At 65.0% G+C, this 56,680-nt stretch carries 51 protein-coding genes (1 of these 51 only partly in view); 29 read left to right on the forward strand and 22 right to left on the reverse strand.

Going from position 1 to position 56,680, the window contains the following annotated elements:
- From flhA to AB7532_RS06745, 7 genes are all read right to left on the reverse strand, one after another.
- Positions 1-385: the 5' end (the start) of a flagellar biosynthesis protein FlhA gene (gene flhA, locus AB7532_RS06715; protein WP_441234022.1), read on the reverse strand. It extends 1,757 nt beyond the left edge of the window; the window shows 385 of its 2,142 coding nt (coding positions 1-385); its start codon is at positions 383-385; its stop codon lies off the left edge, out of view.
- 281 nt (positions 386-666) lie between these two features.
- Positions 667-969, reverse strand: a complete 303-nt coding sequence (locus AB7532_RS06720) for a copper-binding protein (RefSeq protein ID WP_441234023.1) — start codon at positions 967-969, stop codon at positions 667-669.
- Between the two features lie 11 nt (positions 970-980).
- On the reverse strand, positions 981-1,436 hold the full coding sequence (locus AB7532_RS06725) for a cupredoxin domain-containing protein (RefSeq protein WP_441234024.1): 456 nt from the start codon (positions 1,434-1,436) through the stop codon (positions 981-983).
- 32 nt (positions 1,437-1,468) lie between these two features.
- Entirely contained in the window at positions 1,469-2,800 is a 1,332-nt protein-coding gene (locus tag AB7532_RS06730; protein WP_441239202.1) for a copper oxidase, read from the reverse strand.
- Positions 2,801-2,828: 28 nt separating this feature from the next.
- Positions 2,829-4,253, reverse strand: coding sequence for a TolC family protein (locus AB7532_RS06735; protein WP_441234025.1), 1,425 nt, complete (start codon positions 4,251-4,253; stop codon positions 2,829-2,831).
- Positions 4,254-4,262: 9 nt separating this feature from the next.
- Positions 4,263-4,547 carry a hypothetical protein gene (locus tag AB7532_RS06740; RefSeq protein WP_441234026.1) on the reverse strand — a complete coding sequence of 95 codons (285 nt, stop codon included), beginning with the start codon at positions 4,545-4,547 and terminating at the stop codon, positions 4,263-4,265.
- A gap of 80 nt (positions 4,548-4,627) precedes the next feature.
- Positions 4,628-5,071 (reverse strand): hypothetical protein, encoded by a 444-nt coding sequence (locus AB7532_RS06745; protein ID WP_441234027.1) that lies wholly within the window; start codon positions 5,069-5,071, stop codon positions 4,628-4,630.
- Between the two features lie 149 nt (positions 5,072-5,220).
- On the opposite strand from AB7532_RS06745, the gene AB7532_RS06750 reads away from it, so the two are divergent.
- Positions 5,221-6,486 (forward strand): MFS transporter, encoded by a 1,266-nt coding sequence (locus AB7532_RS06750; protein ID WP_441234028.1) that lies wholly within the window; start codon positions 5,221-5,223, stop codon positions 6,484-6,486.
- On the opposite strand, the gene AB7532_RS06755 is transcribed toward AB7532_RS06750, so the two are convergent.
- Entirely contained in the window at positions 6,483-6,890 is a 408-nt protein-coding gene (locus tag AB7532_RS06755; protein WP_441234029.1) for a DUF4864 domain-containing protein, read from the reverse strand. The two genes, AB7532_RS06750 and AB7532_RS06755, sit on opposite strands and share 4 nt — an antisense overlap.
- Positions 6,891-6,956: 66 nt before the next feature.
- Entirely contained in the window at positions 6,957-7,595 is a 639-nt protein-coding gene (locus AB7532_RS06760; RefSeq protein ID WP_441239203.1) for a TetR/AcrR family transcriptional regulator, read from the reverse strand.
- Between the two features lie 252 nt (positions 7,596-7,847).
- Here AB7532_RS06760 and AB7532_RS06765 point away from each other — a divergent pair, with 252 nt between their 5' ends.
- The 3 genes from AB7532_RS06765 to AB7532_RS06775 are packed head-to-tail and all read left to right on the forward strand — an operon-like array spanning position 7,848 to position 11,651.
- Positions 7,848-8,345 carry a (2Fe-2S)-binding protein gene (locus AB7532_RS06765; protein WP_441234030.1) on the forward strand — a complete coding sequence of 166 codons (498 nt, stop codon included), beginning with the start codon at positions 7,848-7,850 and terminating at the stop codon, positions 8,343-8,345.
- Entirely contained in the window at positions 8,342-9,397 is a 1,056-nt protein-coding gene (locus AB7532_RS06770; protein ID WP_441234031.1) for an FAD binding domain-containing protein, read from the forward strand. The genes AB7532_RS06765 and AB7532_RS06770 overlap by 4 nt, the downstream gene beginning before the upstream one ends.
- The gene (locus AB7532_RS06775) at positions 9,390-11,651 is read left to right on the forward strand and encodes a xanthine dehydrogenase family protein molybdopterin-binding subunit (RefSeq protein ID WP_441234032.1); all 2,262 of its coding nucleotides are present in this window, start codon (positions 9,390-9,392) and stop codon (positions 11,649-11,651) included. Before AB7532_RS06770 ends, AB7532_RS06775 begins: the two co-directional genes overlap by 8 nt.
- Before the next feature lie 43 nt (positions 11,652-11,694).
- Here the strand turns inward: AB7532_RS06775 and AB7532_RS06780 are convergent, their stop codons facing one another.
- Both AB7532_RS06780 and AB7532_RS06785 read right to left on the reverse strand, forming a co-directional pair.
- On the reverse strand, positions 11,695-11,847 hold the full coding sequence (locus tag AB7532_RS06780; RefSeq protein ID WP_441234033.1) for a hypothetical protein: 153 nt from the start codon (positions 11,845-11,847) through the stop codon (positions 11,695-11,697).
- Positions 11,848-11,964: 117 nt separating this feature from the next.
- The gene (locus AB7532_RS06785) at positions 11,965-12,513 is read right to left on the reverse strand and encodes a cupin domain-containing protein (protein WP_441234034.1); all 549 of its coding nucleotides are present in this window, start codon (positions 12,511-12,513) and stop codon (positions 11,965-11,967) included.
- Positions 12,514-12,662: 149 nt separating this feature from the next.
- On the opposite strand from AB7532_RS06785, the gene AB7532_RS06790 reads away from it, so the two are divergent.
- Positions 12,663-13,991: an aspartate aminotransferase family protein gene (locus AB7532_RS06790; protein ID WP_441234035.1), complete on the forward strand. Its 1,329-nt coding sequence runs from the start codon at positions 12,663-12,665 to the stop codon at positions 13,989-13,991.
- A gap of 70 nt (positions 13,992-14,061) precedes the next feature.
- Entirely contained in the window at positions 14,062-15,327 is a 1,266-nt protein-coding gene (locus AB7532_RS06795; RefSeq protein WP_441234036.1) for a D-amino acid dehydrogenase, read from the forward strand.
- 267 nt (positions 15,328-15,594) lie between these two features.
- Here AB7532_RS06795 and AB7532_RS06800 read toward each other — a convergent pair whose 3' ends face one another.
- Complete coding sequence (locus tag AB7532_RS06800; RefSeq protein ID WP_441234037.1) at positions 15,595-16,236, reverse strand: helix-turn-helix domain-containing protein; 642 nt, start codon at positions 16,234-16,236, stop codon at positions 15,595-15,597.
- Here AB7532_RS06800 and AB7532_RS06805 point away from each other — a divergent pair.
- From AB7532_RS06805 to AB7532_RS06825, 5 genes are read left to right on the forward strand one after another with little or no spacing between them, the layout of a single operon-like run.
- Positions 16,142-16,420 carry a hypothetical protein gene (locus AB7532_RS06805; protein ID WP_441239423.1) on the forward strand — a complete coding sequence of 93 codons (279 nt, stop codon included), beginning with the start codon at positions 16,142-16,144 and terminating at the stop codon, positions 16,418-16,420. The genes AB7532_RS06800 and AB7532_RS06805 overlap by 95 nt on opposite strands.
- Positions 16,417-17,175, forward strand: a complete 759-nt coding sequence (locus tag AB7532_RS06810) for an ABC transporter substrate-binding protein (RefSeq protein WP_441234038.1) — start codon at positions 16,417-16,419, stop codon at positions 17,173-17,175. The genes AB7532_RS06805 and AB7532_RS06810 overlap by 4 nt, the downstream gene beginning before the upstream one ends.
- A gap of 41 nt (positions 17,176-17,216) precedes the next feature.
- Positions 17,217-17,870 (forward strand): amino acid ABC transporter permease, encoded by a 654-nt coding sequence (locus tag AB7532_RS06815; RefSeq protein WP_151643737.1) that lies wholly within the window; start codon positions 17,217-17,219, stop codon positions 17,868-17,870.
- Positions 17,867-18,598, forward strand: a complete 732-nt coding sequence (locus AB7532_RS06820; protein WP_441234039.1) for an amino acid ABC transporter ATP-binding protein — start codon at positions 17,867-17,869, stop codon at positions 18,596-18,598. The genes AB7532_RS06815 and AB7532_RS06820 overlap by 4 nt, the downstream gene beginning before the upstream one ends.
- Positions 18,599-18,610: 12 nt before the next feature.
- A complete protein-coding gene (locus AB7532_RS06825) occupies positions 18,611-19,894 on the forward strand; it encodes an NAD(P)/FAD-dependent oxidoreductase (RefSeq protein ID WP_441234040.1) in 1,284 nt (427 codons plus the stop codon).
- 2 nt (positions 19,895-19,896) lie between these two features.
- On the opposite strand, the gene AB7532_RS06830 is transcribed toward AB7532_RS06825, so the two are convergent.
- Positions 19,897-21,486 carry a gamma-glutamyltransferase family protein gene (locus AB7532_RS06830; RefSeq protein WP_441234041.1) on the reverse strand — a complete coding sequence of 530 codons (1,590 nt, stop codon included), beginning with the start codon at positions 21,484-21,486 and terminating at the stop codon, positions 19,897-19,899.
- A gap of 116 nt (positions 21,487-21,602) precedes the next feature.
- Here AB7532_RS06830 and AB7532_RS06835 point away from each other — a divergent pair, with 116 nt between their 5' ends.
- Complete coding sequence (locus AB7532_RS06835; RefSeq protein WP_441234042.1) at positions 21,603-22,376, forward strand: enoyl-CoA hydratase-related protein; 774 nt, start codon at positions 21,603-21,605, stop codon at positions 22,374-22,376.
- Between the two features lie 192 nt (positions 22,377-22,568).
- Here the strand turns inward: AB7532_RS06835 and AB7532_RS06840 are convergent, their stop codons facing one another.
- Together AB7532_RS06840 and AB7532_RS06845 are read right to left on the reverse strand one after the other, a co-directional pair.
- Entirely contained in the window at positions 22,569-22,745 is a 177-nt protein-coding gene (locus tag AB7532_RS06840) for a hypothetical protein (protein WP_441234043.1), read from the reverse strand.
- A 9-nt stretch (positions 22,746-22,754) separates the two neighbouring features.
- Complete coding sequence (locus AB7532_RS06845) at positions 22,755-22,988, reverse strand: DUF6894 family protein (RefSeq protein WP_441234044.1); 234 nt, start codon at positions 22,986-22,988, stop codon at positions 22,755-22,757.
- 206 nt (positions 22,989-23,194) lie between these two features.
- On the opposite strand from AB7532_RS06845, the gene AB7532_RS06850 reads away from it, so the two are divergent.
- The 3 genes from AB7532_RS06850 (at position 23,195) to AB7532_RS06860 (ending at position 27,314) form a co-directional block, all read left to right on the forward strand.
- Positions 23,195-25,264 carry a PQQ-dependent sugar dehydrogenase gene (locus tag AB7532_RS06850; protein WP_441234045.1) on the forward strand — a complete coding sequence of 690 codons (2,070 nt, stop codon included), beginning with the start codon at positions 23,195-23,197 and terminating at the stop codon, positions 25,262-25,264.
- Positions 25,221-26,162 carry an SMP-30/gluconolactonase/LRE family protein gene (locus AB7532_RS06855; RefSeq protein WP_441234046.1) on the forward strand — a complete coding sequence of 314 codons (942 nt, stop codon included), beginning with the start codon at positions 25,221-25,223 and terminating at the stop codon, positions 26,160-26,162. The genes AB7532_RS06850 and AB7532_RS06855 overlap by 44 nt, the downstream gene beginning before the upstream one ends.
- Before the next feature lie 126 nt (positions 26,163-26,288).
- Positions 26,289-27,314, forward strand: a complete 1,026-nt coding sequence (locus tag AB7532_RS06860) for a histone deacetylase family protein (protein ID WP_441234047.1) — start codon at positions 26,289-26,291, stop codon at positions 27,312-27,314.
- Positions 27,315-27,481: 167 nt separating this feature from the next.
- Here the strand turns inward: AB7532_RS06860 and AB7532_RS06865 are convergent, their stop codons facing one another.
- Both AB7532_RS06865 and AB7532_RS06870 read right to left on the reverse strand, forming a co-directional pair.
- The gene (locus AB7532_RS06865; RefSeq protein ID WP_441234048.1) at positions 27,482-28,321 is read right to left on the reverse strand and encodes a Crp/Fnr family transcriptional regulator; all 840 of its coding nucleotides are present in this window, start codon (positions 28,319-28,321) and stop codon (positions 27,482-27,484) included.
- A 172-nt stretch (positions 28,322-28,493) separates the two neighbouring features.
- A complete protein-coding gene (locus AB7532_RS06870) occupies positions 28,494-28,673 on the reverse strand; it encodes a hypothetical protein (protein ID WP_441234049.1) in 180 nt (59 codons plus the stop codon).
- Here AB7532_RS06870 and AB7532_RS06875 point away from each other — a divergent pair.
- Genes AB7532_RS06875 through AB7532_RS06885 form a run of 3 tightly spaced genes read left to right on the forward strand, consistent with a single transcriptional unit; the run spans position 28,654 to position 31,677 of the window.
- Positions 28,654-30,036, forward strand: a complete 1,383-nt coding sequence (locus tag AB7532_RS06875) for an ABC transporter substrate-binding protein (protein WP_441234050.1) — start codon at positions 28,654-28,656, stop codon at positions 30,034-30,036. The two genes, AB7532_RS06870 and AB7532_RS06875, sit on opposite strands and share 20 nt — an antisense overlap.
- A 4-nt stretch (positions 30,037-30,040) precedes the next feature.
- On the forward strand, positions 30,041-30,841 hold the full coding sequence (locus tag AB7532_RS06880; protein ID WP_441234051.1) for an ABC transporter permease: 801 nt from the start codon (positions 30,041-30,043) through the stop codon (positions 30,839-30,841).
- Positions 30,838-31,677 (forward strand): ABC transporter ATP-binding protein, encoded by an 840-nt coding sequence (locus tag AB7532_RS06885; RefSeq protein ID WP_441234052.1) that lies wholly within the window; start codon positions 30,838-30,840, stop codon positions 31,675-31,677. The genes AB7532_RS06880 and AB7532_RS06885 overlap by 4 nt, the downstream gene beginning before the upstream one ends.
- Here the strand turns inward: AB7532_RS06885 and AB7532_RS06890 are convergent.
- The 4 genes from AB7532_RS06890 to AB7532_RS06905 form a co-directional block, all read right to left on the reverse strand.
- On the reverse strand, positions 31,674-32,654 hold the full coding sequence (locus tag AB7532_RS06890; RefSeq protein ID WP_441234053.1) for an LLM class flavin-dependent oxidoreductase: 981 nt from the start codon (positions 32,652-32,654) through the stop codon (positions 31,674-31,676). The genes AB7532_RS06885 and AB7532_RS06890 overlap by 4 nt on opposite strands.
- Positions 32,651-33,382, reverse strand: coding sequence for a 4'-phosphopantetheinyl transferase family protein (locus AB7532_RS06895; RefSeq protein WP_441234054.1), 732 nt, complete (start codon positions 33,380-33,382; stop codon positions 32,651-32,653). Before AB7532_RS06895 ends, AB7532_RS06890 begins: the two co-directional genes overlap by 4 nt.
- Positions 33,383-33,615: 233 nt before the next feature.
- Positions 33,616-33,783, reverse strand: a complete 168-nt coding sequence (locus tag AB7532_RS06900) for a hypothetical protein (protein ID WP_441234055.1) — start codon at positions 33,781-33,783, stop codon at positions 33,616-33,618.
- 142 nt (positions 33,784-33,925) lie between these two features.
- Entirely contained in the window at positions 33,926-40,384 is a 6,459-nt protein-coding gene (locus AB7532_RS06905; RefSeq protein WP_441234056.1) for an amino acid adenylation domain-containing protein, read from the reverse strand.
- Between the two features lie 135 nt (positions 40,385-40,519).
- Here AB7532_RS06905 and AB7532_RS06910 point away from each other — a divergent pair, with 135 nt between their 5' ends.
- From AB7532_RS06910 to AB7532_RS06920, 3 genes are all read left to right on the forward strand, one after another.
- On the forward strand, positions 40,520-43,990 hold the full coding sequence (locus AB7532_RS06910) for an ATP-binding protein (RefSeq protein ID WP_441234057.1): 3,471 nt from the start codon (positions 40,520-40,522) through the stop codon (positions 43,988-43,990).
- Complete coding sequence (locus tag AB7532_RS06915; RefSeq protein ID WP_441234058.1) at positions 43,987-44,781, forward strand: protein-L-isoaspartate O-methyltransferase family protein; 795 nt, start codon at positions 43,987-43,989, stop codon at positions 44,779-44,781. Before AB7532_RS06910 ends, AB7532_RS06915 begins: the two co-directional genes overlap by 4 nt.
- Positions 44,782-44,876: 95 nt before the next feature.
- Positions 44,877-45,827: a DUF6492 family protein gene (locus AB7532_RS06920; RefSeq protein WP_441234059.1), complete on the forward strand. Its 951-nt coding sequence runs from the start codon at positions 44,877-44,879 to the stop codon at positions 45,825-45,827.
- Positions 45,828-45,833: 6 nt separating this feature from the next.
- On the opposite strand, the gene AB7532_RS06925 is transcribed toward AB7532_RS06920, so the two are convergent.
- Positions 45,834-46,901 (reverse strand): endo-1,4-beta-xylanase, encoded by a 1,068-nt coding sequence (locus AB7532_RS06925; RefSeq protein WP_441234060.1) that lies wholly within the window; start codon positions 46,899-46,901, stop codon positions 45,834-45,836.
- A 367-nt stretch (positions 46,902-47,268) separates the two neighbouring features.
- Between AB7532_RS06925 and AB7532_RS06930 the strand changes: the two genes are divergently transcribed.
- The 8 genes from AB7532_RS06930 to AB7532_RS06965 all read left to right on the forward strand — a co-directional run bounded on the left by AB7532_RS06930 (position 47,269) and on the right by AB7532_RS06965 (position 56,650).
- Positions 47,269-48,705, forward strand: coding sequence for a lipopolysaccharide biosynthesis protein (locus AB7532_RS06930; protein ID WP_441234061.1), 1,437 nt, complete (start codon positions 47,269-47,271; stop codon positions 48,703-48,705).
- Between the two features lie 106 nt (positions 48,706-48,811).
- On the forward strand, positions 48,812-49,936 hold the full coding sequence (locus AB7532_RS06935) for a mandelate racemase/muconate lactonizing enzyme family protein (protein WP_441234062.1): 1,125 nt from the start codon (positions 48,812-48,814) through the stop codon (positions 49,934-49,936).
- A gap of 223 nt (positions 49,937-50,159) precedes the next feature.
- Positions 50,160-51,392, forward strand: a complete 1,233-nt coding sequence (locus AB7532_RS06940; RefSeq protein WP_441234063.1) for a branched-chain amino acid ABC transporter substrate-binding protein — start codon at positions 50,160-50,162, stop codon at positions 51,390-51,392.
- 120 nt (positions 51,393-51,512) lie between these two features.
- Positions 51,513-52,460: a branched-chain amino acid ABC transporter permease gene (locus tag AB7532_RS06945; RefSeq protein ID WP_441234064.1), complete on the forward strand. Its 948-nt coding sequence runs from the start codon at positions 51,513-51,515 to the stop codon at positions 52,458-52,460.
- Positions 52,457-53,737: a branched-chain amino acid ABC transporter permease gene (locus AB7532_RS06950; RefSeq protein WP_441234065.1), complete on the forward strand. Its 1,281-nt coding sequence runs from the start codon at positions 52,457-52,459 to the stop codon at positions 53,735-53,737. Before AB7532_RS06945 ends, AB7532_RS06950 begins: the two co-directional genes overlap by 4 nt.
- Entirely contained in the window at positions 53,734-54,507 is a 774-nt protein-coding gene (locus AB7532_RS06955; protein ID WP_441234066.1) for an ABC transporter ATP-binding protein, read from the forward strand. The genes AB7532_RS06950 and AB7532_RS06955 overlap by 4 nt, the downstream gene beginning before the upstream one ends.
- Positions 54,507-55,202: an ABC transporter ATP-binding protein gene (locus AB7532_RS06960; RefSeq protein WP_282524516.1), complete on the forward strand. Its 696-nt coding sequence runs from the start codon at positions 54,507-54,509 to the stop codon at positions 55,200-55,202. The genes AB7532_RS06955 and AB7532_RS06960 overlap by 1 nt, the downstream gene beginning before the upstream one ends.
- Positions 55,203-55,435: 233 nt before the next feature.
- Positions 55,436-56,650 carry an ABC transporter substrate-binding protein gene (locus AB7532_RS06965; RefSeq protein WP_441234067.1) on the forward strand — a complete coding sequence of 405 codons (1,215 nt, stop codon included), beginning with the start codon at positions 55,436-55,438 and terminating at the stop codon, positions 56,648-56,650.
- Positions 56,651-56,680 lie beyond the last annotated feature (30 nt).

Consider the following 56,680-nt stretch of genomic DNA (forward strand, 5'->3'; position numbering starts at 1 on the left):
TCACGAAGTTGCCGAAGGCTTCGATGACGTGACCGGCGGCGGCCGTCCCCTCGTGCCCGTGCGACAGGATCAGGCGGGTCGAGGCCATGTTGAGCGACAGGCGCAGCATGGTCGAGATCAGCAGGACGGTCGGGAAGGCGGAGAATTCCAGCGGCGCCTGAATGAACAACGAGGTCATCAGGATCAGGATGGAGAGCGTGATCGAGATCGCCAGGAACAGGTCCAGCACGATCGCGGGCAGCGGCAGGATCAGCACCACCAGGATGGTGAGGACGCCCAGCGCCAGCGCGATGTCGCCGCGCTTGAGGATGTTCCCGACCTCGGCAAGGGTGGGGAAGCCGGCGTTCGTACTTGCTACGCCCTGTGCCGCGGTGACGTCGACCATCGTAGCCTCCCCGCGCGACTGCCGTCCGCGCGCCCCAAACGTCTGTGCGGCGGCCGAGGGGCCGCCGTTCCGAAAGTGAGGCACCGCACTGGCGTCCACGGGGGACCTCCCGTTTTACGCGGCTGACGACACTCGACTTCACTCGGCAATTCTTGCCGGGTGTATGGTTAGCAAAGGGTTAACGGCGGGTGCGGCAGGAGGTCTGGCCGGGGTGTTTCGGGGGCCCCCCAGGCCGTCATTCCGGGGCGCCCGAAGGCGAACCCGGAATGACCGAGGCAGTGCTACTTGGCCCTCTCCATCCTCGTCACCGTGTAGCCCGACGCCGCCTCCTCGGCCTCGAAGGTCACCTTGTCGCCGACCTTCACCTGCTTGAGCATCGCGGCGTCCTTGACGCGGTACACCATGGTCATGGGCTCCTCCATGCCGAGGCTCCTGGCGGGGCCGTGCCTGAGCGTGATCTTGCCGGCGCTCGCGTCGATCTTCCTGACCTCGCCGCTGATCGAGGTGGCGCCGGCCGCCGGCGCTCCGGTGGCAATGCCTACGGCCAGCGTGAAAATGGTAGCAACGCGGATGATGCGGTTCATGGGAGGCTCTCTCATTTCACGGTGACGTGGCCGACCATGCCGTAGTCGCGGTGGCCGGGGATCAGGCAGGAAAACTCGAACGTGCCGGCCTTGGTGAACTTCCAGAGGATCTCGGCGGTCTTGTTCGGTGCGAGCCGCACGCCGTTGGGATCGTCGTGCTCCATGTGCGGATGCTTCTTCATCACCTCCGCGTGCGCGAGATTCTCCTTGGGCGTGGCGAGCAGGAACTCATGGTCCTCCTTGCCGACATTGCGCAGCACGAAGCGGATCTGCTCGCCGCGTCTGACGTCGATCCTGGCGGGGGCGTAATCCATCTCGTTCAACAGGACCTCGATGGTGCGCGCGGGCTTCCCGGGATTGCCGGGCTCACCGGCCGAGAACGTCGCGTGCGCATGATTTTCGTGGGCAAGCGCGGGCGCGATCGACAGCGTGGCAAGCGCCAGGGCGAGTTCGATCATCTTCGTCATTGTGGTCTCCAGTCGGGGGGTCATCGAAACGCTCACATCTTCATCCTGTGGGAGGGCTTGCCCTGCTGCCGCGCCGGCTCTGCGGCCGGTGGCGTGACCTCGTAGGCAACGGTGCCTTGCGGGAATTTGTACGGGCCGGGATCGCGGTAATCGTCGCGCGCGAGGTCGTCGCGGATCTTCATCACGGTGAACATGCCGCCCATCTCGATCGGGCCGAACTGGCCGGTGCCGCTCATCATCGGCAGCGTGTTGTCGGGCGCCGGCATCTCCATGTTGCCCATCGCCATGCCGGACTGCCCCATCACCATCGCATCCGGTGCGAGCTTGCCGACGGCCCTGGCGAGATCCTTGCGCGACACCCCGATCAGATTGCGCATATCGTGGCCCATCGCGTTCATGGTGTGATGCGATTTGTGGCAGTGGAACGCCCAGTCGCCGGGATTGTCGGCGAGCACGTCGAACACGCGCACCGCCCCGACAGGTACGTCCGTCGTCGTCTCCGGATATTGCGCGCTCTCCGGAATCCAGCCGCCGTCGGTGCAGGTCACGGCAAAGCTGTGGCCGTGCAGATGGATCGGATGGTTGGTCATGCTGAGATTGCCGATGCGCACGCGCACTCTGTCGCCGAGCCGCACCGGCAGCGGATCGATGCCGGGAAACACCCGCGCATTCCACGTCCACATGTTGAAGTCGGTCATCTCGTTGACCTTCGGCAGATAAGTGCCGGGATCGACGCGATAGGTGCTCATCACGAAGACGAAGTCGCGATCGACAGGCCGGAAGCTCTGATCGCGCGGGTGCACGACGACCATGCCCATCATGCCCATCGCCATCTGCACCATCTCGTCGGAGTGCGGGTGGTACATGAAGGTCCCGCTCTTCTTCATCTCGAACTCGTAGACGAAGGTCTTGCCGGGCTGGATGTGCGGCTGGGTCAATCCGCCGACGCCGTCCATGCCGCTCGGAATGATCATGCCGTGCCAGTGCACGGTGGTGTATTCGGGCAGTTTGTTGGTGACGAAGATGCGAACCTTGTCGCCCTCGACGGCTTCGATGGTTGGCCCCGGCGACTGGCCGTTATAGCCCCACAAATTCACCTTCATGCCCACGGCGAACTCGCGCACCACGGGCTCGGCGACGAGATGGAATTCCTTCCAGTCGCCGTTCATGCGAAACGGCAGCGACCAGCCGTTCAGCGTGACGACGGGGCGATAGTCGGGACCGCTGATCGGGTGCAGTGGCGGCTGCATCACCACCTTGTCCATGTGCGCGGCTTCCGGGATCGATGCCGCCTGCACGCGACCGCTGACGACGGACGCGCTGGCAAGCGCGGCACTGCCCAAAAATCCTCGGCGGGAAAACATGCTGGTCTCCATCTCGTTGATCTTCATGTCAGTGGCCGCCATCGGCAGGCGCTGCCACGGCGATATTGGTTGGGTTGTCGCCGCCGGACGCAGGCGCGCCGCCGCCATTGACGGCGGTCTGCAACTCGGACTGGGCGAGGAAGAACTTTTGTTTGGCGTCGATTGCGCCACGCAGCGAGGCCAGGCGTTGCCGTGCCTCCGTGAGCAGCGCGAAGATGTCGACCTGCATGCTGGAGAAGCGGAGCTGCATCTCCTCAGTGATGATTTTGCGCAGCGGCAGGATTTCGCGCTGGTAATGGCTCGCGATGTCGTAGGTGGATCGATAGACCTGATAAGCATCGCGCGCCTCGGAGCGGACATTCACGGCGCGCTCGGTCAGGCGGTTGAAGGCAAGATTGTAGGTCTCCGCCACCTGCCGCACGCGCACCTCGCCACCGTCGAAGATCGGAATCTGGAATTGCACGTCGAAACCGCGTTCGCGGAACGGTGCGCCGTCCGGATCCCTGGTGCGGCGGGAAATCCCGGCGAGATCGAGCAGGGTGACGAAGCGCGTCGCTTCGGTGAGGTTGAGTGATTTCGCCAGCGCCGTCAGTTCCAGCCGCGCGATCTGGAGATCGATGCGGTGGGCGACCGCGTCGGCCTCGATGGACGGCAAGGCCTGCGGCCGGCGCGGCAGCGGCGGCAGTTGGTTTGGCAGACGGAAGTCGAGGCCGCCGTCCCACAGCCCCATCAGGCGTGCGAGCTTTTCGCGCGCGCTCGTTGCCCTCTGCCGTGCGGTGGCGAGGTCGGCTGTGGTCTCGGCGTAGAACACCTGCTCGCGGGCCTGGTCGAGCTTGTTGAGCGAGCCGGTTTCGCCGAGTTTGACGGCAAGCTGCGCGGTCGATTCCGCCGTCGCCTTCGCGTCCGTCAGCAGCACCACCATCTCGTTACCGGCGACGGCGCAGACGTATGTGCGGCGCACCTCGGCGGCGAGCCGCAACGTCGCCAGCGCCGCGCGCAACTGCGCCTGGCGAAAACGCTCGCGGGCGATGTCGGAGCGGAATGGCAGTGTTGCGAGCGCGAGGATGTCGCCGACCACCTGTCGCTCGATCTCGCTGGCGCCATTGCCCGAGATGCGCGAGATCGAAAACACCGGATTGGGCGGCAGGCTCTGCTCGACCAGATCGGTCTCGGCCAATGCCAGCTCGTTATAGGCGGCCTGCAAGCCCTTGTTGTTGAGCAGCGCGATCTGAACGGCGGTCTCCGTGTTCAGCGTCCGCGACAGCAATTGGCGGACGCGCGCGTCGATCGCGCCGGCCTCCTCCGGCGTTCGCACGAAGGCGACGTCCTTGTTGATGGTCTGGCTCGTCAACTCCGAGACGGCGCTCATGCCGCTATCGGGCGAGAACGCCGCGCAACCCGACAAGCCGAGCGTCGCGACAACGAGCAGGCTTCGCGCAAAGTGATGTGTCATGGCGCGGTCCTACCGGTCTTGCTTCGGCTGCGGGGCGGCGGCGTCGTTGGGGTCGCGCCATGGCGCCGGCGCCGCAGGCCGCAGGCTCGTGTAAGGCGCGATCGTCGACCGGTATCCGGTGCGCGCAGCCCTGGCCGCAGGATCTGCGGGATCAGCGCCGGCGATTTGGGTCGTTGCCGGCATGCAGCCGCACAACGCCAATGTAACCAAGGCCAATATCGGCCAATGGAATCGAAACTGTCCTCCACGCGCCGCAGATGCGGCGGCGGACTTCGCCCCGGAAAGCGTAAGCATGATTTGTCCCTGATCTGTCGGAAGACCACAGGTTCGCGCGCGCAAGCGCGCGCTCGGCCTGACGTCGTCGTGATGTCAGATCAGGCGATGGGGGGACGGTAGAGCAGGGGCGGCGCCGCGCTGTGCAGGCTGGCCACGATCTCGGGCGCGAAGGCAGAGACCGGCTGAAGCGGCTTGGCGACGCTGGGCAGATCGGCCGGCAGTGCGCTGACGCACATCATCGCGCAGCACGGGCCAGCGTGGCCTTTGCCGTCATGCTGATGTGGGGCGGGCTCGTCCTGCGCGGCGGTCTGGTGATGCGCGTGCGGGCTCGCGTGGTCATGCGAGACGTCGCCATGCATATGGCTCGCCTGCATCTGGTGATGCACCGGCACGAGGTCCGCGAGGCGCGAATCGTCGAGGCACGGCGCAGCGCCGTTGCCACAGGCAAGGGCCGCCGCCGGCGCGAGCACGCAGAACAGATAGGCGAGGGCGATGATCCGCCCCACCCTGATCCGCATCGATCGCGTCAACCGCAACAGCATTCCGCCGACAGGCTCCTCGCGCGGCAGTGTTGCACACGCAGATTGCAAACTAATGGCAAAGTGCGATTTCGCCAAGCTCTTCTTACCGCAGTGCACAGCGCATGCCCATTATCGCGGCACAATGCTTGACCGCGCGGCGATCAGCGAACATGGTCCGCGCCGTGCACGCACCCAATCATCCAGGACAGATACCTGCCTCATTCACCCCTGACTCCCGTCAGGCCTGGGTGCGACTCCTGCTCGCGCTTGCGATCGGCTCGATCGGCGGCGTCGGCATGTGGGCGGTCGTGGTGGTGATTCCCGTGGTGCAGGCCGAGTTCGCCGCCACGCGCGGCGCGGTGTCGCTGGCCTTCACGCTGATGATGTTCGGTTTCGGGCTCGGTGGCGTGATCGCAGGCAAGATCACCGACAAGTTCGGCATCGTGCCCGCGATGGCGATCAGCATCGCGTTCCTCGGCGTCGCCAACGTGCTGGCCGGGTTGTCGATGCAGCTCTGGCAGTTCGTTGCCGCCTATTTCCTGATCGGGCTCGGCACGTCGGCGACCTTCGCGCCGCTGATGGCGGAAGCGTCGCACTGGTTCGAGCGCTATCGTGGGCTCGCCGTGACCATCGTCGCGAGCGGCAATTACGTTGCCGGCACGATATGGCCGCCGCTCATCAACGCGGGCATGGAGGGGATCGGCTGGCGCGCCACCCATATCGGCATCGCTCTCATTTGCGTGGTCCTGATGACGGGCCTCGTGCTGGTTCTGCGCGCGCAAATGGGCGCTGACAAAGTCCGCAATCACGCCAATGCAGCGCCGCCGCGGGTCGATCTCAAGCTGTCGACCAACACGCTGACGGTGCTGCTCTCGATCGCCAGCATCTCCTGCTGCGTCGCCATGGCGATGCCGCAGGTGCATATCGTCGCCTATTGCGGCGATCTCGGCTACGGCGTGGCGCGCGGCGCCGAGATGCTGTCGCTGATGATGGCCTGCGGCATCGTCAGCCGCATCGGCTCGGGCTATCTCGCCGACAAGATCGGCGGCATCCCCACGCTGCTGATCGGGGCGTTGGCGCAGGGCTTTGCGCTGGTGTTCTATCTGTTCTTCGACAGCCTCGCCTCGCTGTACGTCATCTCGGCAATGTTCGGCCTGTTCCAGGGCGGCATCGTGCCGAGCTACGCCATCATCGTACGCGAGGCGATGCCGGCGAGCGAAGCGGCAACCCGCGTCGGCATCGTGATCTTCGCCTCCGTGTTCGGCATGTCCTTCGGCGGCTGGGTCTCCGGCGTGATCTTCGACGCCACCGGCTCCTATGCGGCTGCGTTCGCCAATGGCGTGGCGTGGAACGCGCTGAACATCGGCATCGTTGTGACGCTGCTGATCCGGTCGCGTATGAGCTCGGCCAGGACCGGCCCGGGTTTCGCGACCTAGGCTTCCTGTCCCACCTTCAGCAAAGAGCAACCGGTAATCTTGTAGCTGCCGTCGGGTTGCAGTTCGAGCGTGTAGAGCGCCTCCCACGCGTTGCCGTCGGCATCGACGATGCGGACGTGCTGGGAGACCGAGTTGCCTTCGCTCTTGCTTTCGCCGAATTCAAAGCTCTTGTGCCGGTAGACCGGCGCGTAGCCGTTCTGCACCATCGACATGAAGATGTCGGGCGCGGGGAAAATCTCCCTGATGGCCGGTGCCGCATGGGAATAGGCCGCGGCCGCATCGTCGCGCGCAAAGGCTTGCTCCTGGGAGCGGATGACCCTCTGTGCTGCCGAGACATCGCCGGCAAATGCCGAGACGGAGCTGAAGATGACACTGAGAACAACGAGCAAGGCGGCGATGCGCATGACAGGCTCCGCGTTGAAATCCCGGCGATGCTGATCCTAGCACGACCCTGGCAAGATACGGACGCGCTATCGCTTCCGTTTCACCGCCGGCTTCGCAGGCTTGGCGGTGCGTGCCTTGGCTTTTACGACCGGTTGCATCCGCAGCCCGTCGACAAAGACGTCGAGCATCCGCAGCACTGAAGATTGCCAGCCGGGCTGGTCGTGCATGTAGCACATGCCGACGAGCGCCCGCAGCAAATCCTCCGGACTGACATCGCCGCGCATCTCGCCGGCCGCGACCGCACGGTCGAGCAGCGAGCCGATTGCCTTGGTCAGCCGGTCCATCGAGAACGCCGCGAGGTCCGAGGAACTCTGGAACGTCAGCGCCAATGCTGCCGACATGCCTTTTTTGGTGGCAACGAATTCGACGTTGGAACGCAGCCACCGCCTGAGCGCATCGACCGGATCCTTGGCGTTCTTCAATTGCTCGGCGAGCTCGCTGAGCTGCTCGACCTCGCGCCGGTACACCGCCTCGAACAAATCCTCGCGCGTCGGAAAGTGCCGATAGAGTGTGCCAATGCCGACGCCCGCGCGTTTTGCCACCGCTTCGAGGCTCGCCTCAGGACCGCCCGCATTGAAGACCACCTTCGCAGCCTCGAGCACGCGCTCGCGATTACGCACGGCATCGGCGCGGGGCTTCCGAATCTGGTCGGTGTGGTCGTCCATGCCGATAATGTAGATCACGAATTGGTTAGATTGAACCCTTGCATGAACCCCTGCAGGGCTGCATCGCGTTGTCCGCGCATGGTCTTTTGACGAATTCCAATATTTTACCGTGGCCCTTGTTAGGCGGAGGGTGCCTCCGTATCTTCGTGGATGTGCCGGCCCGGATTGTGTCCGGGCGGCGCGGTATCGACGGCGGCCACGGAGGTGGCGCGCTGCGCGATGAGCCATGTCCATATCTGATCGGAGCCTTATATGAACCACTCCATCAGCCTCACCGTGAACGGTGCGCGGCGCGACTTCGTCCTCGACGATCCGCGCGTCACGCTGCTCGATCTCTTGCGTGAGCGCCTCCATCTGACCGGAACCAAGAAGGGATGCGACCGCGGCCAGTGCGGCGCCTGCACCATTCTGGTCGACGGCAAGCGCATCAACTCCTGCCTCGCCCTCGCCATCAGCCATGACGGCGCCGACATCCTCACCATCGAAGGCGTCGCGCGCGGCGACCAGCTTCACCCGGTGCAGGCTGCCTTCATCGCCCATGACGGATTTCAGTGCGGCTTCTGCACGCCCGGCCAGATCATGAGCGCAATCGGCATGATGCAGGAAGCCCAGGCCGGCAACGATCCCGAGCGCATCCGCGAATGCATGAGCGGCAATCTGTGCCGTTGCGGCGCCTATGCCGGCATCGTCGATGCCGTGCTCGAAGCGCAGGCCGGCGTGGATGAGACCAATCAGAGGCGCTCCGCATGAAACAGTTCGATTATATCAGGCCGGCCACGGTCGCCGAGGCCGTTGCGGCTGCCGCGCAGCCGGGCGCTGCGTATCTTGCCGCCGGCACCAATCTGCTCGATTTGATGAAGGGCGGCGTCAGCCGGCCCGATCGTCTGGTCGATGTCACCCATCTCGACGGGCTCGACGGAATTGAGACTCTCGCCGACGGATCGTTGCGTATCGGCGCGCTGGTGAGCAATGCCGATCTCGCGCATGACGCGAACTTCGCAAGATCATATCCGGCCGTGGCCGAAGCGCTGCTCTCCGGCGCGTCGGCACAATTGCGCAATGCCGCCACCGTCGGCGGCAATCTGCTGCAACGGACGCGCTGCGCGTATTTCTACGACACCGCCAGCCGCTGCAACAAGCGCGAGGCCGGCGCGGGCTGCGACGCCCGCGAGGGCGAGAACCGCGGCCACGCCGTGCTCGGCTGGAGCGAAAGCTGCATCGCGACCAATCCGTCCGACTTTTGCGTGCCCCTGGTTGCACTTGATGCCATCGTCGAGATCGAAGGCAGGAACGGCCGGCGTGAGATCGCGCTCGACGCGTTGCATCGTTTGCCGGGCGAAACGCCCGAGCGTGACTCGGCGCTCGAATCCGGCGACCTCATCGTTGCGGTGCGTCTGCCACCCGCGGCGCGTGGCTTCGCCGCGCATGCGCGCTATCTCAAGGTTCGCGAACGCACCTCCTACGCCTTTGCTGTCGTCTCGGCCGCTGCTGCGTTGCAGATCGAGAACGGCAAGATCAAGGAGGCCCGGCTGGCGCTGGGCGGCGTCGCCGCAAAGCCCTGGCGTGCCCGTGCTGCGGAAGACGTGCTCAAGGGCGTGACGCCCACGGCAGATGCCTTCCAGGAAGCCGCCTGGCGTGCGCTCACGGACGCAAAGCCGTCCGGCGACAATGCCTTCAAGATCGAACTCGCACGCCGCATCGTCGTGCGCGCGCTGACTTTAGCTGCTGCCGGTACGCCTGCGCGCATTCCCGCGCTGCCGGCCTCTCCCTTTGCCTCGACGTCCGGAGCCATCCATGTCTGAGCTCAATCTCACCAGCGCTCCCGCCCATCTGCGCCATGGCTCGAGCATCGGCCAACCGCTGACCCGCCGCGACGGCGTGCTCAAGGTGAAGGGGCAGGCGACCTATGCCGCCGACAATCATCCGCCGGGCATGCTGTTTGCTGTGATGGCGGTCTCCAGCATCGCGCATGGCCGTGTCACCTCACTCGATGTCGCCGCCGCCAAACGTCATCCCGGCGTCGTTGACGTCATGACGCCGGACCACAAACCGCAGCTTGCGATCGACCCGGAGATCAAGACCAATCCATTCGTATTCCGGATGGAGGTGTTGCAGAGCAATGAAGTCCGCTACGCCAATCAGCCGATCGCCGTCGTGATCGCCGAGACGCTGGAGGCTGCAACCGAAGGTGCGGTGCTGCTGGCGCCGCGTTATGAGACGCTGCCTGCTCTCGTGGGTCTCGACGCCGGCGAAAGTTTCGTCCCACCCGTCGTTGGCGTCGGCAACCCCACGGAAAATCACCACGGCGATGTCGAGGCAGGTCTCGCCGCGGCGGACAAGCAGATCGACTCGATCTACGAAACGCCGCCGCAATATCACAACGCGATGGAGCCGCATGCGATCGTCGCGTCGTGGAACGGCGACAGTCTCCAGATCGACATGCCGACCCAGGGCTTGATGCTCTCGCTTGCGCGTGTCGCCGAGTTGTTTGGTATCGCGCATGACAAGATCCATATCCGCAGCCCGTTCCTCGGTGGCGGATTCGGCTCGAAGGGATTGATGGCCGGTCCGCCGGTTCTCGGCATCATGGCTGCAAAGCTGGTCGGCAAGCCGGTCAAGCTCGTGTTACGCCGTGAGCAGATGTATGGCCCGGTCGGCCATCGTGCGCCGACGCGTCAGCGGCTGCGCATCGGGGCCGATGGTGAGGGGCGCCTGACCGCGCTCGATCATCACGCCAGAACCGTGTCGAGCACGTTCGACGATTTCTACGAGCCCGCGGCGGATGCCTCGCACACGCTCTATGCGGCGCCTGCGATCCGCACCTCGCACGATGCCGTGCGCGTCAACACCGGCACGCCGCTGTTCATGCGTGCGCCGGGGGAAGCGACCGGATCGATCGCCCTTGAAAGCGCGATCGACGAAATGGCCTGGGCCTGCGGCATCGATCCGCTTGCCTTCCGTCTGAAGAACTATGCCGAGGTCGAGCCGATCACGGGAAAACCGTTCTCCTCGAAAGCGCTGCGCGCCTGTTACGACCAGGGCGCGGCGCGGTTTGGTTGGGCGAAGCGCTCGCTCCAGCCGCGACAGATGCGCGACGACGCCGGACTTCTGGTCGGCTGGGGGATGGGCACCGCGACGTTCCCCGCGCTGATGTTCCAGGCCGAGGCGCGCGCGGTGCTCCGCCGCGACGGCTCCGGTGCGATGGAGATCGGCGCGCATGACATGGGGCAGGGCGCCTGGACGGCGCTTGCCCAGATCGCGGCCGATGAACTCGGCCTCGACATCGACCGTGTCGAGTTCAAGGCCGGTTCATCCGACCTGCCTGACGCCGGCATCGCCGGCGGCTCGGCGCACACGGCAACCGCGGGTGCTGCGATCCACAGTGCCGGCGCTGCCGTGATCGCAAAACTGGCCGATCTCGCCACCAATGACGAGCGCTCGCCGCTGTTCGGCGCCGGCAATGCCGGCGTGATCGCGCGCGACGGCCGGTTGATCCGGCGCGACGACGAGGGCCGTGGCGAGAGCTACCCCGAGATCCTCGCGCGTGCCGGCGTTGCCGAGATCGACGCCCGCGGCACCGGCGCGCCGAATCCGGCGGCGATGGAAGAGTATGCCATGCACGCCCACGGCGCGGTGTTCGCGGAGGTCAAGGTCGATCCCGAACTCGGCCAGGTCCGCGTCACCCGCATGGTCGGCGCCTTCGCCGCGGGCCGCATCGTCAATCCGCATCTGGTGAAGAGCCAGCTGTTCGGTGGCATGATCTGGGGCATGTCGTTCGCGCTGCACGAGGAGGCCATCACCGACCGCCGCAGCGGGCGGATCATGAACGCCAATCTCGGTGAGTACCACATCCCCGTGAATGCCGACGTGCCACCGCTCGACGTGATCACGGTCGAGGAGCACGACCCGCATGTGAACGCGCTGGGGATCAAGGGCGTCGGCGAGATCGGGATCACCGGCAGCGCCGGCGCGGTCGCCAACGCGGTCTGGCATGCGACCGGCGTGCGTGTCCGTCGCTTCCCGATCAGGATCGAGGAATTGCTGACGCAGCGTTGAGGTAAAACGGCGGGACGGGATCGCCTCGTTCCGCCGCGTCCTGTTAATGCAGCTTCTTGCGAAGAGCCTTCAGCGCTTCGCGCTGCGTCTCGATGTAGTCGGCGATGGCCCTGCGCAGCTCGCGCGAATGGAGCTTGTCGGCATCGCGCTGAACTTCGTCGAGCGCGGCTTCAGCATTGGCGAGCGTGATCTTCATCGGCGAGCCTCGTTACGAGCTCGCAACATATAGCGGCCTCGCGCGCGGAAATTGAGATGCCTCAAGCTCCGTAAGACACCGGGGCACCCCGTAGGATTCCGGATAACGCGTCGCGTTTCAGAACGTCGGCGGTGTGCACGCCGAGATCACTTCGCACGGCTTGCCGCCGACACAGCGGAAGCGATGCGGGCGCCTGCTCTCGAAGTAATAGGCATCGCCGGGATTGAGAATCCGACGCTCGTCCTCGACGGTGACCTCGAGCTTGCCCGAGATCACGATGCCGCCTTCCTCGCCGTCATGGACGAGATGCACGCGTCCAGTGTCGCTGCCGGGCTCGTAGCGCTCCTTCAAAATTTGCAGGCTGCGTCCGAACAGATTGTCGCCGATCTGGCGATAGGAAATCGGCTTCTTGCCGACTTCGGTCAGCTCCTCCGAGCGGTAGAAGATCTTTCGCCGTGACTCCGGCTTCAGCGCGAAGAACTCGGCGAGCCCCATCGGGATGCCGTCGAGGATGCGCTTGAGCGCGCCGACCGAGGGATTCATCTGGTTGGATTCGATCAGCGAAATCGTCGAATTGGTGACGCCGGCGCGCTTGGCGAGCTCGCGCTGCGACAGCTTGTGGCGCGCCCGGATGAATCGCAGCCGTCCACCGATGTCGACGCTCATGCCATGGTCCCGTGTTGCAGGTGTTGCGGATCGCGCAAATATGGACCAGAGGGCTTAGTAAAATCAATGGCTTGCAGGTCACCAGAAAAGGACTTGTTGCCCTATCGAAGCCGTGCCTCTGCTATCCGGTCAGCAAAGGAGCGTGGCCCGTGACCCTTCATCAGATTCCGAACACTATCAAGACCGACTCGTTCTGGATGCCGTTCACGGCCAACCGTCAGTTCAAGAAGGCGCCGCGCCTGTTCTCCTCGGCCGAGGGCATGCATTACACCACCGTCGACGGCCGCAAGGTGATCGACGCCTCCGCCGGCCTCTGGTGCGTCAATGCCGGCCACGGCCGCAAGCAGATCGCGGCTGCGGTCGAGCGCCAGCTGATGACGCTGGACTTCGCGCCGTCGTTCCAGATGGGCCATCCGTTGGCCTTCGACTTCGCCGAGCGTCTCGCGGAGATCGCGCCGAAGGGCCTCGACCGCGTCTTCTTCACCAATTCCGGCTCCGAGTCGGTCGACACCGCGCTGAAGATCGCGCTCGCCTATCACCGCGCCAACGGCCAGGCGTCCCGCACCCGCCTGATCGGCCGCGAGCGGGGCTATCACGGCGTCGGCTTCGGCGGCACCTCGGTCGGCGGCATGGTCGCCAACCGCCGCGCCTTCGCGACGCTTCTTCCGGGCGTCGACCACATCCGTCACACGCATGACCTCTCCCGCAATGCCTTCGCCAAGGATCAACCCGAGCATGGTGCCGAGCTCGCTGACGATCTCGAGCGTCTGGTCGCCCTGCACGGCGCCGAGACCATTGCTGCCGTCATCGTCGAGCCGGTGCCGGGTTCGACCGCGGTGCTGCCGCCGCCGAAGGGCTATCTGAACCGCCTGCGCGAGATCTGCGACAAGCACGGCATCCTGCTGATCTTCGACGAGGTCATCACCGGCTTCGGCCGTCTCGGTACGCCGTTCGCCGCCGACTTCTTCGGCGTCACGCCCGATTTGATGACGACGGCCAAGGGCATCACCAACGGCACCATTCCCTGCGGTGCGGTGTTCGCGAGCCGCAAGGTGCATGACGGCCTGATGGTCGGCCCCGAGAACGCGATGGAGCTGTTCCATGGCTACACATATTCCGCGCATCCGACCGCCTGCGCCGCCGGCATCGCGACGCTCGACATCTACAAGGACGAGGGCCTGCTCACGCGCGGTGCCTCGATCGCCGAATATTGGCGCGATGCGCTGCATTCGCTGAAGGGCCTGCCGAACGTCGTCGACATCCGCAATTGCGGTCTGATGGGCGCGGTCGAGCTGTCGCCGCGCGACGGCACCGTCGGTGCGCGCGGCTACGACGTCATGGTCGACTGCTTCAATCGCGGATTGTACTTCCGCATGAGCGGCGACTCCTTTGCCCTGTCGCCGCCGCTCATCGTCGAGAAGAGCCACATCGACGACATCGTCTCGATCCTTGGCGATGCCATCAAGCGGGTGGCCTGATAATTGCTCTCGCCGTTGCGAGTTGTTTCCTTGCAGCGGCGAGCGTGATGCCGCGGGAGTTTGACGAAGCGTGAAAGTTCTGATCCTCGGCAGCGGTGTCATCGGTGTCACCTCCGCCTACTACCTCGCACGTGCCGGCCACGAAGTGACGGTTGTCGACCGTCAACCGGAGCCGGCGCTGGAGACCTCCTTTGCCAATGCCGGCGAAGTGTCGCCCGGCTATTCCTCGCCCTGGGCCGGCCCCGGCGTGCCGGTGAAGGCGGTCAAATGGCTTCTGATGAAGCACGGCCCCCTGGTGATCCGGCCGAAGCTCGATCCCGTGATGTGGGTCTGGCTGCTCAAGTTGCTGCGCAACTGCACCAGTGCGCGCTACGCGGTCAACAAGAGCCGGATGATCCCGATCGCGGAATACAGCCGCGACTGCCTGCGCGATCTGCGCCGCGACATCGGCATCCAGTATGACGAACGTGCGCAGGGCACGCTCCAGCTGTTCCGCTATCAGCAGCAGCTCGACGGCACTGCCGAAGACGTCGCGGTGCTCAAGCAGTACGGCGTGCCCTACGAGACGCTGAGCCGCGAGGGCTGCATCGCGGTGGAGCCGGCACTCGCGGGCGTGAAGGAAAAATTCGTCGGCGGGCTTCGTTTGCCGCAGGACGAGACCGGCGACTGCCACATGTTCACGCAGGCGCTGGCCAAGCATGCCCAGGCGCTCGGCGTGCGCTTCCTGTTCAACACCGGCATCGACCGCATCGTGACGGACGGCGCGCGCGTCAGCGGCGTTGAGACCGGTGCCGGTCTGCTCCAGGCGGACGCTTACGTTCTTGCGCTCGGCAGCTATTCGTCGCGAATGGCCGCGCCGCTTGGCATTTCGCTGCCGGTCTATCCGGTGAAGGGTTATTCGATCACCGTGCCGATCACGGACGCCTCTGGCGCGCCGGAATCCACCGTGATGGACGAGAGCTACAAGGTCGCCATCACCCGCCTCGGCAATCGCATCCGCGTCGGCGGCACCGCCGAGATCTCCGGCTTCTCGACCAAGCTTTATGACGCGCGCCGCGCCACGCTCGATCACTCCCTGACCGATCTGTTCCCGCGCGGTGGCGATCTCTCCAGAGCGACGTTCTGGAGCGGCCTGCGTCCGATGACGCCGGACGGCCCGCCCGTGATCGGCCCGACGCAATATGCCAATCTCCATCTCAACACCGGCCACGGCACGCTCGGCTGGACCATGTCCTGCGGCTCGGGGCGCGTGCTCGCGGACATGCTGTCGGGCAAGAAGCCGGAGGTTGATGTGAGTGCGTTGACGGTGGATCGGTATCAACACCGGTTTGGCTAAGACTCTATCCGCTCGTCATTGCGAGGAGCGAAGCGACGAAGCAATCCAGAGTGCCTCCGCGGAAAGACTCTGGATTGCTTCGCTTCGCTCGCAATGACGAATGGGGAGGCAGCGCACTCCTCCATCACCGTCACCCTGAGGTGGCCGCGAAGCGGCCCTCGAAGGGCGGCGGCCCGGCTGCATCGGGGCCGTGCATCCTTCGAGGCTCGCTTTGCTCGCACCTCAGGATGACGGGATTGAGAGCGTGTTCGCGGAAGGATGAGCGAGCTACCCTGCCGCCCCCGTCACGCAATTCACCCACAGCACCACGGCCTTCGCATCGTCGGCCGGATTTGAGAACCGGTGCGGCCTTCGGCTCGCAAATCTAAAACTGTCGCCGGTCTTCAGCGACCAGGTCTCGCTGTCCACCGTGAGCATCATCTCGCCTTCGAGCACGAGGCCGGCCTCTTCGCCGTCATGGGTATAGAGCTCGTCGCCGGTGGAGCCGCCGGGTTCGAGATGCACGAGAAACAGGTTCAGCTTGTTGTCCGCGCTGGCCGGGCTCAGCAATTGCTTGGACACGCCGGTGCGCCAGAGCTTGAGTTCGGGCCGCTGAAGTCCGCGCGTCACCACCTGATCGGATGCGCCGTCGGCGCTCGGGCTTGCGCCGAACAGTGCGGCGATGCCGACGCCAAGCACGTCGGCGAGCGTGGCCAGCACGCGCAGCGACGGCGACGACAGGCCGCGCTCGATCTGGCTGAGGAAGCCGATCGACAGCTCCGTGCGTGCCGCGACCGTTTCCAGCGAGAATTGCCTGACACGCCGGAGATCCCGGATGCGGCGGCCGACCGCAACGTCCATTGCGGGCTCCGCCGGCTTCGCGATAGCCTTCGGCTTTCTCACCGCCTTTGCGGCGGCCGGTTTGCGCATTCTTTTGCCACCGCTCACGTCAAACCGCTTCCTTCATGTGCATGAAAACCGCTTGCATCACCTGCGAAAGTGTGACCAAATTTTCATATTGGTGAAAATAGGCCGAAACGGCTCGGCCCGCAATGTCTGCGATGACGACATTTGCGAGCGCCGCATCGGCCGGACCCAAAGGGGGATGCGATGAAGCGTTTTGGTCTGGCCGCGGTCGCGGCACTCGCACTTTGCGCCGTGGCGCCGGCATCGGCGCAGCAGGTGCTGAAGGTCGGCTCGACGCCGACGGGCATTCCCTTCACCTTCCTCGACACCAAGACCAATACCATCCAGGGCATCATGGTCGATCTCGTCACCGAAGTGGGCAAAGACGCCGGCTTCAACGTGCAGATCGAGCCGATGCAATTCTCGGCGCTGATCCCGTCGCTGACCACGAGCAAGATCGACATCATCGCCGCCGCGATGTTCATCACGGCGCCGCGCAAGGAAGTCGTCGATTTCTCCGATCCGATCTACACCTACGGCGAAGGCCTCGTGGTGCCGAAGAGCGACACCAAGGCCTATGTCACCCAGGACGATCTGAAGGGCGAGACGGTTGGCGCCCAGGTCGGCACCGCCTTCGTCGATGCGCTGAAGAAGACCGGCCTGTTTGCCGAGGTGAAGGCCTACGACACCATTCCCGACATTCTGCGCGACGTGAACACCGGGCGCCTCAAGGCCGGCTACGCCGACTATCCGATCCTCGCCTACAATCTGAAGCAGGGCGGCTTCCCCGAGGCGCGTCTCGTCGACGGCTACAAGCCCGTCACCGTTGGCTCGGTCGGCATCGGCGTGCGCAAGGGCGAGGCCGCGCTGCTCGGCAAGATCAATGCCTCGCTCGCGAAGCTGAAGGCCAACGGCACCATCGACAAGATTCTCGATAAATGGGGCCTGAAGGCTCAGGGCTGACAGGGCGCGATCGATGAAGGCTCTTGAGTGAAGGCTTGCCGATGAAAGGCTTCTGGCACGACGCCGTCGAGTTCTTCCCGATCCTGATGAGCGGCGTCGTGTTGACGATCGTCGTCACCATCGGCTCGCTACTGCTCTCGACGGTGCTCGGGCTGATCTGGGCGATGATGCGGGTCTCCGGCATCAAGGCGCTGTCGATGCTCAGCGCCAGCCTGATCAACGTGATCCGCGGCATCCCGATCATCGTGCTGCTGTTCTACCTCTACTTCGTGATGCCCGATCTCGGCGTCACGCTGTCGGCCTTGCAGGCCGCGATCCTCGGGCTTGGCATCGCCTATTCGGCCTATCAGGCTGAAAATTTCCGCGCCGGCATCGAGGCCATCGACAAGGGACAGATCGAGGCGGCGCAGTCGATCGGCATGGGCTGGTGGCTCACCATGCGCCGCGTGGTGCTGCCGCAGGCGGTGCGCATCGTGCTGCCGCCCTACGGCAACGTCATGATCATGATGCTGAAGGATTCGTCGCAGGCCTCGACCATCACGGTCGCCGAACTCGCGCTGCAAGGCAAGCTGATTGCGTCCTCGACGTTCAAGAACACCAACGTGTTCACGATGGTGGCGCTGATGTATCTCACCATGAGCATCCCGCTGATCCTGCTGGTCCGTCATTTCGAGAAGCGGGCGGGCAAGAAATGATCGAGCTCAACGACGTCCACAAGAGCTTCGGCAAGGTCGAGGTGCTCAAGGGCATCACGGCCTCCGTGCAGACGGGCGAGGTGGTCTGCATCATCGGTCCGTCAGGCTCCGGCAAGTCCACCATCCTGCGCTGCATCAACGGGCTCGAAAGCTACGACCGCGGCGAGATCAGCGTCGAGGGCCTGAAGGTCGATCGCGACGCGGCATCGATCGTTGCGATCCGCACCCAGGTCTCGATGGTGTTCCAGCGCTTCAACCTGTTCCCGCATCGCACAGCGCTCGAAAACGTCATCGAGGGGCCGCTCTTCGTGAAGAAGGAATCGCGGGTGCAGGCGTTCGAGCGCGGCCGCGCGCTGCTCGCCCGGGTCGGGCTTGCAGAGAAGGCAGACGTGCATCCGCCGCAGCTCTCCGGCGGCCAGCAGCAGCGCGTCGCGATTGCAAGGGCGCTGGCGATGCAGCCGAAGGCGATCCTGTTCGACGAGCCGACCTCGGCGCTCGATCCCGAGCTCGTCGGCGACGTCCTCGGCGTGATGCGCAAGCTTGCGGACGAGGGCATGACCATGGTGGTCGTCACCCACGAGATGGGCTTTGCCCGTGATGTCGCCGACCGCGTGCTGTTCATCGACGGCGGCGTCATTGTCGAGCAGGGGTCGGCCAAATCGGTGCTCAACCAACCCCAGCATCCGCGCACGCAGGATTTCCTGCGCCGCGTGCTGCATCCGCTCTGACCGGACCTCGCCATGACGCGCCTGCCTCTGCCGCCCTCGCTCTATGCCGACACTGCTGTCGCGCCGGTGGCCACGCCACCGCTCGATACGGACAGGAGCGTTTCGGTCGCGATCATCGGCGGTGGCTACACCGGCCTGTCCACCGCATTGCATCTGGCGGAGCAGGGCGTCGAGGCGCTGGTGCTGGAAGCGCAGGAGCCAGGCTGGGGCGCATCGGGTAACAATGGCGGCCACACCAATCCCGGCCTGAAGCACGACCCCGACCAGATCGAGGCCGATTTCGGCAGCGAGCTTGGCCGCCGCATGATCGACTTCGCCTACGGCACGACGAACTTCACGCATGATCTGATCCGCCGCTACCAAATCCCCTGCGAGGCCCGGCAGAACGGCACGCTGCGCGCGGCCTACAACGAAGCTAGCGCCGCCGCGATCGAAAAGACCGCGCAGCAATGCGTCGCCCGCGGCATGCCGGTAACCTATCTGAAGCGCGAGCAGCTGCGCGAGATGACCGGCAGCGACCGCTATATCGGCGCCATGCTCGACACGCGCGGTGGCGATCTGCATCCGCTCAGCTACGCCCGCGGCCTCGCGCGTGCGGCGATCTCGGCAGGCGCGAAGGTCCATGGCGAGACGCCGGCACTATCGCTCCGCCGCGACGGCAGCCGCTGGCGTATCGAGACGCCGCGCGCGGTCGTGCATGCCGACAAGGTGTTGCTCGCCACCAACGGCTTCACCGACGATCTGTGGCCCGCGCTCCGCCGCACCATCGTGCCGGTGTTTTCGTCGATCGCTGCGACGGCGCCACTCTCGGACGACGTCGCCCGCTCGATCATGCCGACGCGGCCCGTCCTCTACGAGAGCGGCCACATCACCGTCTATTACCGCATCGATCAGAACAACCGTCTGTTGATGGGCGGTCGTGGTCCGATGCGTTGGATCAACTCGCCGAACGACGTCGCCTATCTCATGCGTTACGCCGAGCGGCTGTGGCCGCAGCTCAAGGGCGTGGCCTGGACCCACGGCTGGAACAGCCGGCTCGCCATCACCGGGGATCATTACCCGCATGTGCACGAGCCCGCCGAAAGCATCCTGATCTCGCTCGGCTGCAACGGCCGCGGCGTCGCGCTCTCCACCGCGATGGGTGCCCAGCTCGCGCGCCGCCTGATCGGCGGCACCAAGGCCGAGATCGACATGCCCGTCACCGGCATCAAGCCGATCCCGATGCATGCGTTCTGGCCGGTCGGTGTGACGACCGCCGTGATTGCGGGCCGGGTGCGGGACCGGCTGGGGATCTAGCCTTAGCCTTCCGCCACCGCATCGGCCCAGGGCTGGAAAATCTCGACTGCGCCGGAATTCGTAACACCGTCGCGCATCACCACGCTCGGGCAGGCGAATTTTTGCGGCAAGGCCTGCACCCGGCTTTCTTCGTAGTCGAAGCGCGCGGCCAGTGTCTGGCGTATGTCCGCCGGCAGCCTGGCGTCGCCGATCACGACCGCGCCCTCGCTGGCGTCGATGCGCGGCTGATGGATGGCGGCATCGAGATCCATGCCGAAATCCATCGCAAAGGACACCAGCTGCATCACCGACGGCAGGATGCGGCGGCCGCCGGAGGCGCCGACCGCGAGACGCTTGCCGTCCCTGGTCTCGGCGATGACGGGCGTGTAGTTGCAGAGGCAGCGCTTGCCGGGCGCGAGCGAATTTGTGGTGCCCGGCGTCGGGTGGAACCACATGATGCCGTTGTTCATGGCGATGCCGGTGTGCGGCGTCACGTATTTCGAGCCGAACGACGACAGCAGCGTTTGCGTCACCGCGGCCATATTGCCGTGACGGTCGACGACGGAGAAGTGCGTGGTGCAGGCAGGCGCCAGATATTCGGCGCCGAGCGAGCGCTTGCCGTCGGCATCGCCCATGTCCTTGAGGCGCTCGCGGAAGGCTGCCTGCAAAGCGACTGCATATTCGGCATAGGCGTCGGCATCCGGCGCGCTTCCCGGCTTCAGGCTCTGCTGCAACAGGCGCAGCGCATGCGCCATGGTCGGTCCGGCCGTGAGCTCCGGCGTCGCGTACACCTTGCCGCCGCGATAGGGGATCGCCAGCGGCTCGCGCAGATGGCTGCGGAATGCGGCGAGATCTTCCACCGACAGCGAGCCGCCGTCGGCCTTGATGTCGGAGGCAATGCTCCTGGCGAGATCGCCCTGGTAGAAATCGCGGGGGCCGACCTCGGCGAGATGTGACAGCGTCGCCTTCAGCGTATCCTGCGGCAGCCGCGTCTCGGCCTTGATGCCCCATGGTGCGCTCGGCGGCAGGCCGTCCTTCAGGAACGCGGCTGCGCTGGCGGGATAGCGCCTGAGATCGGCGGCCGAGCCCGAGATCGTCACCGTGGTCCACCAATCGACTAGCAAGCCTTCACCGGCGAGCGCTGTGGCCGGCGCGACCAGATCCTTCCACGGCATCCTGGCGTAGCGGCGATGCGCTTCCTCCATGCCGGCGACGACGCCGGGCACGGCGACCGAGCCGGGGCCGTGGATGTTGCGATCGTCCTTCACCCGCTGCCAGGGAAACAGGTCGGACGCCGCGCCTTCTCCGCTGAGCGGATAGTCGGCGGCGCGCAGGCTCTGCGGCGCGCACATGCCATAGTCGATCACCTCGGTGCGATTTTCCTTGGCGCGGTAGAGCACCATCGCGCCGCCGCCGCCGATGCCGCTATTCCAGGGCTCCAGCACGTTCAGCGCAAAGGTCGTCGCGACGATCGCGTCCACGCAGTCGCCGCCCGCCGCCAGCACCTGCGCCCCCACTTCGGCCGCCCGCCGCGACTGCGAGGCGACGATGCCACCCTTGGATGTAACGGCGGATTTGCGGACGGTTTGGTTGAGGCTGAATTGATGAGGCATGATGTCGCTGAACTCTGTCGTGGCTTCGTTGCGCTGATGTTGGCACGCCGCAATTGGCGGAGCGCGCGAAGAATGGCACATTGCCGCCAACGAGAACATCCAAAGGGAGACGCGACATGGCAGGTGTGAAACAGGCGCGGGATGGTGCGGTCGGGATTCTGACGCTCGACGAGCCGGCAAGCCTGAATGCGATGACGCCGGACCTGCTCGGCGCGCTCGCTGCCGCCGTCGCCGAGATGACCGGGGATGAGGGCATTCGCGCTCTGGTGTTGACAGGTGCGGGGCGCGGATTTTGCTCGGGACAGAATTTGAAGGCATCGGAGGCGCTCGGCGAGGACATCGCCGCCGGTGTCATGCGCTTCTACTGGCCGGCTTTCAAAGCGTTGCGTGAATGTCGCGTCCCCGTGCTGGTCGCCGTCAACGGCGTTGCGGCCGGTGGCGGCTTCAGTCTCGCAATGGCCGGCGACGTCATTGTTGCGGCGCGGTCGGCGAGCTTCATCCAGGTGTTCAGCCGCATCGCATTGGTGCCCGACCTTGGCTCGACCTGGCTGTTGCCGCGGCTTGTCGGCCGGCAGCGTGCGCTCGAGCTGATGCTGCTCAACGAGCCGTTGACGGCCGAACGTGCGCAGGAGATCGGACTGGTGCGGCAGGTCGTCGACGATGCCAAGCTGATGGACGAGGCGTTGGCGCTGGCGCGGCGTCTTGCTGACGGGCCGACGCGCGCTTTGGTCGCAACCCGTGCGCTGGTCGAGGAGAGCGAGCACGCGACCTACGAGGCGCAATTCCGCCGCGAGATCGAGCTTCAGGCCACCATCCGCAAAAGCGCCGACGCTGTCGAAGGCCGCAATGCCTTTGTCGAGAAGCGCAAGGCGAAGTTTACGGGCAAGTGAGGTCGGGCACGCTTTCCCTGCTCGTCATGCCCGGGCTTGACCCGCCTGCGCGGCCGAAGCCGCTTCGGCGCGGCAAAGGCCCGGGCATCAACGTCTTCGTTTGCGCGCCACAAGAACGTGGATGGCCGGGACAAGCCCGGCCATGACGACGGAGAGACAGAACTCAGCGAGAAAAGAACGAAACCGCCGCCCTCAGCGCCCGCGGGTCACCCGGCTGGCCTGATACTTGGCGTGCCATTTCGGGCCGGGGCCGCGCATGTAGTGCAGCTCGGGGCGGTAGGGGTTGCCCGCGATCCGCACCAGCTTCTGCCATTTGCTGGCGACGAAGGTGAGGGGCTGGCAGAGCAGGGTCAATGAAGCGAACAGCACGGCATCACCTCAATGCGGCTTGCCGAGCATGGCGGTGAAGGGGAGGTCGAACAGATCCTCGCCGTCGGAGCCGCTGACATGGATCACCCAGTCGCGCCAATCTTCGCCGCCGGGCGTCTGGATCATCGAGTTCATGATCTGGGCGGCACGGTCACGCGCTTCGGTCAGGCTGGCCACCGCGGTGCCGCTGCGATCGATCAGCGTGCCGTCGGTATTGGAGCAGTGAAAGTACACCTGGACCATATGCGTCTCCTATTGGGAGCGATTGGGATGGCAAACTGATACCACCCGAGGCCTTCGCGAAACATTCGGGACGAACCCGGTAAGGGAATTTACGGAGATTGGTCGGCACCAGGACCCCTGCGGGTTTGATCACAGGGGGGTGATGATCAACTGGACGGCATTCCCGTGACATGGAACAACTTTGGACGGAAAGTCCGGAGACCGCCGTGAACCACCTCACATCCTGGTGTGAACGCCGAAGCTTGTTTGCGGCGGTCGTCGCAGGAGTGCTGCTCGGTTTTGCCCCGGGAGCCTCCTCCGAATTGGTGAGGAAAAGCGGCTATGCCATCGGCACCGAGACCTGCGGCAGCGGCGATCTCGCCTTTCCCCGAGTCCAGATCGACATGAAGGCGGGATTCTGCGCCGGTCTCGTCGCCAGCGAAGAGGACCAGCTGAAATTTCCGCGCGCGATCGTCCAGGTGCCCGGCCGCGACCTGTTCGTGGTCGCCGACATGGGCGGCTGGGGCCACACCGATGGACGGCTGTTGCTGCTCGATCCGCGCGCGCCCCAAGGCCAGCGCTTCAAGCAATTGCTGACAGGCATCGAGTATCCGTTCGGCCTGGTGATCGGGCCGGACAAGAAGCTCTATGCCTCGACCTCCGAGACGATCTTCCGCTTTGATCCGCTCGCCGAGGATCCGCGTGGCACGGTCGAGACCATCATCCGCCACATGCCCGGGCGCCGGATCACATTGCCCGACGGCACCAAAATCGACGAGAGCGCTCATCCGCTCAAGCAGTTCGTCTTTGATAAAAATGGGCGGCTTTTCGTCAATATCGGCTCGCACAGCGACGGCTGCATTACGCCGGCGCCAATCACCAGGCCTTGCGCAGCGGCTGAGGGCGCATCCGCGATGGCCTCGATCTGGCTGTTCACGCCGCCCGCGGGCGGCGTCTTCCCGGCGTTGACCCCAAAAGATCCCGATCCGCCGCACACCGTCTATGCGCGCGGCCTGCGCAATTCGATGGCGCTGGCGCTGCATCCGAATTTTCCCGATGCCGGCTACGCCTTCCTGCAAGGCGAGAACGGCCGCGACCTGCCCGACATCTTCAAGCCGAACGAGGAGATCAACGTGGTCGAGCAGGGCAGGCATTATGGCTGGCCCTATTGCTCCGACCTGTCGACGCCGAGCCCCGAATTCAGGAGCGTGCTGCAATCCGGCGTCTACAAATCGCTCTGCACAGCGAATGCGCTCTACAAGCCGCCGTTCTCATTGATGCCGCCGCACAGCGCGCCGCTCGCAATGCTCTATTATCACGGCGCGAAATTTCCGGAGCTGGAAGGTAAGCTCGTGGTCGGCCTGCACGGCTATCGCCCGACCGGCAGCCGCGTCATCGTCTACGACGTCGACGACCACGGTTTACCCAAGCCTGCTCCGGCGCCGGTGCGCTATCACGTCAGTTGCGCGGCCGACCCGACCCACAGTTTCCAGACCGATGCCGGCGATGTCGCCGCCGCGCCGTTCGAGGAGCTGATCGCAGGCTGGCACCGCGTCAACGGCGCGCGGCCGCAAGGTGCTCCGGTCGGCATGACGGTTGCCCAGGACGGTGCGATCTGGCTGGTCGAGGACAAGAACCAGACCGTGATCCGCATCGATCGGGCCGCCGGCGATCCGCCGGCGCCGCTCCCCTGCGACACGCGCAGCCAGGCGATCATCGATCAACTCGCGGCGTTCGTTGCGCAAGACGCGCAAAACAGCATCCGCCTCACCTCCCTGCGCAAGGGCCTCGTCGAGAAGCATTGCGTCGGCTGCCACTCGGACTTTGGCCTGAAGCCAGGGCAGTCGGACGCGGAGAAGGACAAGACCGTGCTGCGCTTCATGCTCTCGCAGGACGGCTGGATCTATCCCGGCGATCCCGATGCCGGCAGATTGCGCACGCGGCTGCGCGGTCTCGGCGCGGAGAAGCTGATGCCGCCGGGCGGCGAACGCCTGCCCAAGACCGAGCCCGGTTATGCGCGCCTGCTCGATACCGCGGACCTTCTCGTTGCCAAAATGGTCCCGGGCACGCGGATGCGGATCAAGCCTGGCCCGCCTCAGCGCAAGTTTGTCAGCAAATCCAACAAGGAATGCGGCGAAATACCGGCCAGTAAGGTCGTCGTCGTGACACAAAGGAGCGCTGTAGACAAACCCGGCTTCAGCCGATTCTTCCGGCCGGCCGATCCCTATCTGAATGGCGAGTGCAGCGACGACGATGGCTATTACATCCGGCAGGAATTTCTGGTGCCTGTGCAGTAGCGTTCTTCTCGTCATCGCGGCATCGCCGGCCCGAGCGGAAACCAAGCTGTTCGAAAGCGTGCAGGTGACGCCTTCAGGCGAATACACCTTCGGCATCGAAGGGCCGGCCGCCGATCTCGACGGCAATCTCTTCGTGGTCAATTTCGGCAAGGCTGGCGCGATCGGCAAGCTGCCGGTGGGCGGTACGGCGTCAGAGCCATTCACGGCACTGCCCGAGGGCAGCGTCGGCAACGCCATCCGCTTCGCGCGCGACGGCACCATGTTCATCGCCGACTACAAGAAGCATAACATCTTCGCGATCCCGAAGGGTGCGACCGAGCCCGTCGTCTGGTTTCATTCCGACGAGATGAACCAGCCCAACGACATCACGGTTGCCCGCGACGGCACGATCTATGCGAGCGATCCGAACTGGAAGGGCCGGGAAGGCCACATCTGGCGCATCGCGAAAGCCGCCGATGGGTCGGCGCAGGGGCAAGTGATGGCGGCGCCGCGGGCGATGGGCACGACCAACGGCATCGACCTCAGCCCCGACGGCAAGACACTCTATGTCAGCGAGTCCAGCAGCGGGCAGATCTGGTCCTACAGCATCAACGGCAACGAGCTCGCCGACGCAAAAATGCTCAAGGCATTCCAGCCCGACACCGTCGACGGCCTGCGCACCGACGTAGCCGGCCGCCTCTACGTTGCGCGCATCCTCAAGGGCACGGTCGCGCTGATGAAGCCCAATGGCGCCGTGGAGCGCGAGATTGCAACGAAGGGCAAGGAGCCGACCAACATCGCCTTCGGCGGCAGCGACGGCAAGACCGTTTTCGTCACCCAGCGCCAGGGCGGCTTCATCGAGGCCTTCCGCACCGACCAGCAGGGCCGCGAGCACTGCCTCCAGCGCGGGCGCTGCTAGATCATCGACGCGATCTGCTTCCGGCGCAGGGCGGTGCGACAGGGGCGGCACTCTTCTTGCTTGCGTCTGGCCGCCGCAGAGACCAAGACTTCTGCGGTTGAGCCCATGCGACCACGGAGTGTTTGAGTGAAAGCCGTCCATACCGAACTGCACCGCAGCCACGATCCGCAATTCTTCCTGGTTCGTGGCGTCGTCAAGCGCACCACCGAGCAGCCTGAGCGCGCCGACCGGCTGCTCAAGGGATTGAAGGACGGCAAGCATCAATTGGTCGAGCCGACCACATTCGGGCAGGGGCCGCGCGCACGCATTCACAGCCCGGAATATCTGTCGTTCCTGAGCGAGGCCTGGGACGCCTGGACTGCGCTCGGCGATTCCGGACCGGAGATGATCGGCAACATCCATCCGGTGCGCCACGCTGCGACCTATCCGACCCATATCGTCGGCAAGCTCGGCTGGCACACCGCGGACACCGCCGCGCCGATCGGCCCCGGCACCTGGGCCGCGGCGTGCGCTGCGACCGACGTTGTGGTCACCGCCGCGCAGATGGTGATGGACGGCGAGGATTCGGTCTATGCGCTTTGCCGTCCGCCCGGCCATCACGCCTACCACGATATGGCCGGCGGCTTCTGCTTCCTCAACAACAGCGCGATCGCTGCGGCGCATCTGCGAACCAAGCATGAGCGCGTCGTGATCCTCGACGTCGACGTCCATCACGGCAACGGCACGCAAGGCATTTTCTACGCGCGGCCCGATGTCTACACGGTGTCGATCCACGCCGATCCCGTCGCTTACTATCCGTATGTTTGGGGCTACGCGCACGAGCGCGGCGAGGGCCCGGGCCTTGGCGCGAATCTCAACATCCCCCTGGCCATCGGCACCGGCGATGACGGCTACATGCAGGCAATGGACGTCGCGCGCAAGGCGATCGAGTCCTTTGCGCCCGGCGCGCTCGTCATCGCCCTCGGTCTCGACGCCTCCGAGCACGATCCGCTCAAGGGATTGGCCGTCACCACACCCGGCTTCCGTCGCATCGGCCAGGCCATTGCGAAGCTGGGCCTGCCGACCGTGTTCGTGCAGGAGGGCGGTTATCTCTCGGATATTCTCGGCGCGAACTTGACCTCGGTGCTGGCCGGATTCGAAGAGGCGCGGTGATGGCTGGCTCTTAACCTCTCCCCGCTTGCGGGGAGAGGTCGGAATTTGCGTCAGCAAATTCCGGGTGAGGGGGTACAGGTCTCACGATGGATCTCACGCGTGGAGAGAGCCCCTCACCCCAACCCTCTCCCCGTAAGAACGGGGCGAGGGAGTAGACCTCCCGCGCTCTACTCCTTGAACAAGATCTGCTCCAGCAGATCCATCCGTCTGATCCGGATGGTGCTGCCGTCGATGGCGATGATGCGGCGGTTCTGGAAGCGCTTCAGCATCATCGTGACCCATTGCCGGGTCGACCCGACCATGGCGGCGATCTGGTCATGGGTGATCTTGCGGTTGATGACGACGGTGTCGCCGTCGGCCGTGCCATGCAACTCCGACAGCGTGAGCAGGAACTGCGCCAGCCGCTCGATCACCGAGCGCGTGCCGAGGATCTGCGCCATCGAAGAGTAGCACTTGCCCTTGGCGATGAGGCCGTCGATCAAGGCCAGCGCAAAGTGCGGCATTCTCGTCAACAGCTTCTCGAGCGCGGGGCCGGACAGCGCGGTGATCTCGCAGGCCTCGATGGCGATGCCGGACCACATGTGAATGCCGCCGCCCGATATCTCCGGGCCTCCGATGAAATGCCCGGGCGTCCAATAAGCGAGCGTGATCTCGCGCCCCGACGGTGCGGTGTAGTAGACCCGCACCTGCCCGCGGCGGATGATGAAGATGCCGTCGTGGCCGTCGCCCTGGCTGAACACCATCTCGCCCTGCGGCACCGTGATCGTGCGGCCGGCCGCGTGTACGCGCGATTGTTCCGGCGCCGACAGGCGATCGAGGAAATGCGCGCCGGTGTTCAGTCCGTCGATCGTCTCGCTCATGAACAACGCCGAGCTTGCGGTCTTCGTGCGCGTTCCGGAGACCGGCCGCGTCTTCTCGCGATCGGCCCAGTCGAACGGAACGCCCGGGTGAGGCCGGTCGGCGAAAGCGGCAGGCCCGGTCGCAGCAGCGTCCTTGAGTATGGTCATCGCAATCCGTCAGCTCTCAGATGTCTTTGCGAATAGGTAAGAGCGGCGGTGGCGCGATGTCCATCTCTTTGCGATCGTTCCAAATCACTTAGCAAAGCTTGATGCGCGCACCGACCGCCGGCGAAACGATTCCTCTGTGGATCGCTTCATCCCGAGAAAATCCTTTGCGCCGTTACGCCGCGGATTCATGACGCGGGCGCGATGCAAGTAATTGCTTCAAGCGGCGAGCGGCGCCTTCGATACTGCCGGCTCGCGTCGCTGCCGGCGTAGGCCCGGCCTCCGAGGACAGTTCGATGATCGATTTCAGCTCTTTGAGAATGAGTGCGGCCGTCATGGCAATGACCGTCGCCATGTTCGGATCGTCGCAGGCGGAGACGATCCGCGTGGCGGTTGGAACGCAGGATACGACCATCAATTGCGCGACCGGCGGGCTGCTCATTCGCGAGCTCAAGCTGCTGGAGAAGTTCCTGCCTCATGACGGCAAGTACAAGGATGTCACCTACGACATCCAGTGGAAGAATTTTACGAGCGGCGCGCCACTCACCAATGAGATGGTCGCGGGCAAGCTCGACTTCGGCGCGATGGCGGATTTTCCGGGCTCGTTGAACGGCGTGGCCTTCCAGAAGGCGGGGCGCCGTAGTCTCTTCATCAGCGTGTTGTCTGGCAGCACCAAGGGCAGCGGCAACGGCATCGTGGTTCCCTCGAATTCGCCGGTGCAGTCGATCGACGAGCTCAAGGGCAAGACCATCTCCGTTCCCTTTGCCTCGACCTCGCACGGCATGCTGCTTCGTGCCATCGAGGCCAAGGGCTGGAATCCCGAGACCGACGTCAACATCATCACGCAGGCGCCCGAGGTTGCGGGGCCGGCCTTGCAGGCCAACAAGATCGAGGCGCATGCCGACTTCGTCCCGTTCGCCGAGCTGTTCCCGTGGCGCGGCTTCGCGCGCAAGATTTTTGATGGTTCGCAGGCCAACGCACCGACGTTCCACGGCGGGCTGGTTGATGCCGAATACGCCGAAAAATATCCGGAGATCGTCGTCGCCTATCTGCGCGCCGCGCTCGAGGCGGATCGCCTGATCGCGGAAGAGCCGGAGAAATACAGCGAGCTGATCGCAAAGGTCACCGGCATCGAGGCCGAGGTCGACTATCTCTTCCATGGTCCGCTCGGACTCCAGACCCGCGACATCACCTGGAAGCCGGAGTACCGCCAGGCTGTTGCGACTTCGATCAAGACACTCAAATTGCTCAAGCGCGCGGACAGCGATCTCGACATCAACCAGTTCGTCACCGACAAGTTCATCAAGATTGCCGCCGCGCAGGCGGGTCGCGATTATGATGCCGAGCTGAAGAACTATGCGCAGCTTCCGCTCAAAGCCAAGGACGCAGCGACGGGCGCCGAGATCAGCGATTTCACGCGTGTCGCACAGATCTGGGTCAAGGATGAACCCCGGGTGCGCCACTACGCGTCGCCCGAGAACGCGTTGAAGGCGCTCGCCGGCCTCGAGAAGGATGGCAAGACCATCCGCGTCGTCTACGCGCAGGATCGCGAGACCGGCATCAAGCTGTTCGCAAACCAGGCCTGGTTCGTGCGGTCGTCACAGGGCGAGCTGAGCGCGTTCCTGCTCAAGCAGGCGGCCGAGGGCTGGTCGAAGCAAAACGGCGGCACGGTGCTCGACTTCGCAGGCGCGCGCGAGTCCCTCGTCGCGAGCCGGTGAAGCCATGGCGACCGCTGTCCAGACGCGGCCGGTCGGCGTTCGATGGCTGGTCCGCGGCCTTTCGATCCTTGCTTGCATCGCCGTGTGGCAGGTTGCCTCAGTGACGCATGCCAATCTCGGCATCATCACCTTCCGCAACGTACCGCCGCCGAGCGAGGTCGTTCAGTCCGCCATCGCCCTGCTTCGTTCGCCGAAACTGGCGGCGCATATCACCAGTAGCCTCTGGCGGGTGTTCGCAGGCTACGGAGCAGCGGCCGTGATCGGCGTGATCCTGGGTTTCGCGATCGGCCGGTCGCGCGCGGCGAGCGACTTCTTGCTGCCGCCGCTCGAATTGCTGCGGCCGATTCCTGCGGTGGCGTGGATCCCGCTGTCGATCCTGATGTTTCCGTCGTCAGAACTGTCGATGATCTACATCACCTTCATCGGCGCCTTGTTTCCGATCGTGCTGAACACTGTCCACGGCGTTGCGAATGTCGACCGCCGGCTGGTTGCCTCCGCGCGCAGCCTGGGTGCGGGGGAGTTGGCGATCCTGGCCGAGGTCGTGCTGCCGGATGCTGCGCCCAGCATCGTCACGGGCCTTGCGATCGGCATGGGCACCTCGTGGTTCTGCCTCGTCACCGCCGAGATGATCTCGGGCCAGTTCGGCATCGGCTACTACACCTGGGAAGCCTACACGCTCCAGAACTATGCCGACATCATCGTCGGCATGCTGATCATCGGCCTGCTCGGCATGGGCTCGAGCTGGCTGTTGACCACGGCCGGCCGGCTCCTGATGCCCTGGCGTAGCCCGAAGGTGGCGCGATGAACATCCGGGTCGCGGATATCGGCACGAAGAGCGTCGGTCGCATCGACATCGCCGATGTCTCGATTTCGCTCGGCGCGGGCAGCGATGCCTTCGAAGCGGTGAGCAGCCTCGATGCCACGATCGCGCCGGGCGAACTCGTCTGCATCCTCGGCCCCTCCGGTTGCGGCAAGTCCACGCTGCTCGGCGCGCTGGCCGGGCATCTGCCTGTGACGGCCGGTCGACTCACGGTTGACGGACAGACGGTTCAGGGGCCGAGCCCCGATCGCGGCATGGTGTTTCAGCAGCATACGCTGTTTCCCTGGAAGCGCGTGCGCGACAACGTGGCCTTCGGCCCGAAGATGCGTGGCTTGGCGAAGAAGGAGCGTGATCGCGCCGCCGACGCCATCCTCAAACTGGTCGGCCTCTCCGGCTTCGAGACGTTCTACCCTGCGCAGCTATCGGGCGGCATGCAGCAGCGCGTCGAAATCGCGCGCGTCCTGATCAACCAGCCGCGCGTGCTGCTGATGGACGAGCCGTTCGGCGCACTGGACGCGCAGACGCGCGGCATGATGCAGGAGGTCCTGCTCGACATCTGGAGCACGATCCCGACCACCACGGTCTTCGTCACCCACGATATCGACGAGGCACTGTTCCTCGCCGATCGCATCGTCGTGATGAGTGCTAGACCCGGCCGGGTGATCGAGGACATCCGGCTGCCTTTTGCCCGACCGCGCAGCCATGATCTCGTGACCGAACCCGAATTCGTGCGCCTGAAGCGTCATGTCATGCAGCTGCTGCGACAGCCGGACGGCAGCGAGCCGCTCGCGCGGCTCAGTCCGCTCGGCGTGACACCTTAAAACATGCCGCTCGCCGCGAGTGCCCTGCAGACATGCTGCATCTCAATCTCATCCGCGACCATGTCGAGCATGACAGTGGTCAGGCCCTTCGCCGCGAACTCCTTCAGCTTCGCGCCGATCTCTTCATGGCTCCCGACGAGATAGGGGCAGTCGGCCTGGAAGGTGAGGTACGGCAGCAGCCAATAGCCGTTGTCCGCGAGCTCGCCGCTCTGGCCTTCATAAAGGCGGCGTTTCCAGACGGAGTCGCTGTTCTCCACGGTGAGCGCGAGCAGCTCGCGATCGTCGGCGTCGTCGCGGAAGCGTGCCTTCGCCGCCTTCCGCGCTTCGTCACGGCTCTCGCGGGCGAAAATGCCAAAGTTCATCCCGGGCGCGTTGAGGCCGCGATCGAGATCGGGCGGCAGCATCTGCATCTTGATGCAGCCGGTCTCCTTCGCCACCCTCTGCGCCGCCTCCGACTGGCCCGCGATCAGGAATTCGGGCATCAGCTCCGCCGGCAGTCGCGGCCGAAGCTGGAGATTGTTTGCGCGGTAGAACCGGCCCTCGACATTCACCGGCCGCGGGCTGGCCAGCAACTGGCGCATCAGCGCCACGAACTCGCCGAGCCGGACATAGCGGTCGGCATGCGATTGCTCGTCGCCGAGCCCCTGCAGATCGCTGACCGCAGTCCCTGTGATCATGTTGAGATAGACCTTGCGGCCGTGCAGCTGAGCAAAGGACGAGACGAATTTCGCCGCCGTGAACGGATGCATGTAGACCGGATTGACCGCGATCAACGGCGACGATCGCGTCGTCGCGGCGATGATGTGCTGGGCCATCGCCCATGGCTCGACGAACACGTCGTTGCCTTCGAACAGCAGAATGCCTTCGAAGCCGTTGCGGTCGGCGAACTGCGCCACCCGCATCAGCTCGCCGACATATTTGTTGGGATCGCGGTTGCGCGAGATCGCGGGAAAGACGCGCAGCCGCGGCGCCGTCATTCCGCCGCTTCCTGGAGCGGCCAGGCATTGCGGGCGATAAGCAGGCCGCCGGTCGCGCGGGAGCCGTCGGCGATCGCGAGGCGATGCGAAGGCGAGGGCGAGCACAGCGAGAATCGCCACGCGTCCGGATCATCGGCGATATCGGGCTTGAAGCTGATCTCGATGGCCTCGCGCGACACCTGCATCGCGAAGGCGTCGAGCGGCAGATTGAGTCCAAAGCCCCTCGCCTTCAGATAGGCCTCCTTGAGCGTCCAATAGTCGAAGAAGCGCTCGATTGCGGCGGGCTCTGGCAGTCCGCGCAAGGTTTCGACCTCCTCCGGCGCGAAGAAGCGAAGCGCAGTGGACAGTGGCGCCACCCTCCGCGACACCGTCTCGACATCGACCCCGACGGTCTCGTGTTTCGATACGACGCAGGCAACGCAGCCGTCGGCATGGGACAGGCTGAAATGCAGTGGCGTCGAGGTCCTGGGTGATGCGACATACGGCCGCCCGTAACGGCCGGCCGCAAACGACCAGTCGGACGGCGCGACATTGGGCGCGGCCTGCGATAACGCCAGGCGCAGCATCGCGTGTGCGAAAATATATTGCCGCCGATGCCGCTCGAACATGAAGCGGTCGGCGCGGATCCGTTCGTCGACCGAGAGCAGGCGTCGGCAGGCATCGACCGTGCCCGGCGCGTCAATGGTCGAGATCAGTCCGACAAAGAGTTCAATTCTGTCGTCTGCCATCAATTGGGCCCATGGCATCGGGTGGAGACGAAGTCCCCGGTCCCGACGGAAGAAGAAATTGAGCAAGAATCAACTGAGCGGACCGCTTCTAGCGGTCCACCCGGGCAATTTCTTGTCGATTTGCAGGCCGGTTTACAGGCGCAAGCTTGTGCGAGACCCCAACTCGACGAGCGAGCGGCCCATATCCGAAAAATGAAGCCTGAAGATTCGTGCGGCGTCCCGGCCGACGAGCCTTACTTCTTCTTCTTGGCTTTCTTCGATCCGCCCAGCACCGAAAGGCTGGCGTCGACGTCCTTGAGCGCGGACTGGAGCTTCTTCTTCTCGGCGCCCAGCAGCTTTAGCAAGGCCTTGCGGTCCTTGTCGCTCAACGAGGTGCCCTTGGTAAATTTGACGAAGCCCATAATAACACTCCCCCGGTTGAAAATACGTCCAAATCAAAAACGCAGGAATAATGTTGCGCGCCGGCGGCAAATAATCAAGCTGCAACTGGATCATTCACAGCTTTGACGAGTGAACTCCTATTCGTTCGGCTTGTACAGCTGGTCATGCCGCCCTGCGAGCGACCAATCGGCCGAGCGGCGTGTTGGGTTGGGCGACGGCCGCTCCCAGCAGCGCGACGAGATCCGCCATCCATTCGCCGACCATGCGGCCGTCAAGCATGTTGCCCTTGTAATTGCATGAACCGGTGATTCCCGTCGGGCGTTCCTTGAGCATCAGCGACAGCCAGGTCTGGTCGATCGGCAGCACTGGCTGGCCTTCGCGTGCGATATTGCCGATCGATTCCATCGCGATGTCAGGCAGATCGATCGGCTGGCGCAGCGGATTTTGCAGTGTGAAATAAACTTGGAGCAGTGATGCCGGATCGACTCCCTCCTGCTCCAGATGGTCGGCCAGGATGTTGAACGGCAGCTCCTGCCGCGCATGCGCGTCCAGCACGCTCTCGCGCACCCGGACCAGGGCCTGCGCGAACGACAGCTCCGGCGTGATTCGGGTGCGGACGATCACCGTGTTCTCGAACGGACCGACGATCCGGTCGGTGTCCGGCTGGGCGCGATTGGCCATGGCGGTGGCGACCGTGATGTCGGTGCGGCCGGTCCGCGCCAGCAACAGGGCTTTCAGGCCGGCGAGAAGGCACATGAACAGTGTGGCGTTGTGGCTGCCGGCAAAGGCCGTGAGCCGACCGATCAACTCGCGCTCCAGACTGACCGGATGGTGCCCGGTGGACGCGCCGGGGGTCGCTTCGCCGTCGAAGACCGGGGCGGCTCCGCGCAAATTCTCGGTCCAGTCGGCGGCCTGGCGGCGGGCGGCGTCGGTGCCGCACCACCAGCGCTGCCAGCGCGCGACGTCCCGGAAGGCCAGCGGGAGTTTCGGCAGCGGCACGGACGGACGCCCGGCCAGCGCCGCATAGCGGCTGGACAACTCCTCGAACAGGATGCCGATCGACCAGCCATCGACCACGGCATGATGCAGCGTCAGCAGCAGCACGTGGTCGTCGGCATGGAGCCGCAACAGCCGCGCCCGCAACAGCGGCGGCCGCGCGGTGTCGAACGGGGCGTAGGTCTCCTGCTCGATCAGGAGATCGATCTTCCGGAGCTCGAGGGCCTTGCGCCGCTTGTTGTTGTGCGGATGCCCGTCGCCGATGGTCTCGACAGTGAGGACGGGTCCGAGCTCGCTGGGGGTGGCGACGCGGCTGGCGGGCTCCTCGCCGTGCCAGCCGAATCCGGTCCGCAGCGATTCGTGCCGGCGCACGATGTCGCCGAACGCCTGCCCGAGGATGGCCGGGTCGAGCGGACCATGGAGACGAAACGCAAAGGGCAGGTTGAACAGCGGCAGGCCCGGCAGGTTCTGCTCGATCCGCATCGTCTGGTCCTGCGCGATCGAGAGCGTGGGAAGCCCGCTTTCACCCAGCCTGGTTTTTGGCACGCTCGCGGCAGGCTTGTGCGGCTTCGCGACGACAGCTTCGTCAACCCGCCGGGCGAGTTCTTCGATCGTCGGGGCCTCGAAGATGGTCTTGATCGGCAGCGACACACCGAGCGCACGTGCGATGCGCGCCATCGCCTGGCCCGCCAGCAGCGAATGGCCGCCGAGATCGAAGAAATTGTCGGTCATCCCGAGGCTCTCGACCTTCAGCAGATCGATCCAGATGTCCGACAGCACTTTTTCCGTGAAGTGTCGCGCCGGTACGGCGGCGTCCGCCCCGGACGGCGCTTCCTGCGGCGCGGACGCGGGCGCGAGCAGCGCCGAGCGGTCAATCTTGCCATGGGCATTGAGCGGCACCTGATCCAGGAACAGGAAGGCGGACGGGATGGCATGGCCCGGCAGCCGGCTCTTCAGGAACTCGCGCAGCTCGCTGGCGCTGCTCCGGCTGTCATGTCTTGCGACGATATGCGCGATCAGCCTGACATCGCCGCTCGCCTCGCGGCGCGGCTCGACGATGCCGGCGCGCACCGCGGGATGGTCGGCCAGCGTGGTCTCGATCTCCTTGAGCTCGACACGGTAGCCGCGGACCTTGACCTGATGGTCGGCGCGGCCGAGGCACTCGATGGTGCCGTCGGCGCGGCGGCGGGCGAGGTCGCCGGTCCGGTACAGCCGCGCGCCTCCCCGGCGCGAGAACGGATCGGGCAGGAAGCGCTGCCGGCTCTGCGCGGGATCGTTGATATAGCCGCGGCCGACGCCGGCACCGGCGATGCAGAGCTCGCCGGTCACGCCGACCGGCTGCGGCTGCAGATTTTGATCGAGCACATGGAGCTGGGTGTTGGGCAGCGCCGCACCCACCGGGACGTTGGTCGTCGTCACCGCCGGCGCCTTGGTCAGGCGGTGCAGGGAGACGTCGTCGGAACATTCCGACGCGCCATAGGCGTTGATCAGGGGCACCTTCGGGCAGCGCGCGAACCAGGCGCGGCAGAGATCGACCGGCAGCGGCTCGCCGGTCGAGATCAGCAGCCGTAATTTCGCAAAGGCGCGCCGAACCTGCGCCTCGTCCATGCGATCGAGGATCACGCGCAGCAACGACGGCACGATCTCGAGCACCGTGATGCCTTCGCGCTCGATCTCTCGCGCGAGCAGGATCGGGTCCTGAACGATGGCGTTGCTGCAGATGTGAATACGCGCGCCGACCATGGGTCCTGCGAGGAACTGCCAGACCGAAATCACAAAACTTTGCGGCGCGCTCTGCGCGATCACGTCCCTGGACGAGAGGTTGAGTTCGGAGACGAGCGAGGCCAGATGGTTCGACAGCCCGCGCTGTTCGATCATGACGCCCTTCGGCGCGCCGGAGGAGCCGGACGTATAGATGAGATAGGCGAGGCTTTCGGCTGCGCGCCGCGCGGCGCGGGCCGGCTTGGTTGTCGCGAGCGTGAGCGCGTCCTCGAGCTCGGCCACATGAATGCGTTCAACCAGCGGTTCGAGCAGCGCGGCGACCATGGGTGACTGCGCGCGCCCGGTCAGCAGCATGCGGGCGCAGCTCGATCCCAAAATGGTCGCAAGACGCGCCGGCGGCTGATCGGGATCGAGATTGAGGAAAGCGGCGCCCACGCGCTGCACGGCAATCATCGCGGCGAGCAGGTCGGGCCCGCGCTCCGCAAGCAAGGCGACCACGCTCTCGGCGCCGATGCCCTCGCGGGCCAGCCAGCGCGCGGCGGCCTCGCTGCGGCGGGCCAGCTCGCGATAGGTCAGGGACGCGCTTCCGTTGGAGACAGCGATCGCGTTCGGCGTCTTCTTCGCCTGGCGGTCGACACGTTCGCTCGGGTTGCCGAGCGTCTTGAAATCGGCCGCCTCGCCCTGGCCCTTCGCCAGCAATTGGCGCCGTTCAGCCTCTGTCAGGAGCGGCAGGCGCGAGACGCGCTGCTCCGGGTTGGCGATCACGGCCTTGAGCAGGGTCTTGAATTGGTCCGCCATGCCTTCGATCGTCACAGCGTCGAACAGATCGGTGGCATATTCGAAGAAGCCGGTGAAACGGCCGTCGGCCTCGACCAGCTCGAGCGTGATGTCGAAGCGCGCCACTTCCGGGTCGACTTCCAGCCGCCGCGTCGACAGGCCGGGGAAACGTGCCGCCTCGATCGAGGCGTTCTGGAGGATGAACATGATCCGGAACAGCGGATTGCCGTCCGTCCTTCGCGCGACCTGGAGCGCGCGCAGCACCTCCTCGATCGGGAGATCCTGATTGCGATAGGCATCGAGCGTCACTTGCCGCACCCGCCGCAACACGTCGCCAAAGCCGGGATCGCCGCCAAAATCGTTGCGCAGGATCAGCGTATTGGCGAACAGCCCGATCAGGCGTTCGCTCTCGATCTGGTTGCGGTTGGCGATCAGCGATCCCGTCGCGACATCCTCGTGCCCGGTGTGTCGGAACAGCAGGCAGTGGAAGGCCGCGAGCAGCGTCATGAACGGCGTGACGCCCTGCTCCTGGCTCAGTGTGCGCAGATCGGCCGACAGCGTCTTGGAGAATTCGAGATAGTGACGGGCGCCGTGACCGCTCCAGACCTCCGGCCGTGGCCGGTCGGTTCGCAGCGGCAGCGTGGTGACGCCGTCGAGCTGGGTCTTCCAGTAATCGAGCTGCTCCTTGGCTGCCGGCGTCTGCGCCCAATTCTGCTGCCACAGCGCGAAGTCGCGATACTGGAAGGCAGGCGAGGGCAGCATCACTGCGCTCGTCTTGCGCGCGGCGGCATAGTGAGCGGCAAGCTCTTCCCAGAACAGCCGCTGTGACCAGCCGTCGGTGACGAGGTGGTGGACATTGACCACCAGCGCATGGCTGGATGTGTCGAACGACAGCAATGTCACCTTCAGTGGCGGCTCGCGCGACAGATCGAACGGATATTGCGCAAGCTTGGCTGCCTCCCGCTGGACGACGGCGGTTCGCTTGTCCGCGGGGCAGGGCTTGAGCTTGATCCGCTCGAATTGCGGTGACGATTGCAGCACGCGCTGCGCCGGCTCGCCCTGGTGTTCGATGAAGACCGAGCGCAGCGCCTCATGGCGCGCGCAGATCGTGGTCAGGCTCGCAGACAGCGCGGAGACGTCGACCAGGCCCTTGATAAGGGCGACTTCCACGACGTTATAATTGTAGCGGGTCGGATCGAGCCGCGAGAGCACATACATCCGCTGCTGCTGGAAAGACAGCGGCGCGTCCGTTGCGGCAGCCTTGTGCCACGCCGGGAGCGCAGCTTCGCGATGGGCCGCGGCGGACTCGACCCGGGCGGCAAGCGCCGAGACCGTGGCGCAATCGAAGATGTCCTCGAACGAGAAGTCGACATTGAAACGTTCGCGCAGGCGCGAGCGCATCTGGGTTGCCGCCAGCGAGTCCGCGCCGAGCGCAAAGACGTCCTGGTCGACGCCGACCTGCGGCAGCTCCAGCAGGCTGGCCCAGATCTCCGCAAGCTGGGTCTCCAGCGCGTTGCGCGGCAATTGCACCTCATCGCCACCTTCCGTGTTGGCGATGAGCTCGGCCAGCGCGTTGCGCTTGACCTTGCCGCTCGCGCCCTTCGGCAGCGCCGCTACGCTCTGGATCAGGCCCGGCACCTTGTAGGCCGCGAGCCGCTTGCGGGCGAACTGGCGGAGCTGGTCCGAGTTGACGTCGGAATTTTGCCTGAGCACCACCACGGCGGCGACATTCTCGCCCAGTTTCTCGTGTGGGACCGCGAACACGCCGGCCTCCAGCACCGCCGGATGGCTGAGCAGGACCTCTTCCACCTCCAGCGGCGAGATCTTCTGGCCGCCGCGGTTGATGACGTCCTTGATGCGGCCGACGATGAAGAGATAGCCGTCGGCATCGAGATAGCCGAGATCGCCGGTCCGGAACCAACCGTCGCGGAAGGCGGCCTGCGTCGCCGCCTCGTCATTATAATAGCCGCGGCTCATGTTGGGGCCGCGCAGCATGATCTCGCCATGCGCGCCGCTCGCAAGCATGCGGCCGGTCTCGTCCATGATCGCGATCTCGGGGCCGGCGGCGCGGCCGACCGAGCCGACCTTGCGCAGCTCGAACGGGTTGGCCGCGATCTGCGAGGCCGCTTCCGTCATGCCGTAGGTCTCGAGCACGGGCACGCCGAACATCGCTTCCAGCCCCTTCAGGATCGCGGGCGCGAGCGAGGACGAGGCCGAGCGGATTACGCGCAGCGAGGACGAGCGGGCATTGTCCGGGTTAGCCTCCGCCGCCGTCAGCAGCGCGCGATGGATGGTCGGCACCGCCGTGTACCAGGTTGGTTGCAGCTCCCGCATCCAGCCGAAGAAGGACGACGCGTCGAAACCATTGGTGCAGATCACGCTGGAGCCCGCGGCGAGCGCCGTCAGCAGGCCGGAGATCAGGCCATGGGCGTGGAATAGCGGCAGGGCGTTGAGCAGGCGATCGTGGGGGCCAAGCGACAGCACGCGGCCGGCATTGTACGCGGAGAGACACACATTGCGCTGCGTCAGCGGCACCATTTTCGGCCGCGCTGCCGTGCCCGACGTCAGCAGGATGAAGGCATCGTCGTCGCCGCGCGAGGTGCCGCTCGTATTCGCCGGACCAACCGCGGGGCCGATGAATGCGCAGCCGCCGAGATTGTCGTCCGGCCCCGGCACGAAATCGATCACCGCAATGCCGAGCGCCCTGGCGACGTCACGACTTGGTGAGTTCATGTCGGCCCGGGTCACGAGCGCCGTCAGCTTCAATTCGCTGAAATAGCGCTGCAGCTCATCGGCGATCAGATCGGGATTGACCGGGACGCAGGCACCGGCCGAGGCAACCGCGATCAGCGCCAGCGCACTGTCGGCGCCGCGCGGCAGTGCAACAGCGATCCGGTCGGCGGGGGCAATGCCGAGCCCGCGCAGGGTGCGGACCAGTTGCTGGATCAGGTCACTGAGCTTGCCGTAGGTGAGGCCCGGTCGGCCTGGGGCAAGGAGAGCCGGCGAGGCTGGCGCCTTCCGCGCATAAAAGTCGAGAAGACCGCCGATATGAGCAAAGGTCCTGGTTTCGGCACTCAAGCCGTCCAAACCCTCTCCCGCTCCGGATGCAATGTCCGACAATGCCATTCCCTTTTGATCTAATTGGGCTATTCTTCCCAAGAGTTAGGGAACGCGTCCAGTCTGAGGTGAAGTTCGGGCCCCAAAATCTGTGGTTGAGGGGTCTAAAGCCCTTCGACGGAGTGATGGTCGGGCAGAATCACCATGCTGGAGAATGAACCGGGCACGGGGACCGAGGGCGGGCTGAAGCGCTGGCTCGAAGGCATCGGTCTTGGTCACTACACCGATCTCTTCGCTCAGCACCGCCTCGATCTCGATGTCATGGGGGACCTGACCGAATCCGACCTGGTGGAACTCGGATTGCCGCTCGGCGATCGCAAGCGGCTCCAGCGGGCGATGACGGCGCTGTTCCGGGCTGAGACCGCGGAGAAGCCCGAGGCGGCCGCCCGGCCGCAGCCCCGGACCGAGGTCGGCGCAGAGCGGCGTCAGCTCACCACCATGTTCTGCGACATGGTCGATTCCACCTCGCTCTCGGTGCAGTTCGATCCGGAAGACGTGCGCGACATGATCGCGAGTTTTCGCGAGACCTGCGTCCGGGTGGTGAAGCATTATGAAGGCTTCGCCGCCCGCTTCGTCGGCGACGGCATTCTGGTCTATTTCGGCTACCCGACCGCACATGAGGACGATGCCGAGCGCGCGGTGCGCGCCGGGCTCGAGATCGTGCGGGTGCTGTCGACCGCCCGCGCGATCGAGCCGCGCGGCGCGCTCAGTCACGCGCCCGCCGTCCGCATCGGGATCGCGACCGGTCTCGTGGTGGTCGGCGATCTCGTCGGCCAGGGCACCGAGGAGCGCGATTCCGCGGTCGGCGAAACCGTCAATCTCGCCGCGCGGCTGCAAGGCCTCGCGCCGCCGAACGGCGTGGTGATCTCGTCCTCGACGCAGTCGCTGCTGAAGGGAAAGTTCGATTACCGCAATCTCGGCGTCCATGCGCTGAAGGGTATCTCGGAAAAGACGCAGGCCTGGCACGTGGTGCGCGCCTCGCGGGTGGAGACCCGCTTCGCCGCCGCCATGGGCGGACGGTTGACGCCGCTCGTCAACCGCGAGGAGGAGATCGCGCTGCTGATGGGCCGCTGGCAGCAGGCCAAGGACGGCGACGGCCAGGTCGTGGTCAAATTCGGCGAGCCCGGCATCGGCAAGTCGCGCATCATCCAGGAAATCTTCGAGCGGATTTCGGGTGACCGTCACGGCCAGGTCTCGTTCCAGTGCTCGCCCTATTACACCTCCACGGCGTTCTATCCGTTCTCCGAGCAGCTCAAATTCTCGCTCGGCCTCGACCGCGAGGATCCGTCCGCGGCGTCGCTGGCGGGCCTGGAGGCCGCGATCGCCGCCGCCCATGGCGATATCGAGCAGGTGACGCCGCTGTTGGCCGCACTGCTCGCGATCCCGACCGGGGATCGCTATCCGCCGCTCGACCTGTCGCCGCAGCAGCAGAAGGACGCGACCGTCGCGGCGCTGGTCAATCATTTCCTCGGCCTCGCGCGCGAGATGCCGCTGGTGATCGCATTCGAGGATCTGCACTGGATCGATCCGACGTCCCGCGAGGTGATCGACCTCCTCGTCGACCGGGTGCAGAACCGGCCGCTGCTGGTCATCATCACTGCGCGGTCCGAATTCCAGCCGAGCTGGGACGCGCATTCGCACATCACGACGCTGGTGCTGAACCGCCTCAGCCGGCAGCTCCGCGCGACACTGGTCGAGCGCGTCGCCGGCCGCGAGCTTCCGAAGGAGGTCGTTGAGGAGATCATCGTCAAGACCGACGGCGTGCCGCTGTTCCTGGAGGAGCTGACCAAGACCGTTCTCGAATCCAACCTCCTGACCGAGCGGCATGGACGCTACGTGCTCTCGGGCCCGTGGCGGCAGCTTGCGATTCCGGCGACCCTGACGGACTCGCTGATGGCGCGGCTGGACCGGATGGGGCCGTTCAAGCGCATCGCGCAGATCGGCGCCACCATCGGTCGCGAATTCTCCTACGAGACTCTGCACGCGGTCGCCAACACGCCGGCGGAGCAGATCGAAGCCGCGCTCAATCATCTGGAGGAGGCGGGGCTGATCATGCGCCGCGGCCATCCGCCCGACGCGCTCTATTCCTTCAAGCACGTGATGATCCAGAATGCCGCCCATGCGAGCCTCCTGCACAGCGAGCGGCGCAAGCTGCATTCCCGGATCGCCCAAGTGCTCGCCGAGATGTATCCGGAGAAGACCGAGCGCGAGCCGGAGTTGCTCGCCCATCACCTCACCGAATCCGGCCAGAGCGAGGGCGCCGCAAGCTTCTGGCTCAAGGCCGGCAAGCAGGCGGCCAAGAGCGGCGCCAATCTGGAGGCGATCGGCCATCTCAGACGCGGCCTCAGCGTCGTGCAGGCCAATGCGCGCATGCAGGGCGCCGACGAGATGGAGCTCGAGCTGCGCATCGCGCTCGGCAACGCGCTGATCGCCGCCAAGGGTTATGCGGTGCAGGAGGTCGAGGAGAACTATATCCGCGCGCTCGAGCTCGGCCAGCAGCTCGACGACGACGAGAAAGCCTTCGCCGCCACCCGCGGTCTCTGGGTCTGCCATTTCATCCGCGCCGACCTGACCCGCGCGCATGATCTCAGCGTCGAGCTGCTGAAATTCGCCAAGCGCGAGCGGCTCAACGAGCGCACGCAGCCGGCGCAGCAGACCGGCTATCTGATCGAGGCGCACCGCTCGATCGCGATGACCATGCTCTATCGCGGCCGCTTTGCCGCCTCGCAGCACCATCTGCACCGCTGCATCAACCTCTACAGCCCCGATCTGCATTCCGATCTGATGGAGCGGCACGGCACCGATCCCGGCGTCGTCTCGCTGTCCTATCTCGGCTATCTGCTCTGGTTCCTCGGCCGGCCCGATGCGGCACGCCAGCACAGCGAGCAGGCGATCGCGAATGCCGAGAAGATCCGCCATCCCTTCACGCTCGCCTTCGCGCTCGTGTTCGGTGCCTATCTCTGCCAGCATCTGCGCGACGTCGAGGGCGCGCGTGACTACGCCAACCGCGCCATGATCATCGCCACCGAGCACAATTTCCTGCACTGGAAGCAGCAGGCGGCGATCCTCCGCGGCTGGGCGCTGGCCCAGCTCGGCGAGGCCGACGAAGGCCTGAGCCAGATGCGCTTCGGTCTCGACGAATACGAGGCGATGGATTCCTGGCTCGCCGGCTGCTGGTTCCGCTGCCTGCTGGCGGAGGCCTACGCCAAGGTCGGGATGCGCGACGCCGCCTTGCGCGCGCTCGATGGAGCGCTCGCGACCGCAAGGCGGACCGGCGATCACTCCTACCTCGCCGAGGTCTATCGCCTGCAAGGCGAGATCACGCTGTCTGGCGGCGATCCATCCTCGGTGCAAGAGGCCGAGGACCTGTTCGCGCTGTCGCTGGAAACCGCGCGCAAGCAGGGCGCGCTGTCCTGGGAGCTTCGCACCGCCGTCAGCCTCGCGCGCCTGTCGTACGACGCCGGCAAGCGCGAGCATGCGAGCCTTCTGCTCGTGCCGATCGTCGGCAAGTTCAGCGAAGGGTTCTACACGCCGGACCTGAAGCAGGCGATGCAGCTGGTCAACGAACTCGGCGCGGACGCACTCGTTCGCGAACCGGCTGATCCCGTGCGATGAGCGATCTGGCCGCCGCGCGTGCGCGTTACGTCGAGCTGATTGCGAAGCGCGAGCGGATTGCCTCGCCGCGCCTGCTCGAAGCGCTCGCCGCCGTCCCGCGCGAGGACTTTCTGGCCAAGGGGCCCTGGCGTATCAAGAGTGAGGCTGCGCGCAGCTACCGGCTGACGCCGGATGCCGATCCCGTTCATCTCTATGACAACGTGCTGGTTGCAATCGACGCGCGCCGCAGGCTCGATACCGGGCTGCCGAGCCTGTGGGCGCATTTCATCGACGTGCTCGACATCAAGGCGAAGGACCGCGTGGTCCAGATCGGCTGCGGGCTCGGCTATTTCTCGGCGGTGCTGTCGAAGATCGTGGGGCCAAAGGGCAGGGTGCATGCCATCGAATGCGACGCGCGGCTTGCAGCGCGCGCGGCGACCTATCTTCGCGCTTATGGCAATGTCGAAGTCGTCCACGGTGACGGCTGCGTGGAGCTTGGCGAGCCCGCCGACGTGATCATCGTGCATGCCGGCTTCCCGCATCCGCATCCGCTCTGGCTCCAGTCGCTCCGCCCGCGCGGCCGCCTCTTTGTCCCGCTGACGCAGCGGGATCGCGAAGGCGCCGCCCTCAAGATCACGCGCCGGGGCAAGGGCTTCGACGCCGAGGCGGTGCAGCAGATCCGCATCTTCCCAGGCCAGGGCCGCGGCACGTCCGCCCTCGATGACCGCGTCGCCGACTGGTGGCAGCGCGCCTCAGCGCTGGCGCCGCTGCGCTTTCGCGGGATCGAGCAGGGGCTGCCGTCGGATAGCTAATGAATCGTTTCGTTTTACCTTGATTGCGATTGTAAGTTTGCAGCATCTCGCAGTGCGGCTATGACTATGGCTTGATGGCCATTCGAGCGCGCCCCATGCATTCCGTTGCCCTGCTGACTGCCAGTTACGCCAAGGATATCGAACGCTTTTCGCTGCTCAGCGAGAGCATCGACACCTGGCTGACCGGCTACACGCGGCATTATGTTCTCGTTAACGATGAGGACGTGCCGCTGTTCGCGCGGTTCGCGTCCGACAAGCGCGTCATCGTTCCGGCCTCGCGCTATCTGCCGAAATGGCTGTGGGCACTGCCGCCTGCGCTTCAGTTCCTCAGCAAGCGCCGCGTCTGGCTGTCGCTGTTGTCGTCGCCGGTGCATGGCTGGCACATCCAGCAGATCCTCAAGATCGCCGGCGTGCTCAACGCGCCCGAGCAGCGCGTCTGCATCCTGGATTCGGACAATCTGTTCTTCCGCGAATTCGACGTTGGCCGATATGCGGGCGCCGAGAAGACGCCGCTGTTCGTCACCCCGAAGGACATCGGCGCCGACCACCCGCTGCATGGGCTGTGGCTGCGCACCGTCGATCAGCTCCTCGGCATCAAGGACCGTTCCTTCCCGGCCGACGACTATGTCGGCAACGCGCTGGTCTGGGACAAGGACACCGCGCGTGCGATGACCGACGCCATCAAATCGGCGACGGGATTGAACTGGGTTCTGGCGCTGTGCCGGAAGAAGAAGTTCTCGGAATATCTGATGTACGGCCACTTCGTCGCGAACTCGCCTGCGCATCTCGCGGCGCATCGGGTGACCGAAGACAGCATCGCGGTCTCGCATTGGGACGACACGCCGCTCGACCGCCCGGCCATCGAAGCCCTGATGCGGGCGGCTTCGCCCGAGCAGGTCGCGCTCTGCATCCAGTCCTATTCGTCGACCTCGGTGGACGACATCCGCGACGTGTTCCGCCTCAGCTCGCGCGACCGCCGTGGCCCGAGCCTCGCGCCGGATCAGATGGGCGACGCCGCGGTCTTCGAGATTCCGAAGACGCGATAGGCCGCCTCAAGCGTCTCTCGTAAACTTGCTGATCACGTCCATGAACGGCTTCGGCTTGAACTCGCCGTCGAGCGGCAGCGGACGGTTCGGCTGCTTGTCCGCGCGCGCGAAGACGCCGTTGATCCAGCTGTAGCGATCCGAGAGACCCCAGGTCAGGATCGAGCGCACCGGGCCGCTGGTCGAGATCGCCGTCAAGAGATCATTGACCCGCTTGGCGACGATGGCATCGCGCTCCGCGGCATTGCCCGTCAGCTTCTGATCGTCGACGTCGAGCTCGGTGACGAGCACATCGAGACCCCACGAACGCAGCTCGGTGACGAATTCGGCCAGCCCATGCGTGTCGATCTCGAGCTCGGCATGGAGATGCGATTGCAGGCCCACGGCATGCAGCGGCACGCCCTGGTCGAGCAGATCCATGATCAGATGGCGATACGCCGCGCGCTTGGCGATGAACGTGTCCTTGGCGGACTCGATGTCATATTCGTTGATCGCGAGCTTGACGAAGGGATCGGCCGCGGCCGCCGTGCGGAAGGCCAGCGGAATCCAGTTGTTGCCGAGATGCTGCGTCCAGAACGTGTCGCGCCGGTCGGTGACTTTCTTCGGGTTGTCAGGGATCGGCTCGTTGACGACGTCCCACGAGGTCAGCTTGTCCTTGTAATAGGACACGACGGTGTTGATGTGATCGACATAGGCGCGCTCGACGCCCTTCGAATCCTTGATCTGCTTGGTCCAGTCCGGAATGTCATGATACCAGGCGAGCGCGTGGCCGCGCATCGTCAGATCGTTGTCCCGAGCGAAATCCAGAATCGCGTCCGCGCGTTCGAAGTTGAACGTGTGCGCGTTCGGCCGCAGCATCGGCCATTTCAGCTCGAGTACCGGCACCACCTGGGTGCAATAAGTGCTGATGGCTTCGCCGAGCCTGGGATCGGCTTGCAGGTCCCACAGCGTCGCTGCTGCGCCAAAGCCCGGACGGCGCTGGGCAAGCTTTGAGGCCGGCGCGGCCGACGCCGTTGCGCCCGCCGCAAGGGTGGCGGCGCCGCCGAGGAGAAATTCGCGTCTGTCGAGCCTGGTCACGTCGGAAATTTCCTTTTGGAACCAACGCATCATCGTACCAAGCGCGGCTCCGCGACGCCGGGGTTTCCTGTTGTTGGGTTAACCCTTGCGGGATGTCCGCTGCGTCAACGCGCGCGGCGTCGCATCGCTTGTTCCAGTCTGGATCATGGTTGCGTTCGTGATCGCGGAAACCGCTTCGACGAAAGGGCAAATTTAACGCTAACGGCCGAAAGCGCCGTCGAAGCTTCATTCGCCACCCGATCTCCAGACTTATGTGACACTCTTGAGAGATGTTGCGGCGCAATTCGTTCGCCCCGTCCAAATCCCGTTGAGGCCCATTGATTAACGGCCGTCATCATCGCAACACCGTCGCCGGTCCCGTGCCCGCATGCTGAACCGCCATTTCTCGATCTATCTCGTCGCCTACATCCTGCCCGCGGCGGTGGGCTTCTTCGCGGTCACGGCCTATACGCGGCTGCTGACGCCGGCGGAGTACGGCGTCTATGTCGTCGGCATCAGCCTTGCCGGCATTCTGGGCGCGATCTTCTTTGCCTGGATCAAGCTGTCGGTGTCGCGCTATCAGGCGATGTCGGCGGAGGTGGATTTCCGCGGCACGGCGATGGTTGCGTTCGGGCTGACAGTCGCGGTGCTCTGTGCCACCACGCCGCTCGTCTTCCTGTTTCGCAGCGATCTCAGCGTCGAGCTGCTGCTCGCCAGCATGTTCGTCGCGATCATGGCCAATGCGGTCGATGTCGGACAGGAGTTCGAGCGCGCGAAATTGCGTCCCTATCGATTTGCGGCGATCTCGATCGTGCGCAGCGTGTCCAGCGTCGGCTTCGGCCTGCTCGGCATCTGGCTCGGCTGGGGTGGATTGGGACTGTTGGCTGCCTTCGGCCTGGGCTCGCTCACCGGCATCATTCTCAATCTGGTTGGCGACCGGACCAAGATCGCGCGCTTTCAACGCAGCCAGTTCATGCAGCTGGCGCGCTACGGCCTGCCGCTGACGCTGGCCGGATTGTCCGTCGCGGTCTATTCGGCCTGCGACAGGCTCATCGTCGCCTATCTGCTCGGCAAGGACGCCGCGGGCATCTTTGGCGTCGCTGCCGATCTGCCGCGCCAGTTTATGGTGATGATCGCCTCGAGCGTTGCGGCAGCGACCGTGCCGCTGGTGTTCCGGTCATTGTCTGAAAATAACGCGGACACCACGCGGGAACGGCTGACCGAAAGTTTCGAATTGCTGCTCGTCGTCGTCGCGCCCGTTGCCGTCTGGCTTGCACTCGCCGCCGACCAGGTCGCGGGTACGCTCGTCGGTGTCGATTTCCGCGCCGGCGTGTCGGCGCTGCTGCCAACCCTGGTGCTCGCGCGCTTCTTCGGCATCGCCAATCAGTTCTACGTGCAGATCAGCTTCCAGCTCGCCGAGCGGCCCTTCATGCTGGCAGCGCAATCGTTCCTCACGCTGGTCGTCAGCGTGGTCCTGATGTTCGCGCTGGTCGCGGGCTACGATCTCTACGGCGCGGCGCTGGCGACGCTCGCGACCGAGGCGATCGGTTTCGTTGTCGCCGTCGCCCTGATGCACCGCGCCCATCCGGTGCCGTTCGATTTCAACCGGCTTGCCGGGGTCGCGGTATCGGCCGCGGCGATGGCGGCTGCGATCCTCCTTGCGCGGTCGCAGGTCAGTGGCACTGGCTTCGTGGCCCTGATCGTCGTCAGCTTTGCGGGCGGCTTCGCCTATGTCGCCGCAGCCTGGCTGCTGAACGTCGCGAACATACGCACGCTGTCGCTGCGCTTCCTGCGAACGTTCAACCGGAAGGCCGTGGGCGCGTAAGCCCGCGCTGTCCCGGCTCCGCCCTGGCAAAGGCTATCCTGGGTTCACCGATATCAAGCAGGAAGGTGACTTCGCGCGCGCCTACTAAGATGGTAGAGGCTGCAACATGACTGACAGCTTCACCATCCGCTCGATCGAGGCGTTCTGCTATCGCTATCCGCTGGCGACGCCGGTGGTGACGTCGTTCGGCAGGATGCTCAACCGTCCCGCCGTCTTCGTTCGCGTGGTCGACGAAGACGGCGTCGAGGGCTGGGGCGAAGCCTGGTCCAACTTCCCGGCACCTGGCGCGGAGCATCGCGCCCGGCTCGTCAGTGAAGTGCTTGGGCCCGGCCTTGTCGGACGCAGGTTCGCTGGTCCCGCTCAGGCCTTCGAGGCTCTGACTGAAGGAACCGAGGTGCTTGCGCTGCAATGCGGCGAGCCCGGTCCGTTCGCGCAGGCGATCTCCGGCATCGATCTCGCGCTGTGGGATCTCTCGGCGCGTCGCCAGCGCTTGCCGTTATGGCGACTGCTCGGCGGGCAGTCGGGCAGGATCAAGGTCTACGCCAGCGGCATCAATCCCGGTGGCGCCGCGCAAACGGCGGAAGCAGCACTCAAGCGCGGTCATCGCGCGTTGAAGCTGAAGGTTGGCTTCGGCGCCGAAACCGACCTCGCCAATCTGGCCGCGCTGCGCGCGATCGTTGGCACAGGCATGCTCGCGACCGACGCCAATCAGGGCTGGTCGGTGAACCAGGCACTGGAAATGCTGCCGCAACTCGCCGCGTTCGATCTGCGCTGGCTGGAAGAGCCGATCCGCGCCGACCGGCCGCGCGAGGAATGGCGCAGGCTGCGCGCAAGCGCCAAGATGCCGATTGCGGCGGGCGAGAACATCTCCAGTGTAGAAGGATTCAAGGAAGTCCTCGCCGAAGACGTGCTCGGCGTGGTTCAGCCCGACATCGCGAAATGGGGCGGGCTCAGCGCCTGCGCCGGCATTGCGCGTGAGGTTCTGAAATCGGGCAGGACATTCTGCCCGCATTATCTCGGCGGCGGCATCGGACTGCTGGCCTCGGCGCATCTGCTCGCCGGCATCGGCGGCGACGGCTGGCTCGAGGTCGATGCCAACGACAATCCGCTGCGCGACCTGTTCTGCGGTCCCGTCGCTAATGTGACGGAGGGGACCATCGTCCTCGGCGAGGAACCTGGGCTTGGGTTCACACCGGACCTGTCGGGGATTGCCGACTATCGCAGCCTCTAGACAGGACGGGACGTCGCAGTTCCCCCTTGCGTTCTATTCCTTGTCGCGGAATGCTGAGGACACGATGGGCGGCCGCATCACATGTCATAGCGGTGGCCCGAGCCATGTCCTGTTGTGCTTGAAAATCAAAGTTCGTTCTGCTCATTAGAGAACTGAAATTGCGCTGCAATATGCGCAAAAGAACCCATCGACTAAAGTCGATAGCCAGCGAGGAAACGAAATAATGCGCAAGCTCACTTTGGCCATTGCCGTGATCGCCCCGATGCTCGGTCATGCCGCGTCGGCCGAGGACAACATCAAGATCGGCTATATCGATCCGCTCTCCGGCGGCGGCGCCAGCGTCGGCGAAGGTGGTTTGAAGACCTTCCAGTACCTGGCCGACGAGCTCAATGCCAAGGGCGGTATCCTCGGCAAGAAGATCGAGATCGTTCCGCTCGACAACAAGACCAATCCGCAGGAGAGCCTGGTGCAGGCCCAGAAGGCGATCGACGCCGGGGTCCACTACATCACGCAGGGCAACGGTTCGTCCGTCGCCGCGGCGCTGTCCGACTTCGTCACCAAGAACAACACGCGCAATCCCGGCAAGGAAGTCCTGTACTTCAACTATGCCGCCGTCGATCCGAGCCTGACCAACGAGAAGTGCAGCTACTGGCACTTCCGCTGGGATGCGAGCTCGGACATCAAGATGGAGGCGCTCACCAGCTACATGAAGGATGTCCAGTCGATCAAGAAGGTGTACCTGATCAACCAGGATTATTCGTTCGGTCAGTCCGTGCGGAGCGACGCGCGCAAGATGCTGGGCGCCAAGCGGCCCGACATCCAGATCGTCGGCGACGAGCTGCACCCGTTGCTGAAGGTCACCGATTTCTCGCCCTACATCGCCAAGATCAAGGCGTCCGGCGCCGACAGCGTCGTCACCGGCAATTGGGGCCAGGACATCGCGCTGCTGCTCAAGGCCGCCGCCGATGCCGGCCTGAAGGTCAACTGGTATACCTACTATGCCGGTGGCGCCGGTGGCCCGACCGCGATCAAGCAGACCGGTCTCGATCACCAGGTCTTCCAGATCACCGAGGGCTTCGCCAATTCCGGCCACCAGCCCGCGATGGACTTCGAGAAGTCCTTCCGCGCCAAGGCCGGCCTGTCGCTGTGGTATCCGCGTGCAGTCAACGAGATGCGCATGTTCAAGGCCGCGGCCGAGAAGGCCAACTCGATCGAACCCGTGAAGGTGGCGGCGGCGCTCGAGGATCTGAAGTTCGAGGTTCTCGACGGCGGCCAGGGCGTCATGCGCAAGGACGACCACCAGTTCTTCCAGCCGATCTACATCTCCTCCTTCGGCAAGCTTGCCGCGAACGAGCCGTTCGACGAGGAAAACACCGGTTGGGGCTGGCACCTGGTCTCCAAGATCGATACCGCGCAGGCCATGGTCAACACGACCTGCAAGATGGTGCGGCCGTAATCACGACATCCGTCGTTGTCCCGTGGCCGCCATCGGTCGCGGGACAATAGCGGACGGACTGCGTTTGATTGGGCGATGTTCACCCGGGGCCATCAGGCCCCGGCCAGAGACGAGTGCGCTGTGCTTGAACTCATTGTCATTTCGACCCTGAACGGCGTGCTGTTCGGCATGCTGCTCTTCCTGCTGTCGAGCGGGCTCACCGTCATCTTCAGCATGATGGGCGTGCTCAACTTCGCCCATGCCAGCTTCTACATGCTCGGCGCCTTCTTCGGCTTCCAGCTCACCAAGTGGATCGGCTTCTGGCCGGCGCTGGTGCTGGCGCCGCTGCTGGTCGGTTCGATCGGCATGGCGGTGGAGCGCTACGGCCTGCGCAATACCCACAAGCACGGCCATGTCGCCGAATTGCTGCTGACGTTTGGTCTGGCGTTCGCGATCGAAGAAATTGTGTCGATGATCTGGGGCAAGAGCCCGGTCGACTACCGCGTGCCGGCACTGCTCGACTTCCCGGCCTTCACGATCTTCTCGACCAACTATCCCGCCTACAAGATCTTCATGCTGGCCGTCTCGATCGTGATCTTCATTGCGCTGCTGGTGGTGCTCAAGCGCACCCGTGTCGGCCTGATCGTGCAGGCGGCGCTGACACATCCGCACATGGTCGGCCATCTCGGCCACAATGTCGGGCGCGTCTTCATGGCCGTGTTCGGGGTCGGCAGTGCGCTGGCTGGTATTGCCGGCGTCATTGCAGGTCCCGCCCTGGTGACACAGTCTGACATGGCCGCTTCGCTCGGGCCCATCCTGTTCGTGGTCATCGTGTTCGGTGGCCTCGGGTCCTTGCCCGGCGCCTTCATCGCCTCGCTCGTCATCGGCCTGGTGCAGACCTTTGCGGTGGCGCTGGATGGCTCGCTGGCGAGCGCATTCGGACCGCTCGATCCGTCGACGGGGCCGTCGGTGCTCACCGACATCTGGAACGTCACGATCGCGCAGGTCGCGCCGATCGTGCCCTACATGCTGCTGGTGCTCATTCTGATCGTTCGCCCCATGGGCCTGATGGGGACGCGCGAGTCATGACCACCACGACCACTTCGACATCGAAGCCCGCCGGCGGCAGCATGCGCTTCTACGGCGTCTGGCTGATCGGCATCGCCGTGCTGATCGTGCTGCCGATGATCTTTTCCTCCGGCGGCTCGCTGACGTCCTTCAGCCTGATCGGCATCGCGATCGTCTTCGCGCTGTCCTACAACATCCTGCTCGGCCAGACCGGCCTGCTGTCGTTCGGCCATGCCGTGCATTACGGCCTCGGTGGCTTCGCCGCCACCCACATGATGAACGCCGTGGTGTCGCACGGCTGGCCGATCCCGCTGCCGTTTATTCCGCTGTTCGGCGGCATCGGCGGTCTCGCCTTTGCGATCATCATCGGCTGGGTGATGACCAAGCGCGCCGGCACCGTGTTCGCGATGATCTCGCTCGGCATCGGCGAGTTGGTGGCGTCGTCCTCGCTGATCCTGCGCTCGGTGTTCGGCGGCGAGGCCGGCATCACCACGGACCGCACCGCGTTGCCGAAGCTGCTCGGCTGGTCGTTCGGCCCGCAGCTTCAGGTCTATTATCTCATCGCGTTCTGGCTGGTGCTGTCGGCGATTGCGATGTACGCGCTGACCCGGACGCCGCTGGGCCGGATCAGCAACGCGGTTCGCGACAATCCGGAGCGCGTCCAGTTCATCGGCTATGATCCTCATGTCGTCCGCTATCTCGCCTTCTGCTTTGCCGGGTTCTTCGCCGGTGTCGCCGGCGGATTGGCGGCGATCAATTTCGAGATCGCCAACTCCGCCTATCTCGGCGCGATCCAGTCCGGTCTCGTGCTGTTCTCGACCTTCATCGGCGGCGTCGCCTATTTCTTCGGGCCGATCCTCGGCGCGATCCTGGTGACCTATCTCCAGCTCGGGCTGACCAGTGTCACCAGCGTCTGGCAGCTTTATTTCGGCATCATCTTCATCGGCATCGTGATGTTCTCGCCCGGCGGCATCGCCGGCCTGCTGATGATGCACCGGCCGCTGGTGCGTGCGGGAACGCTGTGGACGGTGATCCCGTCTTACTTCGTCGCGATCGTGCCGACGCTTGCGCTCGCCTGCGGCGTCATCCTGACCATCGAGACGGTCGCGCGTTATTCCGGCGGCGAAGCCATCAAGCTGTTCGGCATTGGCTTCAACCCGAAATCGCCGGTGACCTGGATCAGCGCTGCGGTGCTCGTGGTCGGCGGCGCATTCGTCGCGCGGCTGACCTGGCGGCGGATCGCCGGCGCGTGGGACAGGGCTGCGACGGTCGCCCGTGACCGGGGGTATCTGGCATGAGCGGAGCGGTCACTGAAAAAGGCGGAGCAGCCATCGAAGTCCGCGCCGTCGAAAAGCGTTTCGGCAATGTCGGTATCATCCGCGACCTCAACCTCAGCGTCGCGAAAGGCGAGCGTCACGCCATCATCGGCCCGAACGGCGCCGGCAAGTCCACGACGTTCAACCTGATCAGCGGCCACATCAAGCCGACCTCCGGCGAGGTCAAGCTGAACGGCGACGTGATCTCCGGGCTGCAGCCGTTCGAGATCAACCGGCGCGGCCTGTCGCGCTCGTTCCAGGTCACCAACGTGTTCGCGCGGATGTCGGTCTGGGAGAACGTCCGCTGCGCCGTGCTGTGGGCGACCGGGCATCGCTACGCTTTCTGGAAGAACGTCGACAGCCTGCCCGAGGTGCGCGAGCGCACCGCCCGGATACTTGACGACATCCATCTGACGCACCGGCGCGATGTTCCGGCGGGCCTTCTGACCTATGCCGAGCAGCGCGAGCTCGAGATTGGCATCACCATTGCGAGCGGCGCCACCGTCGTCATGCTGGACGAGCCGACCGCCGGCATGAGCCACGCCGAAACCGACCGCGCGGTGGCTCTGATCCGCCGGCTCACCGAGGGCAAGACGCTCGTCATCGTCGAGCACGACATGAGCGTCGTGTTTGGTCTTGCCGACCGCATCTCGGTGCTGGTTTACGGCCACATCATCGCCTCGGGCACGCCGGAAGAGATCCGGCGCGATCCGAAGGTCAAGGAAGCCTATCTCGGCGAGGAAGCGCACTGATGCTCGAGGTCAGGGATCTCCACGCCTATTACGGCAAGAGCCACATTTTGCAGGGTGTCGACCTCGACGTCGCCGCGGGCGAAGTCGTCAGCCTGCTCGGCCGCAACGGCGTCGGCCGCTCCACCACGGTCAAGGCGATCATGGGCGAGGTCGCGCCGCAAGGCACCATCCGCTTCAAGGGCAAGGACATCGCTGGTCTCCCCAGCCACAAGATCGCACGCCTCGGCCTCGGCTATGTGCCCGAGCATCGCGATATCTTCCCGAGCCTGACGGTTCGCCAGAACCTCCTGCTCGGCGTCAAGGACACGCGCCGTCCGGGCAAATGGCGGCTCCAGGACATGCTCGACATGTTCCCCAATCTCGCCGCGCGCGCCGACACGGCCGCGGGCGTGCTGTCCGGCGGCGAGAAGCAGATGCTGACGACGTGCCGCACGCTGATGGGCGATCCCGATCTGATCATGATCGACGAGCCGACCGAAGGTCTGGCGCCGCTGATCGTGCAGCAGGTCGGCGATCTTATTGCCCGCATCGCACAGGCCGGCGTCGCCATCCTGCTGGTCGAGCAGAAGCTGTCGATCGCGATGCGCATTTCGAAGCGCGTCTACATCATGGGCCATGGCCGTGTCGTGTTCGAGGGCACGCCGGACGAGCTCAAGGCCAATGCCGCCGTGCGGCAGGAGTGGCTTGAGGTCTAACGGTGGCTCGAAGTCTGACGCTCACATTGCCGTGTGGCGTGCGCGAAAATTGAACGGCTGCGCGATGCGCATACGCATCTGAATTCTTGGCTACATCTCACGCTTCATAATCAAGGTATCGTCGCACTCGCCGACATCGCACCGATGCGGCCGATGAAAACCAAGAAGAAAATGGAGGACGCCGGCGGCGGCCTGTGAGCCCGCGCGTCGATGCGTCCTGCCTGGGTAAGGAGATGCCGAGCATGCCGGGAAAACAACTGGTCCGTGGAGCCGTCGCTCTATTCGCGGTGTTGGGGGCCGCTTCGGCCGCTACGGCTGGAAATTACGACACCGGCGCGACCGACACGACAATCAAGCTCGGGCAGACCATGCCCTATTCGGGACCGGCCTCAGCCTATTCCGCGATCGGCCGCGCCGAGATCGCCTATTTCAAGATGCTCAACGACAAGGGCGGTATCAACGGCCGCAAGGTCGAGCTGCTCAGCATGGACGATGGCTATTCGCCCTCGAAGACGGTCGAGCAGGTCAGGCGTCTGGCCGAAAGCGATGAAGTGCTGGCGATGTTCTCGATGCTCGGCACCGGGCCGAACATCGCCGCGCAAAAATATCTCAACGCCAAAAAGATCCCGCAGCTGTTCCCGTCGAGCGGCGCCAGCCGCTGGAACGATCCGCAGCATTTCCCCTGGACCACCGGCTCGCAGCCGACCTACCGGACCGAGGGCCGGATCTACGCCAAGTGGATTCTGGCGAACAAGCCAAACGCGAAGATCGCCGTCATCACGCCCAACGAGGATCCCGGGCGCGACTATCTCGCGGGCTTCAAGGAAGGGTTAGGGGAGCACGTCAACCAGATCGTGTCGGAAGCCGTCTATGAGACGACGGACCCGACCGTTGATTCCCAGATCGTCAAGTTCAAGGCCGCCGGCGCCGACGTCGTGTTCAACGAGTGCACGCCGAAATTCGCAGCGCAAGCGATCAAGAAAATCGCCGAGCTCGGCTGGAAGCCGCAGATCATCCTTCCCGCCGTCTCCAATTCCGTCGGCTCCGTGCTGACCCCGGCCGGGCTCGACAATGCCACCGGCATCGTCACCGGGGCCTTCCTGAAGGACCCCGGCGATCCCCGCTGGGAAAATGATGCCGGCATGAAGGCCTGGCGCGAGTGGATGAAGACCTACAATGCGGGCGCCGATCCCGCCGACATCTTCAACGTCACCGGCTACACCATGGCGCAGATCATGGAGCTGGTGCTGCAACGGGCCGGCAGCGATCTCACGCGCGCGAACCTGATGAAGCAGACGCAGTCGTTCAAGGACGTCGAGCTGCCGATGCTGCTGCCGGGCATCAAGCTCAACACCTCGGCCGAGCAGGTGACGCCGATCCGCCAGTTGCAGATGGCGCGCTTCAACGGCAAGTCCTGGGAGCTGTTCGGCGACGTGATCGGCGACTAGCATCGACATCGTCGTGACGGGCGGGCAGGG

This window comes from Bradyrhizobium sp. 930_D9_N1_4 (assembly GCF_052076015.1).
In the GTDB taxonomy this organism is placed as follows: Bacteria; Pseudomonadota; Alphaproteobacteria; order Rhizobiales; family Xanthobacteraceae; genus Bradyrhizobium.

Excerpts from the sequence above, each read along its gene's own strand:
- AB7532_RS06815 (WP_151643737.1), top strand. The coding sequence starts at position 17,217 with ATGAAAGGCTTCTGGCACGACGCCGTCGAGTTCTTCCCGATCCTGATG.
- AB7532_RS06955 (WP_441234066.1), top strand. The coding sequence starts at position 53,734 with ATGAGCGGAGCGGTCACTGAAAAAGGCGGAGCAGCCATCGAAGTCCGC.
- AB7532_RS06865 (WP_441234048.1), bottom strand. The coding sequence starts at position 28,321 with ATGACCATACTCAAGGACGCTGCTGCGACCGGGCCTGCCGCTTTCGCC.
- AB7532_RS06940 (WP_441234063.1), top strand. The coding sequence starts at position 50,160 with ATGCGCAAGCTCACTTTGGCCATTGCCGTGATCGCCCCGATGCTCGGT.
- AB7532_RS06905 (WP_441234056.1), bottom strand. The coding sequence starts at position 40,384 with ATGGCATTGTCGGACATTGCATCCGGAGCGGGAGAGGGTTTGGACGGC.
- AB7532_RS06740 (WP_441234026.1), bottom strand. The coding sequence starts at position 4,547 with ATGCTTACGCTTTCCGGGGCGAAGTCCGCCGCCGCATCTGCGGCGCGT.
- AB7532_RS06825 (WP_441234040.1), top strand. The coding sequence starts at position 18,611 with ATGACGCGCCTGCCTCTGCCGCCCTCGCTCTATGCCGACACTGCTGTC.
- AB7532_RS06910 (WP_441234057.1), top strand. The coding sequence starts at position 40,520 with ATGCTGGAGAATGAACCGGGCACGGGGACCGAGGGCGGGCTGAAGCGC.
- AB7532_RS06785 (WP_441234034.1), bottom strand. The coding sequence starts at position 12,513 with ATGAGCGTCGACATCGGTGGACGGCTGCGATTCATCCGGGCGCGCCAC.
- AB7532_RS06730 (WP_441239202.1), bottom strand. The coding sequence starts at position 2,800 with ATGTTTTCCCGCCGAGGATTTTTGGGCAGTGCCGCGCTTGCCAGCGCG.
- AB7532_RS06735 (WP_441234025.1), bottom strand. The coding sequence starts at position 4,253 with ATGACACATCACTTTGCGCGAAGCCTGCTCGTTGTCGCGACGCTCGGC.
- AB7532_RS06725 (WP_441234024.1), bottom strand. The coding sequence starts at position 1,436 with ATGACGAAGATGATCGAACTCGCCCTGGCGCTTGCCACGCTGTCGATC.
- AB7532_RS06805 (WP_441239423.1), top strand. The coding sequence starts at position 16,142 with ATGCGGCGGCCGACCGCAACGTCCATTGCGGGCTCCGCCGGCTTCGCG.
- AB7532_RS06780 (WP_441234033.1), bottom strand. The coding sequence starts at position 11,847 with ATGAAGATCACGCTCGCCAATGCTGAAGCCGCGCTCGACGAAGTTCAG.
- AB7532_RS06920 (WP_441234059.1), top strand. The coding sequence starts at position 44,877 with ATGCATTCCGTTGCCCTGCTGACTGCCAGTTACGCCAAGGATATCGAA.
- AB7532_RS06720 (WP_441234023.1), bottom strand. The coding sequence starts at position 969 with ATGAACCGCATCATCCGCGTTGCTACCATTTTCACGCTGGCCGTAGGC.
- AB7532_RS06935 (WP_441234062.1), top strand. The coding sequence starts at position 48,812 with ATGACTGACAGCTTCACCATCCGCTCGATCGAGGCGTTCTGCTATCGC.
- AB7532_RS06870 (WP_441234049.1), bottom strand. The coding sequence starts at position 28,673 with ATGGCGACGGTCATTGCCATGACGGCCGCACTCATTCTCAAAGAGCTG.
- AB7532_RS06800 (WP_441234037.1), bottom strand. The coding sequence starts at position 16,236 with ATGCGCAAACCGGCCGCCGCAAAGGCGGTGAGAAAGCCGAAGGCTATC.
- AB7532_RS06895 (WP_441234054.1), bottom strand. The coding sequence starts at position 33,382 with ATGGCAGACGACAGAATTGAACTCTTTGTCGGACTGATCTCGACCATT.
- AB7532_RS06915 (WP_441234058.1), top strand. The coding sequence starts at position 43,987 with ATGAGCGATCTGGCCGCCGCGCGTGCGCGTTACGTCGAGCTGATTGCG.
- AB7532_RS06835 (WP_441234042.1), top strand. The coding sequence starts at position 21,603 with ATGGCAGGTGTGAAACAGGCGCGGGATGGTGCGGTCGGGATTCTGACG.
- AB7532_RS06855 (WP_441234046.1), top strand. The coding sequence starts at position 25,221 with ATGGCTATTACATCCGGCAGGAATTTCTGGTGCCTGTGCAGTAGCGTT.
- AB7532_RS06760 (WP_441239203.1), bottom strand. The coding sequence starts at position 7,595 with ATGGACGACCACACCGACCAGATTCGGAAGCCCCGCGCCGATGCCGTG.
- AB7532_RS06880 (WP_441234051.1), top strand. The coding sequence starts at position 30,041 with ATGGCGACCGCTGTCCAGACGCGGCCGGTCGGCGTTCGATGGCTGGTC.
- AB7532_RS06820 (WP_441234039.1), top strand. The coding sequence starts at position 17,867 with ATGATCGAGCTCAACGACGTCCACAAGAGCTTCGGCAAGGTCGAGGTG.
- AB7532_RS06755 (WP_441234029.1), bottom strand. The coding sequence starts at position 6,890 with ATGCGCATCGCCGCCTTGCTCGTTGTTCTCAGTGTCATCTTCAGCTCC.
- AB7532_RS06765 (WP_441234030.1), top strand. The coding sequence starts at position 7,848 with ATGAACCACTCCATCAGCCTCACCGTGAACGGTGCGCGGCGCGACTTC.
- AB7532_RS06745 (WP_441234027.1), bottom strand. The coding sequence starts at position 5,071 with ATGCTGTTGCGGTTGACGCGATCGATGCGGATCAGGGTGGGGCGGATC.
- AB7532_RS06965 (WP_441234067.1), top strand. The coding sequence starts at position 55,436 with ATGCCGAGCATGCCGGGAAAACAACTGGTCCGTGGAGCCGTCGCTCTA.
- AB7532_RS06750 (WP_441234028.1), top strand. The coding sequence starts at position 5,221 with ATGGTCCGCGCCGTGCACGCACCCAATCATCCAGGACAGATACCTGCC.
- AB7532_RS06875 (WP_441234050.1), top strand. The coding sequence starts at position 28,654 with ATGGCAATGACCGTCGCCATGTTCGGATCGTCGCAGGCGGAGACGATC.
- AB7532_RS06890 (WP_441234053.1), bottom strand. The coding sequence starts at position 32,654 with ATGACGGCGCCGCGGCTGCGCGTCTTTCCCGCGATCTCGCGCAACCGC.
- AB7532_RS06810 (WP_441234038.1), top strand. The coding sequence starts at position 16,417 with ATGAAGCGTTTTGGTCTGGCCGCGGTCGCGGCACTCGCACTTTGCGCC.
- AB7532_RS06900 (WP_441234055.1), bottom strand. The coding sequence starts at position 33,783 with ATGGGCTTCGTCAAATTTACCAAGGGCACCTCGTTGAGCGACAAGGAC.
- AB7532_RS06845 (WP_441234044.1), bottom strand. The coding sequence starts at position 22,988 with ATGGTCCAGGTGTACTTTCACTGCTCCAATACCGACGGCACGCTGATC.
- AB7532_RS06930 (WP_441234061.1), top strand. The coding sequence starts at position 47,269 with ATGCTGAACCGCCATTTCTCGATCTATCTCGTCGCCTACATCCTGCCC.
- AB7532_RS06885 (WP_441234052.1), top strand. The coding sequence starts at position 30,838 with ATGAACATCCGGGTCGCGGATATCGGCACGAAGAGCGTCGGTCGCATC.
- AB7532_RS06770 (WP_441234031.1), top strand. The coding sequence starts at position 8,342 with ATGAAACAGTTCGATTATATCAGGCCGGCCACGGTCGCCGAGGCCGTT.
- AB7532_RS06830 (WP_441234041.1), bottom strand. The coding sequence starts at position 21,486 with ATGCCTCATCAATTCAGCCTCAACCAAACCGTCCGCAAATCCGCCGTT.
- AB7532_RS06960 (WP_282524516.1), top strand. The coding sequence starts at position 54,507 with ATGCTCGAGGTCAGGGATCTCCACGCCTATTACGGCAAGAGCCACATT.
- AB7532_RS06950 (WP_441234065.1), top strand. The coding sequence starts at position 52,457 with ATGACCACCACGACCACTTCGACATCGAAGCCCGCCGGCGGCAGCATG.
- AB7532_RS06775 (WP_441234032.1), top strand. The coding sequence starts at position 9,390 with ATGTCTGAGCTCAATCTCACCAGCGCTCCCGCCCATCTGCGCCATGGC.